We start from the raw sequence: 57,671 nt of genomic DNA, 5'->3' as shown, positions 1-57,671 counted from the left end.
ATAAGTAGTGCTATCTTAATATATAGTGTAAAAGGCCGGATCTTGGGACTTTTACGAAAATAACAATGTTAGTAAACATTACAACCTTTAAAAATATTTAAGATTTCACTAGATAGACAGGTTTTTTATGGATAATCGGCTAAGGATTACAGCTTGCATTAGAAGAAAAGAAACGGTAAAATACCGTTTAGATTATTAAAAAGAGTTTACTTGGCTTAGTTTGCACCGAAGAAAGGGTTGTAATATAGATGGCAAATGAATTTCGTGTGTGTGACGATTGTCAGGCCGTAAATTTAAAAACGTTGGTTCCTCGCTTAAAGGACATTGATCCTGAGGCAACAATTGAAATTGGCTGTCAATCATACTGCGGACCAGGGAGAAAGAAAACATTCGCATTTGTGAATAACCGTCCCCTTGCTGCGCTAACAGAAGAAGAATTAATGGATAAAATTAATAAGAAGCTGAAAAAATAAAATCACCTATTGGTACGGAAGATAGGTGGTTTTTTTCTTTGCAAAGGCTTGTGGACACTTAGTCCAGCTCCAGCGCCTAGACCCTCGGGGTTATAAGCCAAAATCCTCCAGAAGGCAGGCCTTCCTGAGGATTTCGTCTTATGCCTGTCGGGCCTAAACAAGGCGCTTCCGCTTTCTAATTTTGTCGAAATTCTGTAGATTTTTTCCTTTTTTAGGGTGAATTGTAGAATGAATCAAGTTATAATAGTTTAAAGATAGATAGGAAGAGGGATTCTACAGTGGCATATTCACAGGAAAAGCTAGTGGAGGAAAAGGTTTTTAAAGATCCCGTTCATCGTTATGTACATGTGAGAGACCGTGTGATTTGGGATTTGATTGGTACGAAGGAATTCCAACGTCTACGCCGGATTAAGCAGCTTGGAACGACATATCTTACATTTCACGGGGCAGAGCATAGCCGTTTTAATCATTCGCTCGGAGTCTATGAAATCATACGCCGCATTATTGATGATGTGTTTGATGGACGACCGGAGTGGAACAGTGAGCAGCGCTTGCTTTCACTTTGTGCTGCACTCCTTCACGACCTGGGACATGGGCCCTTTTCGCATTCGTTTGAAAAAGTATTTGACCTCGATCATGAAGCTTTTACCCAAAAGATCATTCTTGGCAACACAGAAGTAAATAGGGTCCTAACAAAAGTAAGCAAAGACTTTCCGAAGATGGTCGCTGAGGTGATCGCCAAAACCTCACCGAACAAGCTCGTGATTAGCTTGATTTCGAGCCAAATTGACGCGGACCGTATGGATTATTTGCAGCGGGATGCGTATTTTACAGGTGTGAGCTATGGTCATTTTGATATGGAACGAATTCTTCGTGTGATGCGGCCGAAGGAAGATCAAGTCGTTATTAAGCAAAGCGGTATGCATGCAGTGGAAGACTACATAATGAGTCGATACCAAATGTATTGGCAGGTGTACTTCCATCCCGTTACTCGTAGTGCAGAGGTGATTCTGACAAAGATTCTCCACCGTGCAAAGCATTTGTACCAAAAAGGCTACCAATTTACGTATGAGCCAATTCATTTTTACTCCGTATTTGCTGAAAATATCACTCTTCATGACTATTTGAAATTAGATGAAGCTGTTATTCTCTATTACTTCCAAATGTGGGAAGAGGAAGAGGATTTGATCTTGCGCGACCTGTGTGTGCGTTTTATGGATCGAAATCTGTTTAAATACGTGGAGTTTGACCCAGCAAAAGAATATAAGAAGCTAAGCGAGCTTTCTACTTTATTTGCTAAGGCGGGTCTTGATCCGGAATATTATTTAGTGGTTGATTCCTCGTCTGACTTACCATACGACTTTTATCGCCCAGGTGAGGAAGAAGAACGCCTGCCGATACAACTGCTCATGAAAAATGGAGAAGTAAGAGAGCTTTCAAGGGAATCTCAAATCGTTGATGCCATCTCAGGGAAAAGAAGAACGGACCATAAGTTGTATTTCCCTGCGGATCTTTTAAAGGACGATTCATCAAAAAAGAACATTAAAAAGCAAATTCGCAACTTACTAGACCTATGAGATAGGTGCTTGATATAAATATGAAGTAGGAGAGGGTCTCATTGTTAAAGGATCATGCCAAAATAATGCAAGCTTTTGCAGCGGCAGGGGAAATTGTTGGTCGGAAAAAACTGCAAAAAATGATTTATATAGCGAAAAAAGTAGATTTTCCTTTCCAAGAGAGGTTTCAGTTTCACTTTTATGGACCTTACTCCGAAGAGTTGACCCTTCGCGTAGAGGAGCTATGCAATATGGGCTTTCTTAACGAGGTAAAGGAGAAAAAGGGCGGTTACATGCAGTACCGTTACTCCTTAACAGATGAGGGAATGGAATTTTTAAATATGAACCTAGTGGAACTTCCGGCACTAGAGGATTGTTTAACCGACATGAATAGCCAGAATGCTAGGTTTCTAGAACTTGTATCAACCGTACTTTTCTTTGACGATTTAGAAGTAGAAGAAGTGAAGGAAAAAATCTTTACTCTAAAGAGCAAGCAAAAATACACAGAAGACGAAATTAAGCAGGCGTATGAATATATTGAAGCATTAAAGGGAAAAGTAGTCCCTGTATAAAAAAGAGGCTTGGACTTTTTATGTCCAAGCTTCTTTTTTGCAAAATAAGTTGTCGTTTGGTATGCATGAACAAGCCTTTATTCCAATAGGAATACCAGCGAAGAGAATGCATACCAAATGACATCCAGAAACTAGTTTTATGGTTATTATTCGTCAGCCAATCTTTTCCCAGCAATTCCATAATTATTTTTGGTCATTTCATCAATGAAAACAACTACCTTCTCAGCAGGTGCTCCAGTTGTTTCAACAACAGCAGCGGTTACTTTTTCCACAAGAGCTTTCTTTTGGTCGTCTGTACGGCCTTCTAGCATTTTTACGGTTACGTATGGCATGATGATTGCCTCCTCGAGAGATATGTAAGTTCTTCATACATAATCATAATGTTCCAAACGTGAGAAAGGAATACTCTTTTTTCCATTTATCCTATATTTCATGTATAATTTGGCTAAATAGAGTCTTCGAAAAGGAGTTGTCGTGTTGGAGCAACTATCTAGGTTTTTAGCTTTTGATTTGGAAATGATTCCATACGTGGTTATTACGCTTATAGTAGCATTTTCTGTCCATGAATTTGCGCATGCGTGGGTAGCCTATAAGTTTGGGGATCATACGGCGAAAAATCAGGGCAGACTAACTCTAAATCCGATGAAGCACTTGGACCCATTTGGCACTTTGTTAATTTTTTTAATTGGATTCGGTTGGGCGAAACCTGTTCCTGTGAATCGCTTTTTCTTTAAAAATCCTCGGTTAGCAAGTATTCTTGTATCGATAGCAGGACCCCTCAGCAATCTATTGCTATCCATTCTTGGCTTTGTGTTATTGTATGGATTGGTGGCTACTGGTGCGGTGGAAACTCTACCTCCATATGTGTTTGAGTTTCTTAATATATTTTTGTATTTAAATGTTGCTTTATTTGTGTTTAATCTGTTGCCATTCCCACCGTTAGATGGATATCGAATCATTGAAGATCTTGTACCGGTGAATGTACGGGCTAAAATGACACAGTATGAGCAATATGGAGCACTAATCTTTCTTATATTAGTTATTACTCCGCTTGATCAATATACGATTGACCCACTGTATTCCACAGTCGTTCCGTCGATTCTTTCGACTTTAGATCAGTTCTTTTATCAGTTATTTTTGTAGGAGGCGTTCATTTTTATGGAAGAAAAAAAGAAGAAAAGTATTGGCTTTAATATTATTAAAAGTGATCCGACCGAGGGACACGGAGGATTTGGTGTTGGAGCTCTAACCCTAGATAATGTATCACCGGTTATTATTGATGTGGAAGCAGGGGAAGCGGTCATTGATGTTGGTGCCATGCACGCAAGAAGTGTTGTGGAAAAAGGGATTAAGTTTTTAAAAACAAAAGAAGAAGTGCCAAACGCCAAGCCGTACTGGCTGGTTTGGGTCACGATTGACCGTAAGCAGGAAGGACCGTATTATGCAGGAGTGACCGCTTGTGAAATGACCGTGGACCGTGAAATTCGTCGTGGCTATAAGTCACTACCAGAGCATGTGAATCGCATGGATAAGTCGATTAAACGTCATATCATAGTCGATCATATGGATAGTCGTTCAAAAGGAATTCTAACTGAATTTTTGAAAAATCATGATGCGGGTATGTGGGAAAGATCAAAAGAGAAATTAAAGACGGATCTTCAAGGATAAGAAAATTATTCCAAAAAGGTTTTTTTAACAAATTGTAAGGAAATACTTGCCGTTTTCCGTTAAAAAAAGTAAACTTTAAACAGCGATAACACGCTATAGCACTAGGACAGAAAAAGCCCCGAGTACATGTGACTCGGGGCTTTTTCATATATTTGAATAGTGATGGGCTGTGGGACTGGCTTGGAACCGCAAGTAAGAAGGGTGAGCCGCAAATAACTTGGGCAAATCGCAAATAAATTTTGGAGATCACAAATAAATCTCTGAAATCGCAAGTAAAATCTGAAGATCGCAAATAAGTTGGGCAAATCGCAAATAAATTTTGAAGATCGCAAATAAGTTTCAGGAATCGCAAATAAAATCTGAGAATCGCAAATAAATTTTTAGAATCGCAAGTAATTTTTTAAAATCGCAAATATCTCAAAAGAAATCACACTGGTAAGCCCCAAATTTACTCTCAAAGGCCTCGAAAAACCGCAATTCCTAATTAAAAAGGAGCCAACTCAGGCAAAAACCTGTTAGCTCCAATCAAAAATCCTCTTATACCATGTCTTTTTCTCTTTCTTTTCTTCTTTTTTCTTTTCGGTTGGCTTTTCGGCATCATGTTCTAGATGATCAATACAGTGCTTGGTTGGTTCTGTTCCTGCGATAAAATAAGTGAGTCGTTTGACAGGGCAGTCATCGGTTGCTAAAAGGCCGCTTTCAGGGTCGATATATACTCCAACTGTTCCTTTAGGGGCTTTGAAGTTTTTAATCGGCTCATCAGCTAATGCGTCCTCCATATAGTTAACCCAAATGTTTTTTGCGTACGATTTCTCGGCAACGATTTCAATCGGATTTCCTTGGTCATAACCTGTCCATACCGCGGTCACTAGCTGAGGAGAAAAACCGACCATCCAGCTATCGGAATCAGTCGAGCCAGACTTCCCAGCATAAATTCGAGTCATATCATTGATCATTGAGCTGCCGGTCACATTGGAATATCCATCCAGCTTTTTATCAAACATCCCAGTCATCATATGGGTCATAACGAACGCTGCGTCAGCTTTTAGCACACGCTCGTTTTCCTTTTCATACTCATAAATGACTTCCCCACGATGGTCTTCAACTCTCTTAATAAGAACCGGCTTAACTTTTTTTCCACCGTTTGCAAACAGGCTATAGGCATTGGCCATATCAATAACTTTTACCCCACTTGTCCCAAGTGCCAATGAAGGTACTTTTTCCATCGGAGTTGTAATCCCAAATTGCTTGGCTGTTTTTACGAGTGTGTCTTCTCCTAAAAATAAATGTGTTTTAACTGCATACACATTATCGGAAAGGGCGAGTGCTTGTGCCATCGTGATTTCTTTTCCAGCGTACCTATTATTAAAATTATGCGGTGTATACTCCGCACGGTTATCGTCAAAACGGAAGGTTGTCATTTCACTTCTCACTAATGATGCGGGCGTAAATCCTTGTGAAATCGCCGCATAGTAGAGAAGAGGCTTGATTGTAGAACCCGGTTGACGAACAGCTTGAACGGCACGGTTGAAGGGACTTTCCACATAATCTCTTCCGCCTACCATCGCCTTTACATACCCGTTTTTCGGATTCATTGACACGAGTGCTACCTGCAATTCAGAATCCTTTGCCATATGAGTAGAAACATTTTTCTCTGCTAACTCCTGCTGCTCGGTATCAAGTGTTGTGTACACACGTAGTCCCCCAAGCTCAATCGTCCGGTCATCCAAACCTAAGTCATTTTTTAATGCTTGCTTAACGGCATCCTGAAAATACGGAGCAATTTGTGTCACGGCATGGGAATGCTCACCAACAAATGATAGCGTCTCATGAATAGCCGCATTGGCATCCGCTTCGGTAATGTATTTACTTTTCACCATCGAATCCAAAATGATTTTTTGACGGTCCTTTGCGTTTTCCTCCGAAATAAGAGGAGAGTAGATGCTTGGACCTTTTGGAATTCCAGCTAGCATAGAGGCCTCAGCTAGAGTCAAGTCAGCGGCATTTTTTCCTAAATAATACTGACTGGCTGCTTGAATGCCGTATGCTCCTTTACCATAATAGATAGTGTTTAAGTAACCTTCGAGAATCTCGTTTTTCGAATAATTCATTTCAATTCGAATCGTGTAAAGTGCTTCTAGTAGCTTACGCTTCCACGTTTTTTCATGCTCGAGAAATAAATTTCGGGCATACTGCTGACTGATCGTGCTCGCACCTTGAACTTTCGCCATTGCCTTAAGGTCAGCAAGAGCAGCACCAGCAATTCGTTTAAAATCAAATCCGTTATGCTTATAAAAGGATCGGTCCTCTATCGCTACGGTTGCTTCAATTAAATGGGGGGAAATTTCTTCGATTCCTACCCAGTATCTCTTTTCTCCATTATTGCTTTCACCGATTACCTGCCCATCATCTGAGTAATACAGAGACGATTGAGGCACGGCGAGAGGAGGAGGGCCCTGCACCTTGGCGTATATAAGAACACCGGTCACTAATATAACAAGTAAACCAAGACCGATAGATCCAAGAATGAGTAAGGCACGTATGTATTTCATCGTTCTTTTAAACCGCTGATCCGTAATAACCTCCAAGGATGACACCTCACCTTCAGATAGATTTTTCCTGTTTTCCCATCTTTCTTACTAGTATGAAGAGAAAGAGGACGTTTTAAACACCTATCTATTAAAAAAAGAATATTTTTCTTGCAATTTTGCTAGATTCATCTATACTTTTTCTCATGTTTGAGTTTTTTTGGGGAAGAATAACAATACAGGAAAATTAGTATTGAAACCGATAGATATTTTTTAAATAAGGAAGGATGGCGTAAATGGGACTTTGGTTTACGGAAAAGCAAACTGAGAATTTTGGCATCACAATGAAGGTAAAGCGCACATTACATACGGAGCAAACAGACTTTCAAAAATTAGATATGGTAGAAACAGAAGAATGGGGCAATATGCTTCTTTTAGATGACATGGTTATGACATCGATTAAAGATGAGTTCGTATACCACGAAATGGTTGCACATATTCCATTATTCACTCACCCAAACCCGGAAAACGTACTAGTTGTTGGTGGCGGAGACGGAGGAGTTATTCGCGAAGTGCTTAAGCACCCAAGCGTGAAAAAGGCAACTCTTGTTGAAATCGACGGAAAAGTAATTGAGTACTCTAAAAAGTACCTTCCAGAGATCGCAGGTCAGCTAGACGATCCACGTGTAGAAGTAAAAGTGGACGATGGCTTCATGCACATCGCTACAGCAGAAAACGTATACGATGTAATCATGGTAGACTCAACTGAGCCAGTTGGTCCAGCAGTAAACCTATTTACAAAAGGTTTCTATGCAGGGATTTCTAAGGCGTTAAAAGAAGACGGAATCTTTGTTGCTCAATCAGATAACCCTTGGTTCAAAGCGGACTTAATTCGTTCTGTACAAAAAGACGTAAAGGAAATCTTCCCGATTACTCGCCTTTACATCGCAAACATCCCAACATACCCAAGCGGAATGTGGGCATTCACTTTAGGATCAAAGAAACACGATCCACTTGAAGTAGCTGAAGAACGCTTCCATGATATTGATACTAAGTATTACACAAAAGAACTTCACAATGCAGCATTCGTGCTACCGAAGTTTGTTAAAGATTTAATCGAAGGCTAATAATATAAATAAGACGGGGGGAGCTTCTCTCCGTTTTTTAATGTGAAAGTTTCGTTTTTGAGATGGGGCAGCTTCCACCTGAAGAAAGCCTTTGTTACGTAGTAACACCAGTTTTCGGAAGGTGGGACTGCCGCCATTTTCAACGACCATGTTATATTTTAAGGAGGAAACTACTTATGCGTTTTGATGAAGCATACTCAGGCAATGTGTTTATTAAAAGCCATCCAAGCTTTGAGGAAAGTAAAGCGGTATTGTACGGAATGCCAATGGACTGGACAGTAAGTTACCGCCCAGGATCTCGTTTTGGTCCAGCGCGTATTCGTGAAGTGTCCATTGGATTAGAAGAATACAGCTTGTACTTAGACCGTGAGCTTGAAGATGTGAAATACTATGATGCGGGTGATATTCCACTTCCATTCGGAAATCCACAGCGTAGTTTAGATATGATTGAAGAGTTCGTTGACAAGGTTCTTGATGCAGGGAAATTTCCGCTTGGCATGGGTGGAGAACATTTAGTTTCTTGGCCAGTTTTTAAAGCAATGGTAAAAAAGTATCCGGATTTAGCCATCATACATATGGATGCACACACAGACCTTCGTGAGAATTATGAGGGAGAGCCATTATCTCACTCCACACCGATTCGTAAGGTGGCAGATTTAATTGGACCACAAAATGTGTATTCATTTGGTATCCGAAGCGGGATGAAGGAAGAGTTCCAATGGGCGAAGGAAGTTGGAATGCATATTTCTCCGTTCGAAGTGCTAGAGCCTTTGAAAAAAGTATTGCCAACATTAGCGGGACGTCCCGTGTATGTAACGATTGATATCGATGTTCTTGACCCTGCACATGCGCCAGGAACAGGTACAGTAGATGCAGGCGGAATTACTTCTAGAGAGCTACTAGCCTCGATTCACGAAATTGCCCGCTCGGAAGTCAATGTCGTGGGAGCAGACTTAGTAGAAGTAGCCCCAATTTACGATAACTCAGAACAAACAGCAAACACAGCAAGCAAACTCATCCGCGAAATGATTCTTGGATGGGTGAAATAAGGATGGAATCGTGCACCTGCCAGGTTTTGGCGGGTGTTTTTTTATGGGGTTTTTCGGGTGCTTACGATGAGGGAGAGAAAAGAGTGTTTGTGGGAATCAATAAGGGAGATAGGTTCCCATGCGGGGTGGAAGAGAATGTTTGAGGTAACCAAAGTGGGGGTTAGGTTCCCGTGTGGGTCGGAAAAGAACTCGAGCGGTAACCAAAGTGGGGGTTAGGTTCCCGTTTGGGTCGGAAAAGAACTCGAGTGGGAACCAAAGTAGTGGTTAGGTTCCCGTGCGGGGTGGAAAAGAATGCGAGCGGGAATCAAAGTGGAGGTTAGGTTCCCGTGCGGGGTGGAAAAGAACTCGAGCGGTAACCAAAGTGGGGGTTAGGTTCCCGTGCGGGGTAGAAAAGAACTCGAGCGGTAACCAAAGTGTGGGTTAGTTTCCATTTTGGGTCGGGAAAGAACTCGAGTGGGAACCAAAGTAGTGGTTAGGTTCCCGTGCGGGGTGGAAAAGAATGCGAGCGGGAATCAAAGTAGGAGTTAGGTTCCCATGCGGGGTGGAAAAGAACTCGAGCGGGAACTAAAGTAGAGGTTAGCTTCCCATGTAAGGTAGCAAAAGCATACTCAAGGGAACTTAACGCGCAGCCTCAGACAAGTAAAGAAACCGAATTGCCTAAAAGCCACTTATAAAAAACCAAAAAGAGAGTTATGACATGAGTAAGAAGGAAAAATACTTAATAATGTCATAAGATTAGTTTTATAACCTGTAACAGAAAAATCTCATTGCTCATGCGTCATAAAGTTCATTTTATGACCTCAGATAAAAATAAAACCATGCTGCACACGTCATAAAAACGAAGTTATGACATGGTAACAAGGTGCTACCTCGCCAATTAGGTCATAAGAGCAGCTCCTCTGCGGCAAATAGTAGCATCACCACCTTGCGCTCCCTCTCCAAAATCTTTATAATTATTAAGTTATAGAGAAAGCAATGATAAAAGGAAGTGTATGGCCGTTGTCTAATAGTCCAGCGGATCAAATTCCCGTTAAAATTAAGGTACATACGTCTATTGAAAATGGTGGGGAAAAGGAAACTTTTGAACTCACTACTTTTGGTCGATACTATGTAAAGAATGCGAGCGCCTATCTTCAATACGAGGAAAGTACAGAAGAGGGGCCGATGAAAACGACGATGAAGCTTACGGGCGATGAGATTCTTCTGATGAGAAGTGGCTCGATTAAGATGCGAATGCTGCTAGAAGAAAAGAAGAAGCATCGCGGCAGCTATACGACTCCGTTTGGAGAGCTGCAAATGATTACAGATACAAAAGAACTTCAGCATAGATGGAACAGTGAGAGTAGTAAAGGAACGATTGAGGTTTTATACGATCTTTCGATACAAGGCTCAAAAGCAGGTACATACAAATTGCAAATTGTGTTTGAGGAGGAAAAACGTTGAATATCGTTGAACAGGTACAAGTGAAGCTTAAAGAGGAAATAAGAGCGGCTGTGATCAAGGCAGAGCTAGCAACAGAGGAGCAGCTTCCAGATGTGATTCTTGAAACGCCGAAGGATAAAACAAATGGGGACTACTCTACCAATATGGCGATGCAGTTAGCAAGAATAGCAAAGAAAGCACCGCGTGCGATCGCGGAGGCGCTTGTGTCAAACTTTGATCAAACAAAGGCATCCATTGAAAAAATTGATATTGCTGGTCCTGGATTTATCAATTTTTACATGAACAATAATTACTTAACAGACTTAATTCCGACGATCCTTACGGCTGGTGAAAAGTACGGAGAAACAACGGTTGGAAACGGACAAAAAGTTCAAGTTGAGTTTGTGTCTGCGAATCCAACAGGAGATCTTCACCTTGGACATGCTCGCGGTGCGGCGGTTGGTGATTCTCTTTGTAATGTGTTAGCAAAAGCTGGTTACGATGTATCGCGTGAATACTATATTAACGATGCAGGAAACCAAATCAATAATCTTGCATTATCAGTAGAAGCTCGTTACTTCCAAGCGCTAGGTATGGAAAAAGACATGCCGGCTGATGGATACCATGGTGAAGATATCATTGGAATCGGTAAGCGTTTGGCTGAAGAGTACGGCGACAAGTTCGTGAAGGCTGATGAGAAGGAGCGCTTCGACTTTTTCCGTAGCTACGGGTTAAAAGAGGAAATGGCCAAGCTGAAGCAGGATCTTGAGGACTTCCGCGTGCCATTTGACGTTTGGTACTCAGAAACATCTCTTTATGGAGATGGAAAAATTGATGTAGCTTTAGACAAGCTTCGTGAAAATGGCTATATTTACGAAGAAGATGGAGCGACTTGGTTCCGCTCAACAGATCTAGGAGATGACAAAAACCGGGTGCTTATTAAGCAGGATGGTTCTTACACATACTTAACACCTGACATCGCTTATCATAAAAATAAGCTTGATCGCGGATTTGAAAAGCTTATCAATATTTGGGGTGCGGATCACCACGGATATATTCCTAGAATGAAAGCAGCGATCGAAGCGTTAGGATATGGAAAAGATGTACTTGAGGTCGAAATTATCCAGCTTGTTCACCTATACAAAAACGGTGAAAAGATGAAGATGAGTAAGCGTACAGGGAAAGCTGTTACGATGCGTGATCTAGTTGAAGAGGTAGGATTAGATGCGACTCGTTACTTCTTTGCGATGAGAAGTGCGGATACGCATATGGACTTTGATCTTGATCTAGCGGTATCACAATCCAATGAAAATCCAGTATACTATGCTCAGTATGCACATGCTCGTATTTGCAGCATCCTTCGCCAAGGGGAAGAGAATGGGTTCACATATGATACGAATGCGGATTTCTCTTTAATCGGCGCTGAGAAGGAAATTGAAGTGCTTAAAAAGCTTGGTGAGTTTCCTCTAGCGGTGGCAGAAGCAGCTCAGAAGCGTATGCCACACCGAGTGACGAACTATATTTATGAGCTTGCTTCAACTTTCCACAGCTTTTACAATGCGGAAAAAGTGTTGGATCCGGAAAACGTGGAGCGCACAAAGGCACGCCTTTCATTAATTAAAGCTGTGCAAACGACGTTAAAGAATGCACTGAAATTAATCGGAGTTTCCGCTCCTGAAAAAATGTAACAAGTGAGAGGCTTCCGGATTTGGAAGCCTCTTTTGAAACCTAAAGGTGGAGGAAGACATGATTAGAGACTGTTCAGTTGAAAAGTTTTTAGAAAATAAAGAGCGCTATATGACGATTGATGTACGGTCACCAGGTGAATTCGCTGATAGCCATATTCCTGGATCGGTCAATATTCCTCTTTTTACAAATGAAGAGCGGGCATTGATTGGAACCATTTATAAGCAAGAAGGGCAAAAGGAAGCCAAATGGAAGGCGATGGAAATTGTTAGTCCAAAAATTCCTGATATGCTTGCGCGAATTCAGGAGATTGAAGAATCTGGTCGCGAGCCAATGGTTTACTGCTGGAGAGGTGGAATGAGAAGTCAATCCGTTGCCACGTTTGCCACACTCGCCGGGCTTCATGTGAGGAGGATTGAGGGGGGCTACCGTGCCTATCGTGAGCATGTGTTGGAGCATATCTCAGACTTAATTCCTGCTGAATCAGTGGTCATTACCGGGATGACAGGAACAGGGAAAACAGAGATCCTTCAGCATTTAAAAACTGCCGGGTATCCAGTGCTCGACTTAGAGAAGTACGCGAACCATAAGGGGTCGGTTTTTGGTTCAATTGGTGGAGAAGCTCCGCATAACCAAAAGATGTTTGATGCTCTTCTTTTTGAAGATTTAAAGAAGCTCAAAGGCTCTCCATACTTCATTATGGAAGGAGAGAGCAAACGAATTGGACATGCTGTGCAGCCGACAGAGTTAACAGAGAAAAAACTGAAGGGACTTCATATCACGGTTTATTCCTCCATTGAAAAACGAATGGAGCGTATTTATGAGCAATACGTGAAACCATATGAGCATTCAGATGCTTTTCATGAACGTGTCGAACTTGCTTTAAAGATGATTATTAAGAGAATAAAATCAATCGATATTCAAACGGAGCTACTAAGATGTGTGGAAGAGAAAGATTATATGCCCCTCATCAGACTGTTAATGGAGCATTATTATGACCCGCGCTACGGTAATAAAGTTGGGGATTATGAGAACCCGGAAATCTTTGTTTGCAGCGATTCGATTTTAGAGGCAACAAATAAGATAGCTGAGATTATTGAGCAATCTAGAAGAGCAAAAATCGAAGTATAAAGGAGCATTGTGGGGAATGCTTTAAAGTATACGAATGATTTTTGGAGGGGTACTATGAAGCTTGTCCTGCTATCTTTAGTAACGGGTTTTTTCGTTGGGTTTATTTTTGCACTCTTTCGTCTACCAATTCCTGCTCCACCTGCTTTAGCGGGTATCACCGGGATTGTAGGTATTTATTTAGGCTTTAAAGTGTTTGAGCAGTTAACTCCATGGCTGCAAAGTTTCGGGAAATAAGTGAAGCCTGAAGGCATGTGCTTTCAGGCTTCACTTATTTTCATATGAAATGATAATCACCACAGATAGGTCATTTCCATTCAATTTCAGCACCACCCACTCGTTTCACACCCCGAATGCGGCTAATATCTTCTACAAGCTTTAGGCATGCCATGTCCTTCGCTTTTGCCTCGACCATAAAGTCAACATCGGCATTCATGGAGCGGAGGAGTTCGATCAGGGGCATGATATAATCCAAATCAACAAAGTCAGCATGTGCTCGATACATTTTTTCTGACTTTGGGGAAGAAATGTGGATTTTCGGTTTTAAGGAATGACCTTCCCACGTTTGAAATACCTTTGGGAGCAGGGTATCCAAAGGCTCTTCACTCAAATTGGCCATGTGATGGTGATAATCAAAGACAAGACGAATGCCTTCTTTTCGACATACAGAAAGTGTCTCCTCGGTTGTATACGTTTTATCATCATTCTCTAATGTCGTGACTTCTTTGATATGGGAGGGGAGAGATTGAATGTTTTCGTGAAACCGTTCCAGTGACTGTGTTTTATCCCCATAGGCTCCTCCGACATGAATATTCAGGACCCCCTCTTTTTCCACTCCCATCGCTTCAAGCATTCTGTAATGATAGTCCATATCAATCACCGCATTCTTTGTTACTTCTTCACGCGGAGAGGTGAACAAAGTGTACTGGTTGGGGTGAAAGCTTACACGCATCTTATGTCTGCGAATTAAATCACCAAGCTCCTGCCACTCCTTTCGAAACGGTGTGACAAAATCCCAGTTTACCTCTGGGTGGGTAGAAAGAGGGGCGATGGAACTCGATAATCGATACACTTGAATGCCATGAGCGATATTATAGGATACCATTCGTAATGTATTAAAGATATTTTCACCAGTAACCGCCATTAGTTTTTCCTCGCGTTCGGAAGCGGGAAGCTGCTTATACCGGGTAAAGGTCAAGGCTCTTGCAGGCGATGCCTCCCAAAGAGAAAGGGCAGTCGATACATAGCCGAAGCGAATTCTCATCGTCGTATGAACTCCTAACTAAAGAAAATAAGAAATAGGGCGTGCGATCCATTCGAGCAATTTTTGCTTGAAGCTTAAATGGGTCAAGTCATGAAGGGATATTTTACTCCCATCTTTTACATCCGTTTCATATATGTTTTTCATATGTGAGATGATGTCTAAATCGTACAAGTAGCAGTTAATTTCATGATTCAAAAAGAAGCTTCTTTTGTCAAAGTTGGCTGTGCCAGAATCACAAATTTGATCATCAATGATGAGGATTTTTGCATGGTAAAAGCCTTTGACATAATCGTAGACATTTGCCCCCCTTGAGACAAGTGTGCGCAAATATGGGAACGAGGCTTCTTTCACAAAAGGGTGATCAGGAGTTTGGGGAACAAGGATGGTCACTTCCACACCGCGATCCAATGCATCCAACAAATCTTGAAAAATGCGTTTGCTAGGAATGAAATAAGGAGAACCAATGTTAATCGTTGTTTCAGCCCCTCGTATCATCCCAGAGAAGGTTTCCTCGAGATAAAACCCTTCAGAAGGGATAATTTGGTGACGAATCGGACCTGATATTGGGTTAGGAAAATAAGTAGGAATTTTCAGAAGATGCTCTTGCGTTTCCTCTTCCCAGTCCTTTAAAAACTCACGTTGAAGGTCATGAACCCCTTCACCCACAATTTTCAAATGATAATCACGCCAAGGGTTCAGCTTTGGATCCTCGTTTAAGTACTCCTTTCCGACATTAAATCCTCCAATATAGCCAAGTCGCCCATCAATGACCGTGATTTTTCGGTGATTTCGAACCTGTAAACGGTAAAAGAAAAAGGGGAATTTCGGTTTATGACTATACGCAAAATGAATGCCAGCTTGTTTCAGTTCATGCACAATCCGACGTGGAACTCTAAAGCTTCCCGCCCAATCAAGAAGAAGCCTAACTTCCACTCCCTCTAATGCTTTGTTTTTCAAAATCTGCAGAAACCTACGGCCATAGGGATCATCTTTTAATATATAAAAAAGAACATGAATATGCTCGTTTGCATGTTCTATTTCAGAAAATAAGTCCAAGAAGAGGGCATCTCCTCTTGTAAATACATCAATATGACTTTGCCTCATGGGATAACTTTTTCTATAAATAGAAGATAAATGTTGTCTTCTGCCGAGTATAAAGTCGACATACAATAGCAATAGGATGATAACTAAAGCAAGCAAGATGAAACCGAAAACCTTCATCAAATTCTCTCCCTTCAGAGGATATCCCATTGGTTCGGGAGTGGTCGTACGTTGTAGTATCTCCTGTAAGTGTTCTTTCTATGAAGACAGAAAGTTGCGATAAAAAAATGTTGACTGAATGCTCATTCATTATATAATAAGGGTAGATACAATTCAGAAAATTACACATTTTCACGCAAAACCTGTGCTGCTTGAAGGGGAGTTCGAGTGAGCCAGAAAGGGGTAGAAAAGATGAATACCATGCTTTGGATCAACTTGATTGCTTTTATAATTGTAATCGCTTACGCAGTTAGTCTATTTGTTTATGTCGTCAAAACGAGAATCGAGTACATAAAGCTCGGGAAGAAGGTTGAGTTTGATTCTCGAGTAAAGGAAAGACTTGAAAAGATTTGGGTCAATGTATTCGGTCAAAAAAAGCTGTTAAAGGATAAGAAAAGCGGAATTATTCATGTGATGTTTTTTTACGGATTTATCCTTGTTCAATTTGGGGCAATCGACTTTATTATTAAAGGCCTTGTACCGGGTGCGCACTTGCCACTAGGGCCTCTGTATCCAGGATTTACGTTTTTTCAGGAAATCGTCACGTTAATGATTTTAGTCGCCGTGTTTTGGGCGTTTCATCGTCGATATGTTGAAAAATTGGTTCGTTTGAAACGGAATTTTAAATCGGGGCTCGTGCTAATTTTTATCGGTGGATTAATGCTATCCGTTCTTGTTGGAAATGGAATGAGTCTTATCTGGCATGCTCATGAAGCCTCATGGACAGAGCCGATTGCCTCATTAGTGAGCTTGGCTTTTTCCTGGGTAGGAGAAACAGGTTCCATCGCGATTTTCTATGTGGCTTGGTGGATTCATCTGTTGTTCCTTCTAGCATTCCTAGTGTATGTTCCACAGTCCAAGCATGCGCATTTGATTGCAGGTCCAGCAAATGTGTATTTTAATCGCTTAGAAAAGCCAGGGAAATTAACAAAGATTGATTTTGAAGACGAAACACAAGAGACATTCGGTGTGGGGAAAATTGAAGATTTTACTCAGCACCAGCTCATCGACTTATACGCGTGTGTAGAATGTGGCCGCTGTACGAATATGTGTCCAGCAACAGGGACCGGAAAGATGCTGTCGCCGATGGACTTGATTTTAAAAATGCGCGATCACTTAACGAATCACGGTGCAGCCATTACGCAAAAGCAGCCATGGGTTCCAACCTTTGCTTTTTCAAATACAAAAGGAAATCAAATTGCATTAGCAGCTGCTGGAAAAGGGGTTCAGGAGTCTGCGGCAAGTCTAGCTTACAGTCCAAGCTTGATCGGAGATGTTATTACAGAGGAGGAAATTTGGGCTTGTACCACTTGCCGAAACTGTGAAGATCAATGTCCGGTCATGAATGAGCATGTCGATAAAATTATCGATCTTCGTCGTTATCTTGTTCTGACAGAAGGAAAAATGGATGCCGATGCACAAAGAGCCATGCAAAATATCGAACGTCAAGGAAACCCTTGGGGACTGAACCGCAAAGAGCGTGAGAACTGGCGGGATGAGAGAAGTGACGTGGTCATTCCAACGGTTAAAGAAATGAAAAAGTCTGGCGAAGAGTTTGAGTACTTGTTCTGGGTGGGTTCCATGGGCTCTTATGACAACCGCAGTCAAAAAATTGCTTTGTCCTTTGCAAAGCTTTTAAACGAAGCAGGTGTGAAGTTTGCGATTTTAGGAAGCAAGGAAAAGAACTCGGGTGATACGGCAAGACGTCTAGGAAATGAGTTTGTATTCCAAGAGCTTGCAACGAAAAATATCGAGGAATTTGAAAAGAACGAGGTAAAGAAAATCGTGACGATCGATCCGCATGCGTATAATACATTCAAAAATGAATACCCTGATTTCGGATTAAAAGCTGAAGTGTACCATCATACCGAGCTGCTTGCTGAGCTTGTGAGGGATGGAAGATTAAAACCGAAGTTTGAAGTGAACGAAACGATCACCTTCCATGATTCTTGTTACTTAGGACGCTACAATGAAGTGTACGATGCACCTCGAGATATATTAAAAGCCATTCCGGGCGTTACACTCGTAGAAATGGCTCGTAACAGAGACACAGGAATGTGCTGTGGAGCTGGTGGTGGCCTTATGTGGATGGAAGAAGAAACCGGCCATCGTATCAATGTTGCAAGAACTGAGCAAGCATTAGCTGTTAAACCGTCAGTTATCTCATCTGGCTGTCCGTATTGCCTAACAATGCTTTCAGATGGAACCAAGGCAAAGGAAGTCGAAGAAACGGTATCAACCTATGACGTGGCAGAGCTATTAGAAAAAGCGGTCATCGGAGAGGTACAAATCGTGTCATAAAACGGATAGAAATAATTTGCACGATTTTTGTGTAAATTATTTCTATTCTAACTATTTTGATAGTAAAATAGAAGAAGGGAATAAAGCGCTTACAAATTGCATTTACTTCAAAGGAGAATTTCAAATGTCTCCTTTTTTCCACGACACATACTGAGCGAGCGTTCAGTCACATCACAGAATCAATCACACAAAGAAAAAATCCAAACAATTGAATACGAAAAAGGGGAGAGTAACATGGGGAAAACAGTTATTTTAAGCGGAGTTCGTACACCTTTTGGAAAAATGGGAGGAAGCTTAAGCTCATTTACAGCATCTGATTTAGGGGGATTGGTGATCAAGGAAGCACTTGGTCGCGCAGGTGTGGAAGCAGAAAAAGTCGATGAAGTGATTTTTGGAACGGTTCTGCAAGGGGGACAGGGTCAGATTCCATCACGACAAGCGGCTCAAAAAGCAGGACTTCCATGGAATGTAAAAACGGAAACGATCAATAAGGTTTGTGCTTCTGGAATGCGAAGTGTGACATTAGGAGATCAAATCATCCGTTTAGGTGACGAAGAAGTTATCGTTGCTGGAGGAATGGAGTCGATGAGCAACGCTCCTTATTTTCTTCCAAAGGCTCGTTGGGGATTACGAATGGGTGATTCTTCGGTAAAGGATTTAATGGTGTATGACGGACTAACTTGTACGTTTACGGGTGTTCATATGGGAACATACGGAAATGGTGTGGCAAAGGACATGGAGCTTTCGCGTGAGGAGCAGGATCAATGGGCGTTTAGAAGCCATCAGCGTACCGTTCAAGCAATGGCATCCGGCGTTTTAGCCGAAGAAATTGTAGCGGTTCAAGTTCCACAGAGAAAAGGTGAACCACTCGTGGTGGCAGAGGATGAGTCACCGAGAAAAGATACTAGCATTGAAAAGCTGGCTAAGCTTGCGCCAGTGTTTAACTCAGACGGAACCATCACAGCAGGAAATGCACCTGGAGTGAATGATGGGGCTGCCGCATTGGTGTTGATGAGTGAAGAACGAGCGGCTCGGGAAGGAAGAACACCAGAAGCGTACATTATCGGGCAGGCAGCTGTCGCGGTAGAAGCGAAAGATTTCCCGAAAACGCCGGGAATTGTAATCAACGAATTATTGAAGAAAACGGGCAAATCAGTCGAGGAGATTGACTTGTTTGAAATCAATGAAGCATTTGCGGCTGTTGCCTTAGCAAGTGCAGAAATCGCTGGACTTGATCATGAAAAGATCAATGTGAATGGTGGAGCAGTAGCGATTGGTCACCCGATTGGTGCAAGTGGTGCAAGAATTATCATTACGTTAATGCATGAGTTAAAAAGACGCGGCGGTGGAATTGGTGTAGCAGCGATTTGCTCAGGTGGAGGGCAAGGAGATGCGATTATGATTGAGGTGCCAAAGCAGTAGTCTTTTTTAGGGGGATTTCCGACAGTCGTGTACGGAATGTCCCCTTTTTTAAGAACTCTTAATGTAGAAAAGGGGGATACGATGGAAATCAAAAAGGTAATGGTCATTGGAGCAGGCCAGATGGGATCCGGAATTGCTCAAGTGTGTGCACAAGCGGGTTACGATGTCATTTTGCACGATCTACAGGAAGACTATTGTTTACGTGGACTTGGGGTGATCCGGAAAAACCTAGCGCGCCAAGTGGATAAAGGAAAAATGACACAAGATCAAATGGAAGTGATTTTAGCCTACATCCAGCCTTCAACCGATTTGCATAATGCAAGCCGTGTAGATCTAATCATCGAAGCAGCAGTTGAAAACATGGACGTTAAAACAAAGATTTTCCGTGAGCTCGATAAAATTGCTCCTGATCATGCGATCTTAGCGAGCAACACCTCATCGCTACCGATCACGGAAATTGCTGCAGCAACCTCCAGACCGGAAAAAGTTATCGGCATGCACTTTATGAACCCTGTCCCAGTCATGAAGCTCGTAGAAATCATCCGCGGCTTGGCAACAGATGACGAGGTATATGAACTCATCGAAGGCATGACAAAAACGATTGGAAAAGTGCCAGTTGAAGTGAATGATTTCCCTGGATTCGTGTCCAATCGAATTCTCATGCCCATGATTAACGAAGCTATCTACACCCTTTATGAAGGAGTGGCGACGAAGGAAGCAATCGACGAGGTCATGAAGCTCGGGATGAACCACCCGATGGGCCCACTCACCTTGGCCGACTTTATCGGGCTAGATACCTGTCTGTATATTATGGAAACCCTCTACGAAGGCTTTGGCGACAGCAAATACCGCCCATGCCCACTGCTCCGTAAATACGTAAAAGCTGGCTGGCTCGGAAAGAAATCAGGTCGTGGATTTTATGAGTATAGTTAACTACCCCTATGCCAGGAGGAAATGATATGGATTTACGATGGACGGAAGAACAGCAGATGATGAGAAAGATGGTTCAGGATTTTGCCCGAACCGAGATCAGTCCATTTATTGAAAAAATGGAACAAGGGGAGTTTCCAAGAGGCATTCTTAAGCAAATGGGAGAACTCGGCCTCATGGGGATACCAGTTCCCGAACAGTACGGCGGAGCGGAGATGGATTTCACCTCTTATATCATAGCGATTCACGAGCTTTCAAAAGTAAGTGCCACTATCGGAGTGATTCTCTCCGTGCATACATCGGTCGGTACGAACCCAATTCTTTATTTTGGTAATGAAGCGCAAAAGAAAAAGTACGTCCCTAAGCTCGCAAGTGGGGAATACTTAGGTGCTTTTTGCTTAACCGAACCAAGTGCGGGCTCTGACGCTGCGAGCTTAAAATCACGTGCCGTCAAAAAAGAGAACCATTATGTCATCAACGGCTCGAAAGTGTTTATTACAAATGGTGGAGAAGCAGATATTTACATTGTGTTTGCCTCAATGGAAGGCAAGGGAATCTCGGCTTTTATCGTTGAAAAAAATACCCCAGGCCTTGTGATAGGCAAAGACGAGCACAAGATGGGCTTGCACGGATCACGAACCGTTCAGCTCACATTTGAGGATATGCAGGTGCGGGTAGAAAACCTACTCGGAGAAGAAGGCCAAGGCTTAAAAATAGCTCTTGGCAATTTGGATGTCGGAAGAATCGGCATTGCTGCACAGGCACTTGGAATTGCCGAAGCAGCCTATGAGGCAGCCGTCGAATATGCGAAACAGCGAATCCAGTTTGGAAGGCCAATCTCCCATCAGCAAGGAATTGGCTTTAAATTAGCTGATATGGCAACGAATATTGAAGCTTCAAAACTATTAATCTATCAAGCAGCCGAGCTTCGTTCCCTAGGGCAACCATGTGGAAAAGAAGCGTCCATGGCCAAATTATTTGCCTCCAAAACGGCGATGGAGGTAGCAACTGAGGCCATTCAAGTGTTCGGTGGATATGGCTATACAGAGGATTACCCAGTCGAGCGTTTTTTCCGAGATGCAAAAGTGACCGAAATATACGAAGGAACGAGCGAAATTCAACGCATCGTTATTAGCAAGCATTTTTAGACATTAAAAAAGCGAGGGGAACAAAATGAATTTCAAATTGTCAGAAGAACATGAAATGATTCGTAAGATGGTTCGTGACTTTGCGAGAAATGAAGTGGCACCAACAGCAGCAGAAAGAGATGAGGAAGAACGATTTGACCGAGAAATTTTCGATAAAATGGCAGAGCTTGGTTTAACGGGTATTCCGTGGCCTGAAGAGTATGGTGGAATTGGCAGTGATTATTTAGCTTATTGTATCGCGGTTGAAGAGTTATCTCGCGTGTGTGCGTCAACTGGTGTGACGCTGTCCGCTCATACCTCTTTAGCAGGCTGGCCCATTTATAAGTTTGGTAGTGAAGAGCAAAAGCAAAAATTTTTGCGTCCGATGGCATTAGGTGAAAAAATTGGTGGTTACGGGTTAACCGAACCAGGTAGCGGGTCTGATGCGGGTGGTATGAAAACAACGGCACGTCGAGATGGTGATGATTTTATTTTAAACGGCTCCAAAATCTTCATCACGAATGGCGGCATTGCCGATATTTATGTCGTTTTTGCGGTAACAGATGCCACACAAAAGCATAAGGGAACCTCGGCTTTTATTGTTGAAAGTGATACCCCAGGCTTTTCGGTAGGAAAAAAGGAGAAAAAGCTGGGCATTCGTTCGTCACCAACAACAGAAATCATCTTCGAGGACTGCCGTGTACCTGCAGCTAATATGCTTGGGGCAGAGGGAGAGGGGTTTAAGATTGCGATGATGACGCTTGATGGTGGACGTAATGGAATTGCGGCTCAAGCTGTTGGAATCGCACAGGGTGCATTGGATGCAGCAACCGATTATGCCAAAGAACGCGTACAATTCGGAAAGCCAATCGCTCAGCAGCAAGGCGTCGGCTTTAAGCTAGCTGATATGGCGACAAGTATTGAAGCAGCAAGATTATTAACCTATCAAGCGGCATGGCTAGAGTCTGAAGGTCTTCCGTACGGAAAAGAATCCGCAATGTCCAAATTATTTGCTGGTGACACTGCGATGAAAGTAACAACAGAGGCGGTTCAAATCTTTGGTGGCTATGGATACACAAAGGATTATCCGGTAGAACGATATATGCGCGACGCAAAAATCACGCAAATCTATGAAGGAACACAAGAAATCCAGCGACTCGTTATTTCGCGGATGATAACGAAATAGAAGAGGGGAATTGGGGGTTGGTTTTTGGTAAGTGGCTTTTTGTTAATTGAGTTGTGGTTGAGTGCCCGAGGGAGAGGAAAAAAGAGCTGTGTGGGAACTGAAAGTGTGGTTGAGTGCCCATGGGAGAGGAAAAAAGAGTAGCGTGGGAATTGAAAGCGTGATTGAGTGCCCGTGGAAGCGAAAAAACGAGCTGGTCGGGCACTTAAGTACCTGTTTGATGCCCGTGAGCTAGAAATTACCGAGGTTGCGGTAACCAAAGTGCCGGTTAGGTTCCCGTGGGCCTATAAAACGAGCAGCCATGGGAACCAAAGTACCAGTTAGCTTCCCGCTCCCCTAAAAAATAGGTTCCAACAGTAACCAAACCCTTAGGTGAACAAAATTCCAACCATAAAAACCCAAAACCAAATATAACAAAACCCAGCCACATAAAACCCAACACCCATAATCAATTAATCTCTAAAGGGGTAGAAAAATCGATGAAAAAAAGAGAAGTTCATGCCTCTGTGAAGGATGAACAGCTCGTCGTAAAAAGACGTGACCAGATGATTAAAGGGGCGGTTGCGCTTTTTAAAGAGAAGGGCTTTCATCGCACTACAACTAGAGAAATTGCGAAAGCATCCGGCTTTAGCATTGGAACCTTGTATGAATATATACGGACGAAGGAGGATGTGTTATACCTTGTCTGTGATCATATTTATGACGAAGTGCAGGAGCGGTTGCAAAAGGATTTAGATACGAAAAAGGGAACGTTACAAAGCTTGGAGCGAGGAATTGCCAACTATTTTCGCGTAATGGATGAGCTTCAGTCAGAAGTGCTCGTCATGTACCAGGAGGCAAAATCGCTGAACAAGGATGCTCTTCCGTATGTACTAAGAAAAGAAATGGAAATGGTAGCAATGTTTGAAGATGTGATTGCTCGCTGTGTGGAAAATGGGGAGATTAGCCTTACTGAAAAACAGGTGAAAATGATTGCTCATAATATTTTTGTTCAAGGACAAATGTGGGGATTCAGACGCTGGGCACTCCAAAAGCTCTACACGCTTGAGGAATACATCACCCTTCAAACAGAGCTATTGTTTTCAGGCATAACGAGGATGGGAGGAGAACAATGAGTACGAAACCAACGTATAAACCAAAGCATCATATCCGATTTGTCACCGCTTCTAGCTTGTTTGACGGTCATGATGCCTCGATAAATATTATGAGAAGAATTTTACAGGCGAGTGGGGCTGAAGTTATCCACTTAGGCCATAACCGCTCGGTTGAAGAAGTGGTGAATGCTGCGATTCAAGAGGATGTTCAAGGAATTGCGATCTCCTCTTACCAAGGTGGACATGTGGAGTACTTTAAGTACATGTATGACCTTCTAAAGGAAAAGGGTGCCACTCATATCCGTATATATGGCGGTGGAGGTGGCGTCATTATTCCCCGTGAAATTAAGGAGCTTCATCAATATGGCATTGCTCGAATTTTCTCACCTGAAGATGGGAGATTGATTGGCTTGCAGGGAATGATTGACCTCATGCTAGAGGAGTGCGATTATCCAACGATTACGTCTGAGGTGGATGCGTATCTTTCAAAGCTAGATTCGGGAGACACCATTGCAACAGCCAAGCTGATTACATTTGCCGAGCAGCAGGTTGGTGCAAACAAAGAAAGCGCCGCTGCGGTAGAAACCGTGATGCAGCAGGTGAAGGCACTGCAAAAATCTGTTCCTGTCCTCGGGATTACTGGGACAGGTGGTGCGGGAAAAAGCTCATTAACAGATGAACTGATTCGTCGCTTTATTAATGAAGTACCGGAGCAAAAGGTCGCGGTACTATCTGTTGACCCAACCAAGCAAAAAACGGGTGGAGCGTTGCTGGGGGACCGAATCCGCATGAACGCGATTTTTTCCCCTAGAGTATATATGCGAAGCTTAGCGACCAGACAATCAAAGACCGAGCTATCGCTTGCGATTCAAGATGCGATTGCGGTCGTCAAGGCGGCTGGATTTGATCTGATCATCGTAGAAACGAGTGGAATTGGCCAAGGTGATGCAGAGATCGCGGAAATTTGTGATGTATCTATGTACGTCATGACGAGTGAATTCGGTGCCCCATCACAGCTTGAAAAGATAGACATGATTGATTACGCCGATTTAATCGTCATCAATAAGTTTGAGCGAAAAGGATCTGAAGATGCTCTTCGACAAGTACAAAAGCAATATCAGCGCAGCCGCATGCTTTTCGAAAAAGAGCTGGATGACATGCCGGTATACGGGACAATTGCGAGCCAGTTCAATGATTCGGGCACAAATGCTCTGTTTGCGGCATTGATCGAGACATTAAATGAAAAATCGGGATCATCTTTCTCGACCGCTTTTACCAAAAATACTCTTGTAGAAAAGCAGAGCGTCATTATTCCTAATGATCGCCGCTACTATTTACGTGAAATCTCAGATGCTGTTCGAGGCTACCATAAAAAAGCGGAGGAACAAGCAAATCTTGCTCGAAAGCTTTTTCAAATAGAAGGCACGCTTGCTGCCATTGGAGAAACAGGGAAGAGTGAAGAAACAGTTAAAGCGTTAGAGGAACTAAAGGCTCAAGTGGAGGAGAAGCTTACTGGCGAAACCAAAAAGGTGTTATCTTCTTGGGAGGAAAAACAAAAACTGTATAGCTCCGACCGATTCGTGACCAAAATCCGCGACAAGGAAATCGTGACAATTTTAAAAACAAAAAGCTTATCAGGCTTAATGATTCCAAAGGTTGTACTACCGAAATACAAGGATTATGGAGAAATTATTCGCTGGGTGTACAAAGAAAATGTTCCGGGTGAATTTCCGTACACAGCAGGAGTGTTTCCGTTTAAGCGTGAGGGCGAAGATCCAAAGCGCCAGTTCGCAGGGGAAGGGACACCAGAACGGACAAACCGACGCTTTCATTACCTCTCGAAGGATGACGATGCGAAGCGCTTGAGTACGGCGTTTGACTCGGTCACTTTGTACGGGGAAGATCCGGATTATCGGCCAGATATATACGGGAAAGTTGGGGAAAGCGGTGTAAGCATCTGTACATTAGATGATATGAAAAAGCTGTATGATGGCTTTGATTTATGCCATCCGTCCACTTCTGTGTCCATGACGATTAACGGTCCGGCTCCGATTATTTTGGCGATGTTTATGAATACAGCGATTGAACAGCAGGTTGAAAAAAAGGAACAGGAACTAGGTCGACCACTTACACTCGAAGAATGGACTCATGTCAAGGCTACCACTCTTTCAACCGTAAGAGGCACGGTTCAAGCAGATATTTTAAAAGAAGATCAAGGGCAAAATACATGTATTTTCTCCACAGAGTTTGCGCTTCGAATGATGGGGGATATTCAGCAATATTTTATTGATCATAAAGTTCGTAACTATTATTCGGTTTCGATTTCTGGCTACCATATCGCTGAAGCGGGGGCCAATCCCATTTCTCAGCTTGCCTTTACACTTGCAAATGGACTGACCTATGTGGAGTACTACTTAAGTCGTGGTATGCATATTGATGATTTTGCGCCGAATTTGTCCTTCTTTTTCTCTAACGGACTGGACCCTGAATATACAGTGATTGGACGTGTTGCCCGACGTATTTGGGCTACCGTGATGAGAGAAAAGTACGGGGCAAATGAGCGTAGTCAGAAGCTGAAGTATCATGTTCAAACAAGCGGGCGCTCCCTTCATGCGCAGGAAATTGATTTTAACGATATCCGCACCACGCTTCAAGCACTAATGGCTCTTCAGGATAACTGTAACTCGCTTCATACGAATGCGTACGATGAAGCGATCACGACCCCAACGGAAGAGTCGGTTCGTCGCGCGATGGCGATTCAAATGATTATTACAAAAGAGCATGGCTTATCGAAAAATGAAAATCCTCTTCAAGGCTCGTTTATTGTTGAAGAGCTTACGGACTTAGTGGAGGAAATGGTTCTTCAAGAGTTCGAGCGATTAAATGACCGTGGGGGAGTACTTGGTGCGATGGAGACGCAATACCAGCGCGGAAAAATCCAAGATGAGTCGATGTACTACGAAATGAAAAAGCATACGGGTGAGCTGCCGATCATCGGCGTCAACACGTATTTAAATCCGAATCCTCCGTCAGAAGAAGAAACAGACAATATGGAGCTGGCACGAGCAACAAAAGAAGAAAAAGAACTACAAATTCAAAACCTGCTTGAGTTCCAAGAGCGAAACAAAGACCAAATAGCAGCAGCGTTGCAAAAACTAAAACAAACAGCAGTCAATAACGGCAATGTTTTTGAGGAATTAATGGAAACAGTAAAAGTAGCAAGCCTCGGTCAAATTACCCGTGCGTTGTATGAGGTTGGCGGGCAGTACCGGAGAAATATGTAAATAGAAAAGCGGAAGCGACTTGAACAGGGGCGACAGGCATAAGACGGCACCCGCAGGAAACCCTGATTTCTGGAGGGGGGTGGCTTTTGACCCCGAGCCCCAAGTCGCTGGAGTTGGACAAAGAAAAGCGGAGCCGACTGAACTGACCCGACAAGCATAAGGCGTATCTCGCAGGAAGGCCTGCCTTCTGGAGAGATATGACTTATGACCTCGAGGGTCAAAGAGGCGGAGTTGGACAAAGAAAAAGCGGAGCTCATCTTCCGCTTTTTCTCTTTACACTTTTTTTACATAACCCTTACCTAAAATGTCCTAATTTTTACTATAATAGAAGAAGATAGAACGGTCTTTTTCAAACGAAGGACCTAACCATATATCACGGGATGTGAGATATTTGAAACAACTTCTTCAATTTATTGCTGTTATTCTTACTGTTGTTTCTGCTATTTATTTATACTCATTGCAGCTTGGTGCCATCCCTTTCTTTCTATTGGCCTTTTTTTTCTTCTATTTAGCAGTCAGATTGTTTGTTAAGGAGAAAAAGAGGCAGAAAAGCGAGGGCAAGTACTAAAAAGTTTGGTATCGATTAGATAGAACTAGCATAAAGGTTCATATTTTGTTTATAATGAAGAATATGCAATAATTGTGTACATATTTTATTTGTCGTGTTTTACATAGCGAAAGGAAGTGCAAATATTGAGTTTGAATCAAGTTACTCAAGAAGAGTTGCAAGAAATGTCCTTAATTGAGATTGCGTTCGAAATGCTTAAGGAAAAGAAACAGCCGGTCTCTTTTAAAGAATTAATGGATGAAATTACAGAGCTGCGTGGATTAACAGAAGATGAAGTGAGAGCGAGAATTGCTCAATTTTATACGGATTTAAATATAGATGGACGCTTTATGACGATTGGTGAGAACCGCTGGGGTCTTCGCGTTTGGTATCCAGTAGACCAAACAGAAGAAGAACACGTAACAGCTGTGAAGCCGAAGAAGAAAAAGGCGAAGAAAGTTGTCGATGAGGACGAGGATCTTGACATTGAAGAGTATGACGAATTAGAGGAAGAAGAGCTCGACTACGATGATGTGGATGATGACTTCGATGACGAAGATGATGATGACGATCTTCTAGATGATGACATTGATGAAGATTTAGACGACGATGATGAAGAGCTTCTCGAAGATGATGAGGAATTCGATTTGGACGAAGATGAAGATGATGAAGACCTTGAAGAAGATGATCTTGATGCTGAGGACGACGAGAATCTTTAAGTCGAATTTTGTAGGATCTCGACTTGACTTTTTACAGAGCTGTAGGTAGAATACTTTTTGGGCTCCTTAAAAAGGAACAATCGAAACGTAATTTCACGCTCCCCTTGCTATTTCTAGCAGGAGGGGCGTTTTTATTTTTTTATAGGCTCTTTTCAGGTGTGAAAATCGGTCTTCAAAAATCGTTTTATCCCCTTGCCAATGTAATGGATTGATATTTTAAAAATATGCACAAACTTAATAAGAGGGGGATTACAGATGACAAAGTATATTTTCGTAACAGGTGGAGTGGTTTCTTCCTTAGGAAAAGGAATCACAGCAGCGTCTTTAGGACGTCTATTAAAAAATCGCGGCTTAAGCGTAACAATCCAAAAATTTGATCCATATATTAACGTGGATCCAGGGACAATGAGCCCGTACCAACACGGTGAAGTATTCGTAACAGGTGATGGTGCTGAAACGGATCTTGACTTAGGTCACTACGAGCGTTTCATCGACATTAACCTAACCAAGTACAACAACGTGACAACTGGGAAAATTTACTCAACGGTATTAAAGAAAGAGCGCCGTGGAGATTACTTAGGTGGAACCGTACAGGTTATTCCGCATATCACTAACGAAATTAAAGAGCGCGTATTCCGTGCGGGTCGTGAAACAGGTGCGGACGTCGTTATCACGGAGATTGGTGGAACAGTTGGGGATATCGAATCACTACCATTCCTAGAAGCGATTCGCCAAATCAAGAGTGATATCGGTCGTGATAACGTAATGTACATCCACTGTACACTGATTCCTTACATTAAAGCAGCTGGCGAAATGAAAACAAAGCCAACTCAGCACAGTGTAAAAGAGCTTCGCAGCTTAGGGATTCAGCCAAACATTATCGTTGTGCGTACAGAAATGCCAGTATCACAAGACATGAAGGATAAAATTGCTTTATTTTGTGATATCGATTCGAAGGCAGTCATTGAGTGCCAAGATGCAGACACATTGTATGCAGTACCAATCGCACTTCAAGAGCAAAAAATGGATCAAATCGTATGTGATCACTTGAAGCTTCAAAGTCCGGAACCAGAAATGACTGAATGGTTAGCATTACTTGATAAAGTTCGCAATCTGTCTAAAACAACTCGCATTGCATTAGTTGGTAAGTATGTTGAGCTTCAAGATGCGTATATCTCTGTTGTGGAATCATTAAAGCACGCAGGATTTGCATTTGATTCTGATATTGATATTAAGTGGATTAACGCAGAAGAAGTGAATGAAGAAAATGCACGTGAACTTCTTTCTGATGTTGATGGAATTCTTGTTCCTGGTGGTTTCGGGGACCGTGGAATTGAAGGGAAAATTACGACCATTAAATATGCTCGTGAAAACAAAGTACCTTTCCTTGGAATTTGCCTTGGTATGCAGTTGGCTTCTGTTGAATTTGCGCGTAACGTGCTTGGTCACACAGATGCTAACTCTGCGGAAATTAACCCAGAAACAAATTACCCAATCATTGACCTTTTACCAGAGCAAAAGGATATCGAAGATCTTGGTGGAACGCTGCGCCTAGGTATCTTCCCATGTAAGCTGGAAGAAAACACAAAAGCATTTGCAGCTTACAATGATGAAGTGGTGTACGAGCGTCACCGTCATCGTTATGAGTTCAACAACCAGTTCCGTCAAGAAATGGAGCAAGCAGGCTTCATCTTCTCTGGTACTAGTCCAGATGGTCGCTTAGTGGAAATCATTGAGCTTGCTGACCACCCATGGTTCGTTGCATCTCAATTCCACCCTGAATTTATCTCAAGACCAACAAAACCTCAACCATTGTTTAGAGATTTTGTTGAAGCATCTTTGAAGTCTAAAAACTAATTTGGAAGGCCTCCCGGATGTGGGAGGCTTTTTTGCTTATTTACATAAAAAATACCCCCAAATATAGGGGGCAAAACTGTCCAGCTCCAGCGACTAGCCCCTCGAGGTCATAAGCCAACCCCCTCCAGAAGGCAGGCCTTCCTGCGTGGTTCGTCTTATGCTTGTCGGGGCTGACCAAGTCGCTTCCGCTTTTCTATCAGTACTCTTCCATAATCTCATCAATCGTGAATTTTAATCCATAATAAACGTATAAGGCGGCCATGGATGCGGGGTAGCCATAGCGGTTTCCTTCTTCATCTGGAAGTAGTCCCTTTTTTAATTGAAGATCGATATGAACGTGAGCTAAATCATTCAGCGCGTCTCCATCACCCTCGTCTACAGTAGCAACGGATACAAACGGAATTCCTTTCTCTTCAAGAGCTTTCCCGACAGCGACTGCGCGGTCATCATAAATGGTTCTAGCTAAAATCAATACACGGTCGGCAACTGTCACCTGATCCATTTGTTGTAACCCTTCAAGCACTCGTGCGCGTTGTAAAGGCTCCTTGCTATGAATAGCTTCGGCTTGAACGGCAGAAAGTTCATTCTCTGCAAAAATAAATATATGGCCATCTCCGATAAGCGCTTGGGCAAGAAGTCTTGCGCCATCCTCTATGGAAAGGTCTTCTTTATCTTGGATTTTTTTAAATAATCCAGTCATTTGGGTTGTGAACATTTTTAACATAAAAGGCCTCCAAATCGTAATCTTCATTTATTATAAAAGAAACGGACAAGGAAGGTAAAATCACAAACTGTAAAAATTTATATGATTTTGATGTAAAATGTTTGCAGGAGAAATTAAGTAGTGTATCGAACTACATGAAGGTGGATAGTCCTAATCGTTTATTTACATACAAAAAATAAAAATCCAGAAAAAGAAGGTGGCTTTTCATGAAAGGCAAAATATTAATAGTAGATGACCAATTTGGTATTAGAATTCTGTTAAATGAAGTGCTACAAAAGGAAGGCTACGAAACATTTCAAGCGGCAAATGGAGTACAAGCTCTTGAAATCGTGACGAAAAATCCGCCAGACCTTGTATTACTAGATATGAAAATTCCTGGTATGGACGGAATTGAAATTTTAAAAAGAATGAAAGTAATTGAAAAAGATATTCGTGTCATCATTATGACTGCCTATGGGGAGCTAGATATGATTCAGGAAGCGAAGGATCTTGGAGCGCTCACTCATTTTGCAAAACCATTTGATATTGATGATATTCGTGCGGCGGTTAAGAAGTATTTACCAGTAAAAAATAGTTGATTTTCGAAAAGTTTGGCAAAATATACAAATGATAGCGATTGCATTTCATCTATTTTATGACATCCTATAAAAGTGGCCAAGATTGATAGCATTTCTATTTTTTATTTGGTATGATTACAAATGAATTTAGCGGATGATCAATCAAAGTCAGGATCTCAAATTACATAACGTTAATTGTTTAGGGAAAACTCTAATAGGGAACCTGTCTATAAAAGGTCATCATGAATAGGAGGAAGAAGAATGCCTTTAGTATCTATGACAGACATGCTCAAGAAAGCAAAAGCTGAAGGGTATGCAGTAGGACAATTCAACTTGAACAACCTTGAGTTCACACAAGCAATTTTACAAGCGGCTGAAGCAGAAAAATCTCCAGTAATCCTTGGGGTTTCTGAAGGTGCAGCTCGTTACATGGGTGGCTTCAAAACAGTTGTAAAAATGGTAGAAGGTCTTTTAGAAGATTACAAAATCACTGTACCTGTGGCTATCCACTTAGACCACGGTTCAAGCTTTGATAAGTGTAAGGAAGCAATCGATGCTGGTTTTACATCAGTAATGATCGATGCATCTCACCATCCTTTCGAAGAGAATATCGAAACTACAACTAAAGTAGTTGAGTATGCTCATTCAAAAGGTGTATCTGTTGAAGCTGAGCTTGGAACAGTTGGCGGACAAGAGGATGATGTTGTTGCTGAAGGTGTTATCTATGCTGACGTTCAAGAGTGTAAAGAACTAGTATCTCGTACTGGTATCGATTGCTTGGCTCCAGCACTTGGTTCTGTTCACGGTCCTTACAAAGGTGAACCTAACCTAGGCTTCAAAGAAATGGAAGAAATCGGTGCAGCTACTGGTGTACCATTAGTTCTACACGGTGGAACAGGAATCCCAACAGCTGACATCCAAAAGTCAATCTCTTTTGGAACAGCAAAAATTAATGTAAATACTGAGAACCAAATTGCTTCTGCAAAAACGGTTCGTGAAGTGTTAGCAGCGAAACCAGATGAATACGATCCACGTAAATACTTAGGACCAGCTCGCGATGCGATTAAAGAAACAGTTATCGGCAAAATGCGCGAATTCGGTTCTTCAGGTAGAGCGTAATCGAATTTATTTGCTTCATAAGTTGAAACCGCCTTTTCTTGAAAAGGGCGGTTTCAATTGTATTGATGTCATTTTAAAAAAAAAGTCGAATTTTGTATGGGGAGAGTGGAACAGGTGAAATTTTTTATTGATACAGCAAACATGGAAGAGATTAGAGAAGCATATTCTTTAGGAGTTGTTGCAGGGGTTACAACAAATCCATCATTAGTTGCAAAGGAAAAAAATGTTTCATTTGAAGACCGTCTTCGTGAGATTACGGCATTAGTTCCAGGTTCGGTTAGTGCAGAAGTCATCGCGCTTGATGCAGAAGGTATGATTCGTGAAGGTCGCGAGCTAGCTGCCATTGCTCCAAATATTACAATTAAAGTACCAATGACACCAGAAGGTTTAAAAGCGGTATCTACTTTTTCTAAGGAAGGCATCAAGACAAACGTAACATTAATTTTTAGTGCAAACCAAGCATTGCTAGCAGCAAGAGCTGGGGCTACATATGTATCTCCTTTTGTTGGTCGATTAGATGATATCGGTTACAATGGTCTCGATTTAATCACAACAATTGCAGATATTTTCGCGGTTCATGGTTTAGAAACAGAAATTATTGCTGCTTCGATCCGTCATCCGCAACACGTGACAGATGCAGCTCTTCGTGGAGCGCATATTGCTACGATACCATACAAAGTGATTATGCAATTATTCAATCATCCGCTAACAGACAAAGGGATTGAAGCCTTTTTAGCAGATTGGAAAAATAGAGAGAATTAATAAGTGGGACATTTTTCCTATTTATAACTTTTTTATAATTCCATACATGAAGTTTGAAATTTCGTGTAAACTATAAATTAAGGGTGGTATATGTCGTTTTTTGTATTTTTTTAGTGGAAGAATATACCTCGTATAGATTTTTCGAAAAAGCATATATGGAAAAATAAAAAAGATGAGCCAAATCAGTACAAGATATAACACGTATTCTGTGTGAATGATATGGCTTAGAAGGGAGTCAACGATGGATAAGCTGATGATTGCCGGTGGAGACCCTTTAAAGGGAACCGTTCGTATAAGTGGTGCCAAAAACAGTGCAGTCGCACTCATTCCAGCGACCATTTTAGCCGATTCACCAGTAACGATTGAAGGATTACCTGATATTTCCGATGTTCAGATTTTACAAGGATTGCTCGAGGAAATCGGAGGGAAGGTCACATTTACAAACAATGAAATGTGGGTGGACCCTTCTGAAATGATCTCTATGCCTTTGCCAAACGGAAAGGTAAAGAAACTTCGTGCAAGCTATTATTTAATGGGTGCCATGCTTGGCCGTTTTAAAAAAGCAGTGATTGGATTGCCTGGTGGCTGCCATTTAGGACCAAGACCGATTGACCAACATATTAAAGGTTTTGAAGCACTAGGGGCGACCGTGACCAATGAACAAGGCGCTATCTATCTACGTGCGGACGAGCTTCGCGGAGCAAGAATTTATTTGGACGTTGTGAGCGTTGGCGCAACCATCAATATTATGCTTGCGGCTGTTCGTGCGAAAGGGCGTACAATCATTGAGAATGCGGCAAAAGAGCCGGAAATCATTGACGTAGCTACGTTGCTCACAAATATGGGTGCAAAGATTAAAGGAGCAGGAACAGACGTTATTCGTATTGACGGAGTGGACGAGCTTCATGGCTGCCAGCATACGATTATTCCTGACCGAATTGAGGCCGGTACGTATTTAATTCTTGGTGCAGCGGTAGGGGACGGGCTGTTAATAGATAATATTATTCCTCAACACTTAGAGTCGTTAATTGCGAAGCTTCGTGAAATGGGTGTCCCGATTGAAACAAGCGATGACCAAGTATTTGTAGGAAAAGCCGAATCCTTTAAAGCAGTCGATATTAAAACATTAGTCTATCCAGGTTTCCCAACCGATCTGCAGCAGCCACTAACCTCGTTGTTAACTAGTGCTGTTGGGACAAGCATGGTGACGGATACGATTTATGGTGCTCGCTTTAAGCATATCGATGAATTAAGAAGAATGAATGCAAACATCAAAGTAGAAGGTCGTTCGGCGATTATTCATGGCCCAGTGAAATTACAGGGCGCTAAGGTGAAAGCAAGTGATTTACGTGCTGGAGCTGCTCTAGTCATTGCTGGTTTAATGGCAGAAGGCGTAACTGAGGTAACAGGGCTCGAGCATATTGACCGTGGCTACAGCCATCTCGTGGAAAAATTAAATGGGCTTGGCGCGACCATTTGGCGTGAAGCAATGACAAAAGAAGAGCTAGAACAACTGAAAAACGCTTAATAGAAAGCTATCAAAAAATATAGATTACATGTAAAGAAGGCAGACCTGCTTTCGTCTGCCTTTTTTACAATTACCCTCCTTACTAACTTCCCAATAAAATAAAGTTGATTAATAATTAAAAAAAAGGGTAAAATAGAAATTGTTTTTTACTAAGGTATTTTCATGTGTGAAAATAGACTTGTCTTTATAGAATATAACTTTCTCTATTTCTTCTTATACTTCTAGAAAGCCTCAAACATTCAATCCTTCCATCCAATTTTATCGAACAAAATCATAAAGCCTGTGGTGGAACAACTTATTATGTAAAAGAGTGGTGTACTAATGGAATTAACAATTTCAAGCCTGGAAAATATGAAGCTAAAAGAGCTTTATGAGCTAGCAAAGACCTTTAAAGTGTCTTATTATAGCAAGCTAACAAAAAAAGAACTTATTTTTGCGATTTTAAAAGCACGTGCGGAATCAGAGGGCTTTTTCTTTATGGAAGGTGTCCTTGAAATCATACAGTCTGAAGGCTTCGGTTTCCTACGACCTATCAACTACTCCCCAAGTTCAGAGGATATTTATATTTCAGCCTCACAAATTAGACGTTTTGACCTCAGAAATGGTGATAAAGTATCTGGTAAAGTTCGTCCGCCAAAGGAAAACGAGCGTTATTTTGGACTTTTACAGGTTGGTGCCGTTAACGGTGATGACCCGGAATCAGCAAAGGAACGTGTTCACTTCCCTGCGTTAACACCTTTATATCCTGATCGTCAAATGAAGCTTGAAACGTCACCAAAGCATGTGAGCACGAGAATTATGGACCTTATTTCTCCTGTCGGTTTTGGTCAGCGTGGATTGATTGTTGCTCCACCAAAAGCGGGGAAAACGATGCTATTAAAGCAAATTGCCAATAGCATTACGACAAATCATCCAGAAGCAGAGCTGATTGTTCTGTTAATCGATGAGCGTCCGGAAGAGGTAACAGACATCGAGCGTTCGGTTGCTGGCGATGTGGTTAGCTCAACGTTTGACGAAGTACCTGAAAATCATATTAAAGTAGCCGAGCTTGTACTAGAGCGTGCGATGCGTCTAGTGGAGCATAAGCGCGACGTGATTATCCTTATGGACAGTATTACTCGTCTCGCTCGTGCGTACAATCTTGTGATTCCTCCAAGTGGCCGTACGTTATCAGGGGGGATTGACCCTGCAGCCTTTCACCGTCCGAAACGATTCTTCGGTGCAGCGCGTAACATCGAGGAAGGTGGAAGCTTAACCATCCTTGCTACAGCTCTTGTGGATACAGGATCTCGTATGGATGATGTGATTTATGAAGAATTTAAAGGAACCGGTAATATGGAGCTTCACCTGGATCGCGGTCTAGCTGAACGCCGTATTTTCCCTGCCATCGACATCCGCCGTTCGGGAACTCGTAAGGAAGAGCTGCTTATTCCGAAAGACCATCTGGATAAGCTATGGGCAATCCGTAAATCGATGTCAGATACGCCTGACTTTGTGGATAAATTTTTACGTAAGCTGAAGCAAACGAAGTCGAATGAAGAGTTCTTTGCTAAGCTTGACGAAGAAATAAAAGCAAAAAGGAATTCATAGGGAAATAAATCCCATGTTGCAAAACCAATACCTGCTTGTTATAATAACATCAGTGTGTTTTTCCATTACACCTTGTGTGTATGAATAACTCTGTTTCGAACGACTCAGGGCAAAAGGAGATGAAAGGTAATGAGAGAAGGAATTCATCCTAACTATAAAAAAGTAACGGTATCTTGTGCTTGTGGCAACACATTCGAAACTGGTTCAGTAAAGAAAGAACTTCGTATCGAAACTTGCTCAGAATGTCATCCATTCTACACAGGACGTCAAAAGTTTGCTGAAGCAGGCGGACGTGTTGACCGTTTCAACAAGAAATACGGAATTAAAGCTACAAACTAATAAGACAAAGAAACAGGCAAGAAGATTTCAGACCTTGCCTGTTTTTTTATGAAAATGAACCTACATAGTCAGACAGTGAAAGGATAATTTACTCAAAAACTGTCTACTTTAAAATAGAGAGCGAAGCGGAAGGAGAGGCCGTTTATGTATGTAATGAAGCACCATGGTTGGGTAGAAGTGATTTGTGGCAGCATGTTCTCTGGGAAATCAGAAGAACTGATTCGCCGCGTAAGAAGAGCCCAGTTTGCCAAACAAAAAATTGCCGTTTTTAAGCCGAAAATTGATAATAGATACAGTGATGAAGCTGTTGTCTCTCACAATGGTACATCGTTTATTGCGCGTCCAATTGCCCATTCAACAGAGATTTTTCAGCATATTGATCCTGAAATCGATTTGATTGCCATAGATGAAGTACAATTTTTTGATGAGGAAGTAGTAAAAGTCATTCAGCACTTAGCTGATAGTGGCCATCGCGTTGTGGCTGCTGGCTTGGATCAAGACTTCCGTGGCGAGCCATTTACCGTCATGCCAGCTTTAATGGCCATCGCAGAGCTAGTAACAAAGCTGCAAGCAGTATGTGCGGTTTGCGGATCACCTGCTAGTCGAACGCAACGACTAATTAACGGAGAGCCAGCCTCATACGATGACCCAATTATCCTGGTAGGTGCATCAGAAGCATACGAACCGCGCTGTCGTCACCACCACGAAGTTCCCAAATCACCAAACGTAATCGAACGAGCGGACTTTACACAGTCGAAGCTATAAATATTATATCCACCCTATGTGTAGGGTGGATTTTTTGGTTCTCGGTGCCTGTTGAAGTGGGGTTGAGGTTGGAACCGGAAATAATTAGCGAGAGTATTTTTAAAAGTCAATTGCAACACTATCCATAGGAGGTGTTGACAGTGAAAAGATGGCTTTTTATACTTTTGACGGTTTTGGTTTTAGCAGCTTGTAACAATAATCCGAAGGGCTTGTCTGATCAGCAGGAGGATCGCGCGGGAAGGTCGTTTGTTGCTAATAAAGATACTGGGCAAGATAATACCCAGTCAAGAGGGTGGCAACGAGGTGATCAAAATCCCAATTTTTTAAATACTGATGGTGGCCGAGTGGATTACGATGGTTATATTGATAAAGCAAGAGAAACGGTGAATGCTACCGATGAGTTCGAAGCAGGATCGATATGGGTGAATGGAAATCGTTTGTGGGTGACCGCTTATAGAAAAGGGCAGATGTCACGCCAGGAACGAGTGGACGCAGAAGCGCGATTACACAAGAAGCTCGTGAAGGCTGTCCCTCGTTATGAAATCGAAGTACAGGTCAAAGAAGACCGCTCATAACATGTCCCAAAGGGCATGTTATTTTTCTATGGATAGGATGGTTTTGACGAGGTGTTTCACCTATACTATAATAGAAATGTTAAGCACTTATAGATTATGCTTTTTGATTCGGAATAACTAGCGTGTAACAGCGCGTGACTAATATAAGAGGTGAAGGACTTTGTTTGATCGTCTTCAATCAGTAGAGGATCGCTATGAAAGACTGAACGAGCTTTTAAGTGACCCAGAGATCGTGAATGATTCAAAAAAATTACGTGAGTACTCGAAGGAGCAGTCAGATTTATCTGCAACTGTCGAAGTGTATCGTGAGTATAAAGATGTAAAAGAGCAGCTTCAAGATGCAAAAGCGATGCTTGAAGAAAAGCTCGATGCAGATATGCGTGAAATGGTAAAGGAAGAGTTAAGTGAATTAGAAGACCGTATGGAAGATCTTCAAGCGCGTCTACGTATCTTGTTGATTCCGAAGGATCCGAACGATGACAAAAACGTTATCATGGAAATCCGTGGAGCCGCTGGTGGAGATGAAGCAGCTTTATTCGCGGGTGACCTGTACCGCATGTACTCTAGATATGCGGAATCGCAAGGTTGGAAAACAGAAGTGATGGATGCCAACACTACGGGCGTTGGTGGCTACAAAGAAATTATTTTTATGATTAATGGCACTAGTGCTTACTCGAAGCTAAAGTTCGAAAACGGTGCTCATCGCGTACAGCGTGTTCCGGAAACAGAATCAGGCGGACGTATTCATACATCAACAGCAACTGTTGCGGTTTTACCAGAAGCAGAGGAACTCGAAGTTGAGATTCATGACAAAGATATTCGTACAGATACCTTTGCATCAAGTGGTGCGGGTGGACAATCGGTTAATACAACGATGTCAGCCGTTCGTTTAACGCATATTCCCACAGGTGTTGTCGTTTCGTGTCAGGATGAGAAGTCACAGATTAAAAACAAGGAAAAAGCGATGAAGGTACTTCGTGCGCGCGTGTACGATAAATTCCAACGTGAAGCACAAGCAGAGTACGACCAAGTTCGTAAATCGGCGGTTGGAACAGGTGACCGTTCTGAGCGTATCCGTACGTATAACTTCCCGCAAAACCGTGTGACTGACCACCGCATCGGGTTAACGATTCAAAAGCTTGATCAAATTTTACAAGGAAAGCTTGATGAAGTGCTTGAGGCGTTAATTGTGGAAGAGCAATCAAGAAAGCTTGAAGAAGCGTCTAATGAGTAAAAAAGTATTCGAAGCCCTCGCTTGGGCTTCTTCTTTTTTAAAGGAGCATGGCCGCGACGAAAATGCAGGGGAATTATTGCTTCGGTATTATTTGAATATGTCACGGTCAAGCCTTTTGGCGAGTTTGCATGATGTGGTCGAAGAAGCAAAATGGGAGCAGTTTGTTGAGTCAGTAAAAAAGCATGGCGAAGGAATTCCTGTTCAATACATGATCGGTTATGAAGAGTTTTACGGTCGTCGTTTTTCCGTTAATCAAGAGGTATTGATTCCAAGACCGGAAACCGAAGAATTGGTTTATGGTTCATTGGAGCGTATAAAAAGGTTATTCGGTGAGGAGCAGGTTCAGCTTGTTGATATCGGAACCGGGAGTGGAGCGATCGCGATTACAATGAAGCTAGAGCGTCCCGCGTTACAGGTGACAGCGACTGATATTGCTGAGACCTCCCTGGCGGTTGCTCGAAAAAATGCAGAAGAGCTTGGAGCCAAGGTTGAATTTTTACAAGGAGACCTGCTCTTGCCATTTATAGAGTCAAACACGAAGTTTGACGTGGTTCTCTCTAATCCTCCTTATATTCCGCTTGGAGATGAGAAGGAGATGTCGGTCGTTGTGACAGAGCACGAACCACACCGAGCCTTATTTGCAGGAGAAGACGGTCTGGACTTGTATCGCCGCTTTATGAATGAGCTTCCACATGTTATAAAAAACAAAGCATTAGTGGGGTTTGAAATAGGTGCTGGGCAGTCTGAAGCAGTCAGTCGGATGCTAAAAGAGGCATTTCCTAGTGCGTTGGTTCAGGTTGTGTATGACATAAACGGCAAAGATCGTATGGTTTTTGCAGAAATAGGGTTTTGATTAGATGATGACTCAAATGGTGTTGAATAACAACTGTTTGAGTCATTTTTTATTAAACACTCTGTTGATTGGAGCGGAGGGTGGCGACTCCAGCGGGAAAAGCGGCTCGGCCCCGCCCGCGGAAAGCGCCCACCCGCAGCGCAAATCTAACCATACTGGCTTTCTATTAATTTTTTTCAATTTACTAGTTTAAGATAGACATCTCTTGTCCACACTGTTGATAGTGAAGGGATGGTGCTAGTAAATGAAAACAAAAACACTTGCGAAATTATATATTATTATATTATCCATAGGAACATTATTAAGTTTATACATACCGAAAAATGAAGTCACTGCCAACGAAGCGATTGTCATTCCAAATGAGGCCATTCGCTTACGTATTCTAGCAAACAGTGATTTAGAAGTAGATCAAGAGCTCAAGCGCGAAGTTCGAGATGAAGTAAACGCAGCGATCACAGAGTGGGTAGCAGAATTAACATCCGTAGAAGCAGCCCGCGACTTAATTCAATCCCGCTTACCAGAAATCAAGGCGATTGCAGAAGAAGTACTAGAGAAGAATGGATCCAACCAAAGCGTAAAAACAGATTTCGGAAAAGTAGAATTTCCAACTAAGTTATATGGTGAGTTCTTGTATCCAGCAGGTGAGTACGAAGCAGTACTGATTACGTTAGGAGCAGGAGAAGGAGCGAACTGGTGGTGCGTCCTATTCCCGCCATTATGCTTCCTTGATTTTTCAAACTCGGTAGCAGTAAAAGAAGGTGTGGATGAACAAGAAGAGAAAGAAGCAAAAGGAGAAGAAAAAGCCAAAGTTCAATCAGATAAAGAGCCGGTCTTTGTGGAAGAAAATAAAGATGAACAAGAAGTAGAAGTGAAGTTTTTCCTTGTAGAGCTTTGGGATAAGATCTTTTCATAAGAAAATGGGGCGCAACCGTTGTGGTTGTGCTTTTTTTAAAGGTAAGTTAATGCATTTTTTGAGAATTTCGGGATTTTATTGGCTATATTTGAAGGTTTACTTGCGATTCTAGGATTTTATTTGCTATTTTAAAAATTTACTTGCGATTCTAGAAATATATTTGCTATCCCGGAAGTTTATTTGCGATTTCAAATATATATTTGCTAATCTGAGAACTTACTTGCGATTCCAAGGTTTTATTTGCGATTTCTTTTTCACGCCTCAAAAAATTATCCCCAAATCTAGTTCTACTTTCTCTACCTTTTCATATTCATAGAGTAACAAGAAAAAATAGAGGTGATTTGGGTGGAAACAATGGTTCGTTGTGCACAAGTAGAGGATGTAAGGAAACTAGTAAACTTTTTAGAAAAGGCAAACTTAGGAACAGATGGAGTAGAAGAAGCTGTGGATTATTTTCTTCTATTAGAAGACGAAGCTGGAAATATTCAAGCGACACTTGGAATCGAACCACATGGCCCTGTCGGATTGTTACGATCTTTAGCCATCACTTCACGTGCGAGTGAAAAGGAATTGCTGTTAATTTTTGAACAAATGCTGCTATTAGCGAAGGAAAAACAGATGCAATCATTATATTTAGCCACAAACAAAAAGGGATCTGTCCAATTTTTCGAGATGATGGGTTTTCAACAGGTAGAAAAGGAATTGTTACACGAAGAAATATTCGAGTCCGCTCACGTGCAACATATCTTAACTGTGGATAACTCATTGTTCATGGAGTTAAAACTGGATTAATCCACAAAGTTACCCACAAAATAGCAAATGTTATACACAATTTGTGGATAAAACTTGAGTTATACACCATCTTCTTTTATACTTTCTTACGTATTACAAGAAAAATAGGGAGAAATACTCAAGGTGGAAAACATACAAACAAAGCTATGGTCAGTGGATAAAAATGTGGATAATCCAAAAAACTATCCACAAATTGCACAGGCTGCATCACTTTTAAGAGGAAATGAAGTGGTCGCATTTCCTACTGAGACGGTATATGGACTCGGAGGAAATGCCCATTCGGATAAAGCGATTCACAAAATATATGAAGCAAAGGGTCGCCCGAGCGATAATCCACTGATTATTCACATTGCCGACAGGGAACAACTGAATGAATTTGTTACTCACATACCGGACAAGGCCAACAAGCTAATGAACGAGTTTTGGCCTGGCCCGCTTACGATCATCTTTGAAAAAAAGACCTCTGAATTGTCAAAGCTAGCAACAGCGGGTTTATCCTCAGTGGCAGTAAGGATGCCAAATCATTCAGTTGCTCTAGCAGTGATCAAAGAAGCGGGAGTTCCTATTGCAGCGCCAAGCGCGAACAGTTCAGGAAAACCGAGTCCGACGAAGGCGTCACATGTGCTAGAGGATTTGAATGGAAAAATTGCTGGCATTGTGGACGGCGGAGCAACAGGAGTTGGAGTGGAATCAACCGTCATTGATTGCACAGAAGATATTCCGATTATTTTACGGCCGGGTGGAGTGACAAGGGACGAGCTTGAGCGAGTAGTAGGTGAAGTTCGAGTGGACCCAGCTCTAAAGGATCATAACGAAGCTCCGAAATCTCCTGGCATGAAGTATCGTCATTATGCACCAAAATCACCTCTTTTTTTAGTAAAAGGAGACAGAGACAAGCTCCAGCAACTTATTGAAAAAGAAAGAAGTGAAGGTCGAAAGGTCGGCGTGTTAACAACGACAGAGAATGAAGGCTTTTACAAAGCGGATGAAGTGATTTTCTGTGGAACAAGAGAAAATCTGGCAACTGTGGCAAGCTCTTTATACGATGTGTTACGATCGTTTGACCAAAGAGAGGTAGACATTATTTTTAGTGAAATGTTTCCTTCGACCGGTGTGGGAGAAGCGATTATGAACCGGCTGATGAAGGCGGCAGGAAACCAGATCATTGAATAGGCATTTTTGAATGATTTTCTCATTCTAAACCCTTTTGGACGTGCATATGCTGAATTAGCAAGTCCAAGGGGGCGAAAGTATGTCATCAATGGTTGGAGAATTGATCACACTAATAATAATGGCATTTGCACTAGGAATGGATGCATTTTCAGTGGGCTTGGGAATGGGAATGTTCAGGCTCGGCCTTCGGCAAATTTTAAAAATTGGAATCACCATCGGGTTATTCCATATTTGGATGCCATTATTAGGGATGATTGCAGGAAGATTTTTGTCCGAGCAGTTTGGTGCATTTGCTGCGTATTGCGGCGGAGGCCTTTTAATTGTATTAGGTTTGCAAATGCTTTGGTCATGCTTTAGGGAAGACGACAGTTCCTTTATCACTCCGGTAGGTTTTGGATTACTTGTATTTGCACTGAGTGTGAGTCTTGATAGCTTTTCGGTCGGACTGACACTAGGTATATATGGTGCTAAAACATTTCTAGTTCTAACTTGCTTCGGAATTGGTGCCACCATTTTAACTTGGTTAGGTCTTCTTGTAGGACGTAAAGTTCAAGGGTGGCTTGGAACATACAGTGAAGCATTAGGAGGCACAATTTTGCTTGCCTTTGGGATTAAATTATTGCTACCATTCTAATACAATAGAACCCATAGTGAAAAAGGTGTTTTCTTAACGAAAATGCCTTTTTCTGTGAAAAAATAATGGTCGATTGGAATGCAAAAACAAGCCTTTATTACGCTAGGGATAACAGCGAAGAGAATGCGTTCCAACCGACATATTCAATCCAAGGTTGCACGAAATCGGACTTTAGTAATAAGGAAATATGTCATATAATAAAGATGGAGGAGAGAATCATTATGATAAATGTATTGTTTGTATGTACCGGAAACACGTGCAGAAGTCCAATGGCGGAGGCTATTTTAAAAAGTAAAAATATACCCGGAGTAGAGGTTCGTTCTTCTGGAGTATTTGCTATGAATGGAAGCGATGCATCTCCACATGCAAAAAAAGTACTAGACAATCAACAGATTAAACATGACCATCAATCCTCTTTATTAACGGAACAGCAGGTAGAGTGGGCCACGTATATATTAACGATGACAGCGGGTCATAAAGCGAATATTGTTGCCACATTCCCGTCAGCACAAGTGAAAACCTTTACACTGAAAGAGTTTGCTGGTGGATTTGGGGATGTAAGTGACCCTTATGGTGGATCTCTGTCTGTTTATCAACAAACATTCGAAGAGTTGAAACAATTAATTGAAAAAAGCTTACACAAATTATCGTAATACAACCAGGGGGAAGGCTTTATGGGGGAGAAAAAGGCATTCAAGTTTGGGCTTAGGAAAAAGCTTGTATTATTTACAACTATTTTAGCAGTGATTACGTATACAACGAGTGCGTTATTTATTGATGTATTATTTCCGTTGATTCAGGACGTTATTGGGATGAATAAAGCGGGCTTTTCCATCGTCACTTATTTAATGGGTATCATATGGTCCGGAATTTTAGCATTTTTAGCGGCTGGTTTTATTATTAAGCCTCTTCAAAAGCTAGAGCGTGTCACATTAAAAGCAGCGCACGGGGATATTGGTGAGGATGTGGAGTTATCTAAATCAGATGACGAAATTCGCTCACTAGGGGTTGCGTTTAATCATATGTTGTTTAATTTACGTGATATGGTCCAAACCATTGATGAGAATTTCAAGCAAACAAATGAAAAGGTAATTGCCATTTCAAAAGAAAGTGCCGTGGCGGCAGAAAGAGCAGAGATGATCGATCGAACGGTCAATGAAATCTCGCTAGGAGCGGAAAACTCAGCGGCTGCGACTCAAGACTCAGCCAGTTCGATTGATGAAGTCACTCATCTTGCAGAAGAAGTTCAATCAACCGCAAAGCAGTCGAAAAAAATCTCAAGTGAAATGGTCAAAGAGCTTGACCAGTCTAAAAAGGTTATTTTCTCACTGGTATCAGGCATTCAAACACTTGCAGAAGATAATAAGCAGTCGCTAGTCTCAGTGAAAAAACTAGAGGAAAATGCGTCGAAAGTGGAACAAATTATCCAATTGGTTGGGGATATAGCCGCCCAGACTAACCTTTTAGCTCTTAACGCATCGATTGAAGCGGCTCGGGCGGGTGAGCACGGAAAAGGCTTTGCTGTTGTTGCAGACGAAGTTCGTAAGCTTGCGGATGAGAGTGCAAAAGCGGTTCAAGGAATTTCTGAGCTGATTCAAAATATACAGGGCGAAGTACGCAATGTGGTATCCCAAATTACAAACCAAGTAGATACTGCACTTGGACAAGCTGAAAAAGGCAATGCTACCAACCAAGCAATTGAAGAAATGACAAGAACAGTCGTTCAAATGGCGTCAGCAGTAGAAAAAATTTCAACTCTTGTTGACCGACAAATGGATGGAATTCAGCATACAGCCACGCAATCACAGGAAGTGGCGGCGATAGCAGAAGAAACATCAGCAGGAGCAACAGAGGTGGCCACAGCGATCGGACAGCAAACGGAGGTCATTGAAAACGTTGAGCGCCTTGCGCACGAGTTGAATGATCAGGCAGTTAAACTTAAAGGTACGATTACTAGATTTAAGATGTAGTAGATAAGGACTCTGCAAACGAATGCAGGGTCTTATTTTTTAGAATCACAAGCTTTATCTTTACATGCTGTTATGTCAAAATAAAGGTAGTTTTTACAAATGGGAGGCGTAACGATGAAGGTAGCAATTGCATCTGATCACGGTGGCGTAAATATTCGAGAAGAAATTAAAAGTCTTATGGATGAAATTGGCATTAAATATGATGATTTTGGCTGTGAATGTGATACATCAGTCGATTATCCAGATTTTGCTTTGCCGGTTGCGCAAAAGGTAGCAAACGGGGAATACGATCGCGGAATCTTGATTTGTGGTACAGGAATCGGAATGAGCATTGCTGCAAACAAAGTAAACGGCATTCGTTGTGCCCTTGTTCATGACGTATTTAGTGCCAAAGCAACTCGTCAGCATAACGACAGCAATATGCTAGCGATGGGAGAAAGAGTCATCGGACCTGGACTGGCACGTGAAATTGCCCTTGCCTGGCTTGAAACAGAATTTGAAGGCGGAAGACATGCAAACAGAATTGGGAAAATAAGCGATTACGAGAAAAGCAAGTAAGTCGATGGAGGGGTACAAATGACAAGTGATTTGTCCATTTGGAAAAACCAGCTGCAAACGATTTTAGCAGATTTTTCGGACCAAGTAGTGTTAACGGACAAGCATGTTCTTGTGATTGGGTGCAGCACGAGTGAGGTGATTGGGAAGAAAATTGGTACAGCGGGTACAAATGAAGTGGCTGAGCTAATTTTCTCAAGTCTTCGTGAATTCAGTCAACAAACAGGAGTAGCCCTTGCTTTTCAGTGCTGTGAGCATTTAAATCGTGCCCTTGTTGTTGAACGAGCGACTGCTGATCAAAAGGGTTGGGAAGAAGTGTCCGTTGTTCCGGTCAGACAAGCTGGGGGAGCGATGGCTACATATGCCTACAATCATTTTTTTGAACCGGTAGTCGTTGAGTTTATTCAAGCGGATGCGGGGATTGATATTGGAGATACTTTTATAGGGATGCATGTAAAGCATGTAGCAGTTCCGGTTCGAGCGTCGATTTCTGAGATCGGTAGTGCACATGTGACGATGGCCCGTACACGTCCGAAGTTAATTGGAGGGGCTCGAGCAATATACGAACATTCGAAGGGTAATGAGTCTTGTTCATAAAGCTTTTGCAGATTTTGCAGAGGCTTTTTTCTTTCGAATAGCGAAAAATGTTGGAAAAAGACGAAAATAACGCTTTCAAAATAATTTTTTTCGTGCCTGTCATATGAAGGTTGTGTTAAGATAAAGTAGGAATTTTCAAAACTGCTATATAAATTAGTTTTAACATATAAGGGGGATTACGGATGAAGCATTTAGCACAGCAAGATACGCAAGTTTTACAAGCTATTCAAGAAGAATTAGGCCGTCAAAGAACTAAGATTGAACTAATTGCATCAGAAAACTTTGTAAGTGAAGCGGTAATGGAAGCACAAGGATCTGTTTTAACAAACAAATATGCAGAAGGTTACCCAGGCAAGCGTTACTACGGTGGCTGTGAGCATGTTGATGTTGTAGAAGACATCGCTCGTGACCGCGCAAAGGCAATCTTCGGTGCTGAGCATGTAAACGTACAACCTCACTCAGGTGCTCAAGCCAATATGGCAGTTTACTTTACTGTTCTTGAGCAAGGTGACACGGTACTTGGGATGAACTTATCACATGGTGGTCACTTAACACACGGAAGCCCGGTTAACTTCAGTGGTGTTCAGTATAACTTCGTAGAATACGGAGTGGACGAGCAAACACAAACAATTGACTATGACATCGTTCGCGCAAAAGCATTAGAGCATAAGCCGAAAATGATCGTTGCTGGTGCAAGTGCATACCCTCGTGCAATCGATTTTAAAAAGTTTAGAGAAATCGCTGATGAAGTGGGCGCATACTTAATGGTCGATATGGCGCATATCGCTGGTTTAGTAGCAGCTGGCTTGCACCAAAACCCAGTACCATTCGCTGATTTCGTAACAACAACTACACATAAAACATTACGTGGACCTCGTGGTGGAATGATTTTTTGTAAAGAAGAATGGGCGAAGAAAATCGACAAGTCGATCTTCCCTGGAATTCAAGGTGGTCCATTAATGCACGTAATCGCTGCAAAGGCTGTTGCGTTCGGAGAAGCGTTACAAGATAGCTTCAAAGAATATGCAGCAAACATCATTTCTAACGCGAAGACTTTAGCTGAAAGCTTGCAAAAAGAAGGAATCAACCTTGTATCTGGTGGAACAGACAACCACCTTCTATTAATTGATGTTCGTTCTTTAGGCTTAACTGGTAAAGTAGCTGAGCACGTACTTGATGAAGTAGGAATTACAGTTAACAAAAACACGATTCCATTTGACACAGCAAGCCCATTCGTAACAAGCGGGATTCGTATCGGTACAGCAGCTGTTACTTCTCGTGGATTCGGTGCTGCTGAAATGGAAGAAATCGCAAGTATCATTAGCTTTACGTTGAAAAACCATGAAGACGAAGCAAAGCTAGCGGAAGCAAGAGATCGCGTATCTGCATTAACTAGCCGTTTCACTTTATATCCAGAAAGACAAATATAATTTTTGCTAGCCAGCCTTTTGTTTACGGGCTGGCTTTTGTTTTGTCTCAGAATTGTTACATCCAATTTCTGTTCGAGGTTGCCCACGGGAAGTTTTTTCTGTAAAATTAGACGAAGTGTTTATGAATCGAGTTAGAAAAGGAGAGATGCTAGATGGCAAAGGTATATGTGTTTGATCATCCCCTCATTCAGCATAAGCTTACATACATCCGCGAAAAAAATACAGGAACAAAGGACTTCCGTGAGCTAGTAGACGAAGTAGCAACATTAATGGCGTTTGAAATTACTCGTGACATGCCGTTAGAAGAAATCGAAATTGATACACCAGTTAGCACAATGAAATCTAATGTGTTGTCTGGAAAGAAACTAGGAATCGTCCCTATTTTACGTGCGGGAATCGGAATGGTAGATGGAATCCTAAAGCTTATCCCTGCAGCAAAGGTTGGACATATCGGTCTGTATCGTGACCCAGAAACATTGATGCCCGTTGAGTACTACGTTAAGTTACCAAGCGACGTAGAAGAGCGCGACTTCATCGTAGTTGATCCAATGCTTGCAACAGGTGGTTCAGCGATCGAAGCGATCCACTCATTGAAAAAGCGCGGCGCGAAGCATATTAAATTCATGTGCCTAATCGCAGCACCAGAAGGCGTGGACGCTCTTAAAGGAGCACACCCGGATGTAGACATCTACATCGCAGCACTAGACGAAAAATTAAACGACCACGGCTACATCGTACCTGGACTAGGTGACGCTGGTGACCGTTTGTTTGGAACGAAGTAAGAATGGGGCTAACCGCTGGGGCGGTTAGCTTTTTTGCATGGATTAGTTGATGTATGATGAGAGGGTTTGTTATCTGGACAACTAATCCCACTAGCGCAAGATTTAAGTCCGATTAAAGGTACTATTCGGACAAAAAGAGGGCCGGTGAAGGGAGTTGAGTCTGAATGGAGGAGTCATTCGGACAGGAAGAGAGCAGGTGAAGGGAGTTGAGTCTGAATGGAGGAGTCATTCGGACAGGAAGAGGGCCGGTGAAGGAAGTTGAGTCTGAATGGAGGTGTCATTCGGACAGGAAGAGAGCAGGGAACAGGAGTTGAGTCTGAATAGAGGAGTCATTCGGACAGGAAGAGGGCAGGTGAAGGTAGTTGAGTCTGAATGGAGGTGTCATTCGGACAAGAAGAGAGCAGGTGAAGGGAGTTGAGTCTGAATGGAGGAGTCATTCGGACAGGAAGAGAGCAGGTGAAGGGAGTTGAATCTGAATGGAGATGTCATTCGGACAAGAAAAAGGGTTGGAACCAGGATAGAGTCTGAATAGAAATTCGATTAGGGACGGAAAGGTGGACCGCAACTAGCTTCAAGTTCGAATATATTCAACTACATACTTCATTAACTCCGCCAACAATCCAACCTTCAATCCTCCGGCATTAAAAATGGCACTATTGATCACTCCCACTACGCATAACTCCCCGACCTATGACAAAACCTAGTAAAAAACTTCGGAGGTGCTCACAAGCGTGAAATCAAGTATCATCATCATTTTAACAGCCGTGGTATTCTCATTTGTTTGCACTCCAACCACATCAGCGAAAACGCTCATCCATCCGCCCATTCCTGAAGAATCTCCAGAAGCTGAAAAAGTGGCAATCGTGACATTACCAACAAAGAAAAATGAACAAGAAATTAAAGAGCTCATCCAACCATACAGGGATCTCGAGCTACGTCATATTTTTACAGAGGCTCTTAACGGGTTTTCGGTAAAAGGAACGAAGAGGTCATTAGATAAGTTAGCTCAAACGAATAAGGTGGAGTCGGTTTCCCCTGTTAGTACATATAGCGTTCAATCGGAAACGAATACCGAGATCATCGGTGCAGAAACGATTAGGGGCTATTTTGATCCGAAAAATCAAAGGCTTACCGGAAAGGGGATCACCGTTGGGGTCATCGATACGGGCATTGATTACAACCATCCTGACTTAAGACGAAGCTATAAAAGAGGCTATGATCTGGTCGATATTGATGATGATCCGATGGAAACGAAGGGAATGTACGGCCAAAGCACCTTACATGGGACACATGTGGCCGGCATTATTGCGGCAAACGGAAAGATCCAAGGGGTGGCTCCTGACGCGAAGATTATTGCCTATCGTGCGCTTGGTCCAGGCGGCTCGGGAACAACAGAACAAGTCCTTGCTGCGATTGATAAAGCCATCAAAGATAAAGTAGATGTCTTAAATCTATCGCTGGGAAACAATGTGAATGGTCCTGATTTACCAATATCTCTTGCTCTGAATAAAGCGGTAGAAAACGGAATTGTCGCTGTAACCTCGTCTGGTAACTCTGGACCGAATATGTGGACGGTTGGTTCTCCTGGTACGGCAGCAAAGGCCATATCGGTTGGTGCCTCTACACCAATTTTAAAAGTTCCATATCTCACGATCGATGGAAGAAAAGATACATTAAGGCTCGAACCCATGCAGGGCTCTATTGATTGGAAGCTTGATCGGTCGTATGAAGTGGTATACGGCAAGCTTGGGAAAAAAGAAGATCTCACCGATGTAGCAGGGAAAATTGCTCTTGTACAGCGAGGGGAGCTTACTTTTTCAGAAAAAGCATGGTATGCACAAAATGCAGGTGCCGTTGCGGTGATTATTTTTAACAATATGAACGGGGAATTTGTTGGAAACTTAGATCGTCCCATCGATATACCTGTGGCGACCATGTCCAAACAGGTAGGTTCAGAAATAGTTGGCTCAATGGCTAGCCAAAAAATACTTGCAAAAACAAATATAATAGAAGAAAAGGATTTGCTTGCCAGCTTTAGTTCGAGAGGACCTGTTACTGCCACTTGGGAGATTAAGCCAGATGTGGTAGCGCCTGGAGTAGCGATAAAGAGCACAATACCTGGGGGGTACTTAGCCCTTCAAGGAACAAGTATGGCGGCTCCCCATGTGGCTGGAGCCGCGGCTCTTATCAAACAAGCTCATCCTGATTGGGGACCGGAAGATATCAAGGCTGCTCTCATGAATACGGCCATTCCTATTGTTGATGGAAAAAACGTTCCTTATAAAACGTACGAGCAAGGTGCTGGAAGAATAAGAATTCCTGAAGCGATCCAAACCGATACGCTCGTGAAGCCAGCTTCCTTGCAATTTGGGAAGTTCAAGTTAGTAGAAAGGCAGCATGAGCACACACAACAGCTTACTTTTAAAAATGTAAGCGATCATCGAATGACCTATAGATTCGAGGTTCCTCATCAAAAGGATGGAATACAGTTCGAACTGCCGCATTCTTTCTCTGTAGAAGCGGGAAAAGAAAAAACGGTGAACGTTACGATGAGTGTGGATCCAAATGAACTTACGAAGAAGATACATGAAGGTCATTTGACCATCATGGCTGGCTCTCAAAAGGTGAGTGTCCCATATCTATATGTTTTAGAGGAACCAAACTACCCGCGTATTATGGGGTTTGAATTTGGTCCGGGAGATAAACAGGGTGTGTATCATTACGAAGTGTATTTGCCGGGTGGAGCAGATGAATTTGGAATTGCTCTCTTTGATCCAGACACGTATCGGTTCGTCAAATTCTTAGATTGGAAACGGAATGTAGGGAGAGGAATGCTGAAGATGGACATCCTGCCCGACCAACTACCAGAAAATGGATTATACTTAGCAAAGGTTTTTGCGAAAAAAGCAGGAAAAGAAGATATGGTTGAAACGGGGATTGCAGTCTCGAAAGTGAAAGAGCGGTAAGGAAAACAGGGAGCGAGAACGACACTCGCTCCATTTGCAATAGGAAAATAAAAAACTTTTTGAACATAATGTGAACGATAAATTCTATTGTTTGAATTGTGAACTTTTTCACTCCAAACTAATTGACATTGACAAGTGCCTATTGTATGCTTACAAAGGGTATTAATGATAGGGTTTTCAACATGGGTACTGTATAAATATAGCTTTCCTAAACCGGCAAGTCCATAGTGAAAACATTCTTCTATCTACAAGTCTCTTTAAAAGGACGTGCCTGAAATGAATCAAAAAAACCGTCGTCCATATCAAGCAATGGCGTTAATGTCGGGGATTCTTTCGCAGTTGGTAGGCTCCGTATTAATCGGCATTTTTGCTGGAAGATGGCTTGACCGTTCACTGGACACCGAGCCGCTCTTTTTAATCATCGGACTACTCCTCGGATTAGCCGCTGGCGTATATGCCATGATCAGACTAATTCAACATTTCTTTTCAGGAGATAATAAGTGATGCCCGAAATACAACTGATCTACATCCGGCAACGAAAGTACATATTCTTCTTACTAGCTTTATACGTGCTAGGGTGGGGATTCACCTCATATCAAACTATTTTTTTAGGGCTTATTTTAGGTACGAGCTTAAGCCTTTTTAATTTGTGGTTATTGGCCAGAAGGACTATTAAATTCGGCGATGCGATAGCAAAAGGCGAAAAGGTCCGTTCCCTCGGCATGTTTTCAAGAATGGCGACGGCTGTTTTAGCGGTGATGATCGCCCTTGAATATCCTGACAAGCTCCATCTTTATAGCGTAATTATTGGATTAATGACCTCATATGTGGTTATTATGATAGATTTTTTTCTTCAAGCATTTCATTCACATAAATAGCGGGGAAGAGAGGTGAATACTGTGCATCATGAAGCTCCTTTATATGACTTTATGGGCCTAACCTTTAACTTATCAAATGTACTGATGATAACAATTGCAAGTGCGATTGTCTTTATCATCGCAGTGCTTTCCACTCGTTCATTGGCTATGAAACCTACGGGGATACAAAACTTCTTCGAATGGGTAATGGATTTCGTCAAAGGAATCATTAATAGTACGATGGATTGGAAAGACGGTGGGAGATTCCACATACTGGGTATTACTTTAATTATGTATATATTCGTATGTAATATGCTTGGACTTCCATTTGGAATTACGTATGACCATACACTTTGGTGGAAATCACCAACAGCTGATCCAGTGATCACACTGACGTTAGCAACAATGGTCGTTGGGCTTTCTCACTATTATGGTGTAAAGCTGAAGGGAGTAAAAGAATACGGTCGCGATTTCGTTCGACCAATGTGGTTCTTGTTCCCGCTGAAACTTATTGAAGAGTTTGCAAACACCTTAACACTCGGGCTTCGTCTTTACGGTAACATATATGCAGGGGAAATCCTTCTAACGTTACTAGCAGGAAGTCTAGCAACTGGAGTCGGCGGCCATCTCGCTGCGGTCATTCCAATGCTTGCTTGGCAAGGGTTCTCAATCTTTGTCGGCGCGATTCAGGCGTTTATCTTCACCATGTTAACAATGGTATACTTGGCACACAAAGTGAGTCATGACCATTAATATATACCCGTTCATTTAATGAACAAAAAATAAAAAAATTAGCTTATACATTTTAAGGAGGAACTTTATAATGGGTCTTTTAGCAGCAGCAATTGCAATTGGTTTAGCGGCACTAGGTGCAGGTATTGGTAACGGTCTTATCGTATCTAAAACAGTTGAGGGTATCGCTCGTCAACCAGAAGCTCGTGGTATGCTTCAAACAACTATGTTCATCGGGGTAGCGTTAGTAGAAGCGGTTCCGATCATCGGCGTAGTTATCGCGTTCATGGTTATCGGCGGCTAATATACGGTTTTTTAACAAAACAATGGCGAAGAACATATTACGTGCAGCTTCGCCATTCCTTTATGTTCATCTATTAACATTTGTAACGATAGAAATGTAAGTGTACGACTCTTGAAGGGAGTGAGCAAGGGTGTTAACAAGCAGTCTAGTATTAGGTGCAGCTGGTGGTGGCTTTAACGAAGGGGATATTCTATTCCAATTAGTAACATTTATCATCTTGTTAGCATTACTTAAGAAGTTTGCATGGGGTCCGTTAATGGGCATCATGAAACAACGTGAAGAGCATATTGCTGGAGAAATTAATGCTGCTGAACAAAGCCGCGGTGAAGCAAAGCAATTACTAGAAGAGCAACGTACGCTTTTAAAAGAAGCTCGTACAGAAGCTCAAGGATTAATTGAAAATGCGAAAAAGCAAGGCGATGTACAGCGTGAAGAAATTATTGCGTTAGCGCGTGCGGAAGCAGACCGTCTGAAGGAATCTGCTAAGCTTGAAATCGAACAGCAAAAAGACCAAGCGGTTGCTGCTATTCGTGAACAAGTCGCTTCATTATCTGTACTTATTGCTTCTAAAGTGATTGAAAAAGAACTTTCAGCTGCAGATCAAGAGAAGCTAATCAATGAATATATCCAAGAGGCAGGAGAAGGGCGATGAGCAACTCGACTGTAGCGAAGCGCTATGCGTTAGCTCTTTTTCGACTAGCAAAAGAGCATCAACTTCTTGACCAAATGGAAAATGAAATGCGTGTAGTTAAAAATGTAGTAAAAAATAACGGCGACCTAGGTGTTGTCTTGAAGTCTCCTAAGCTTACGAATGAGAAGAAAAAGGAGATTATTAAACAGGCATTCTCTGGTGCTAGCGTGTACGTTCTAAATACGTTAATGATCTTAATTGATCGTCATCGTGAAGACTACATTGAAGCAGTAGCTGATTATTTTATTGAATTCGCAAATGATGAAAGAGGAATTGCTGAGGCGAAAGTGTACTCCACTCGTCCGCTAACAGAAGCTGAGCAACAAGCATTATCTGCTTCTTTTGCAGCTAAAGTTGGGAAGCAATCTCTCCGTATTGAAAATATTGTTGATACCAATCTGCTCGGCGGCATCAAGCTTCGAATCGGAAACCGAATTTTCGACGGTAGCTTGCGCGGAAAGCTGGAGCGCTTGGAACGTCAATTGTTAGGCTAAGATTCGTAGATAGGGGTGAAACTCATGAGCATCAATGCTGAAGAAATTAGTGCGCTGATAAAACAGCAAATCGAAAACTATCAGTCGGAAATTCAAGTGAGTGATGTAGGTACTGTTATCCAAATTGGTGACGGAATTGCTCGTGCTCATGGTCTTGACAATGTAATGTCAGGTGAGCTAGTTGAATTTTCGAACGGCGTTATGGGTATGGCGCAAAACCTAGAAGAAAATAACGTTGGTATTATCATCCTTGGACCTTTCACTGATATTCGTGAAGGTGACGAGGTTCGTCGTACAGGACGTATCATGGAGGTTCCAGTTGGTGAAGAGCTAATTGGCCGCGTGGTAAACCCTCTTGGACAACCGGTTGACGGTATGGGTCCAATTCAAACAACAAAATCTCGTCCAATTGAAGCTGGAGCACCTGGTGTTATGGATCGTAAATCTGTACACGAGCCACTTCAAACGGGTATTAAAGCGATTGACGCACTTGTGCCAATCGGTCGTGGTCAACGTGAGTTAATCATCGGAGACCGTCAAACAGGTAAAACATCTGTTGCTATCGATACAATCCTTAACCAAAAGGATCAGAACATGGTATGTATCTATGTAGCCATCGGACAAAAGGAATCAACGGTTCGTAACGCAGTTGAAACCCTTCGTAAAATGGGTGCATTAGAGTACACAATCGTTGTAACAGCTTCTGCATCTCAACCAGCTCCATTATTATACTTAGCTCCTTATGCTGGTGTAACAATGGGTGAAGAATTCATGTACAATGGCAAGCACGTACTAGTAGTATACGATGATCTTTCTAAGCAAGCTGCAGCTTACCGTGAATTATCACTATTACTACGTCGTCCTCCAGGTCGTGAAGCATATCCAGGGGATGTATTCTACCTACACAGCCGTCTATTAGAGCGTGCTGCAAAGCTTAGCGATGCAAAGGGTGCTGGTTCAATCACAGCTCTTCCATTCATCGAAACTCAAGCAGGTGACGTATCTGCTTATATTCCAACAAACGTAATTTCGATTACGGACGGACAAATCTTCTTACAATCTGACCTATTCTTCTCTGGTGTACGTCCAGCGATCAACGCAGGTCTTTCTGTATCACGTGTAGGGGGCTCTGCCCAAATCAAAGCGATGAAAAAGGTTGCAGGTACACTGCGTCTTGACCTTGCTTCATACCGTGAGCTAGAAGCATTTGCTCAGTTCGGATCTGACTTAGATAAAGCAACGCAAGCAAAACTTAACCGTGGTGCTCGTACAGTTGAAGTTCTTAAGCAAGATCTTAACAAGCCGTTAAAAGTAGAGAAGCAAGTAATGATTCTTTACGCATTAACTAGAGGTCATTTAGATGATATTCCGGTAACGGATATCCAGCGTTTCGAAGGTGAGTTCTTATCTTGGTTAGACCACAACCGCAAGGACGTGCTTGACCAAATCGTAACAACAAAAGACCTTCCGGCTGACGATGTATTAGTTTCTGCAATTAACGACTTCAAAAAGACGTTTGCTATTAGCGAGTAATTAATGAATGGGAAGAGGAAGACCGGTTCTTCCTCTTTCCCAAGTGTTTCACTTTGAAAACAAGGTGGTGAGAATCTGTGGCATCATTACGCGATATAAAATCTCGTATTACTTCGACGAAGAAGACGAGCCAAATTACAAAAGCCATGCAAATGGTATCTGCTGCAAAGATGAATCGTGCGGAAATGAACGCGAAAGCATTCGTTCCTTACATGACGAAGATTCAAGAGGTTACTGCTTCGATCGCACAAGGAAGTAAGGGCGTGCAAAACCCATTGCTTACAAGCCGTCCGGTAAAAAAGACTGGGTATGTAGTCATTTCTTCTGACCGTGGTCTTGCGGGTGCATACAACAGTAACGTTCTAAGGCAGCTATTTAATACGATTAAAAGCCGTCACAAATCAAACGACGAGTTTGCGATTATCGCAATCGGACGTGTTGGCCGTGACTTTTTTAAGAAACGCAATATGCCGGTTATTCTGGACATTATTGGAGTTCCAGATCAACCAAGCTTCGCTGAAATAAAAGACATCGCATCAAAGACCGTTGGCATGTTTGCTGATGAGACATTTGATGAGTTGTACCTATATTACAGCCACTACGTAAGTGCGATTCAACAGGATGTAACGGAGAAGAAGCTTCTTCCTCTAACTGATATTAAGTCAGAAGGGAAACTTACATCTTACGAGTTTGAACCATCTGCGGAGGAAATTCTTGATGTCCTATTGCCACAGTACGCGGAAAGCCTAATTTATGGCGCCCTTCTTGACAGTAAAGCAAGTGAGCATGCTGCAAGGATGACTGCTATGAAGAATGCAACAGACAACGCAAATGATCTAATCAGCAACCTAAGCCTTGTCTACAACCGTGCACGACAAGCGGCAATTACACAAGAAATTACTGAGATTGTTGGTGGAGCAGCGGCACTAGAATAGTAAGCTAACCACTCTTTTATAAAATTAGACTTTTTGAAGTTAGAGACTTGTCTAGCTTCAGCGCCTAGCC

General features: G+C 42.2%; 56 protein-coding genes. 51 read left to right on the top strand and 5 right to left on the bottom strand.

Annotated elements, in window-relative coordinates; genetic code table 11:
- The first annotated feature begins 248 nt into the window (after positions 1-248).
- The 3 genes from ACRX5O_RS14630 (at position 249) to ACRX5O_RS14620 (ending at position 2,601) form a co-directional block, all read left to right on the top strand.
- On the top strand, positions 249-473 hold the full coding sequence (locus ACRX5O_RS14630) for a YuzB family protein (RefSeq protein WP_119710294.1): 225 nt from the start codon (positions 249-251) through the stop codon (positions 471-473).
- Positions 474-751: 278 nt separating this feature from the next.
- Positions 752-2,050 (top strand): HD domain-containing protein, encoded by a 1,299-nt coding sequence (locus ACRX5O_RS14625; RefSeq protein WP_433906604.1) that lies wholly within the window; start codon positions 752-754, stop codon positions 2,048-2,050.
- Positions 2,051-2,091: 41 nt separating this feature from the next.
- On the top strand, positions 2,092-2,601 hold the full coding sequence (locus ACRX5O_RS14620) for a YwgA family protein (RefSeq protein ID WP_119710292.1): 510 nt from the start codon (positions 2,092-2,094) through the stop codon (positions 2,599-2,601).
- A 146-nt stretch (positions 2,602-2,747) separates the two neighbouring features.
- Here the strand turns inward: ACRX5O_RS14620 and thmT are convergent, their stop codons facing one another.
- Positions 2,748-2,933, bottom strand: a complete 186-nt coding sequence (thmT, locus tag ACRX5O_RS14615) for a 2-hydroxymuconate tautomerase (protein WP_433906603.1) — start codon at positions 2,931-2,933, stop codon at positions 2,748-2,750.
- A gap of 184 nt (positions 2,934-3,117) precedes the next feature.
- Between thmT and ACRX5O_RS14610 the strand changes: the two genes are divergently transcribed.
- The gene (locus ACRX5O_RS14610; protein WP_433906656.1) at positions 3,118-3,744 is read left to right on the top strand and encodes a site-2 protease family protein; all 627 of its coding nucleotides are present in this window, start codon (positions 3,118-3,120) and stop codon (positions 3,742-3,744) included.
- A 15-nt stretch (positions 3,745-3,759) separates the two neighbouring features.
- Positions 3,760-4,269 carry a YwhD family protein gene (locus ACRX5O_RS14605; RefSeq protein ID WP_433906602.1) on the top strand — a complete coding sequence of 170 codons (510 nt, stop codon included), beginning with the start codon at positions 3,760-3,762 and terminating at the stop codon, positions 4,267-4,269.
- A gap of 515 nt (positions 4,270-4,784) precedes the next feature.
- Here the strand turns inward: ACRX5O_RS14605 and ACRX5O_RS14600 are convergent.
- A complete protein-coding gene (locus tag ACRX5O_RS14600; protein WP_433906601.1) occupies positions 4,785-6,857 on the bottom strand; it encodes a transglycosylase domain-containing protein in 2,073 nt (690 codons plus the stop codon).
- Between the two features lie 236 nt (positions 6,858-7,093).
- Here ACRX5O_RS14600 and speE point away from each other — a divergent pair, with 236 nt between their 5' ends.
- The 6 genes from speE (at position 7,094) to ACRX5O_RS14570 (ending at position 13,446) form a co-directional block, all read left to right on the top strand.
- The gene (gene speE, locus ACRX5O_RS14595) at positions 7,094-7,924 is read left to right on the top strand and encodes a polyamine aminopropyltransferase (protein ID WP_119710289.1); all 831 of its coding nucleotides are present in this window, start codon (positions 7,094-7,096) and stop codon (positions 7,922-7,924) included.
- A gap of 176 nt (positions 7,925-8,100) precedes the next feature.
- A complete protein-coding gene (speB, locus tag ACRX5O_RS14590; protein WP_433906600.1) occupies positions 8,101-8,973 on the top strand; it encodes an agmatinase in 873 nt (290 codons plus the stop codon).
- Positions 8,974-9,972: 999 nt separating this feature from the next.
- A complete protein-coding gene (locus ACRX5O_RS14585) occupies positions 9,973-10,416 on the top strand; it encodes a YwiB family protein (RefSeq protein ID WP_433906599.1) in 444 nt (147 codons plus the stop codon).
- Entirely contained in the window at positions 10,413-12,083 is a 1,671-nt protein-coding gene (gene argS, locus ACRX5O_RS14580; protein WP_433906598.1) for an arginine--tRNA ligase, read from the top strand. Before ACRX5O_RS14585 ends, argS begins: the two co-directional genes overlap by 4 nt.
- Before the next feature lie 58 nt (positions 12,084-12,141).
- A complete protein-coding gene (mnmH, locus tag ACRX5O_RS14575; RefSeq protein WP_433906597.1) occupies positions 12,142-13,212 on the top strand; it encodes a tRNA 2-selenouridine(34) synthase MnmH in 1,071 nt (356 codons plus the stop codon).
- A gap of 54 nt (positions 13,213-13,266) precedes the next feature.
- Positions 13,267-13,446, top strand: coding sequence for a XapX domain-containing protein (locus ACRX5O_RS14570; RefSeq protein ID WP_160545886.1), 180 nt, complete (start codon positions 13,267-13,269; stop codon positions 13,444-13,446).
- A gap of 70 nt (positions 13,447-13,516) precedes the next feature.
- Here the strand turns inward: ACRX5O_RS14570 and uvsE are convergent, their stop codons facing one another.
- Both uvsE and cls read right to left on the bottom strand, forming a co-directional pair.
- Positions 13,517-14,473 carry a UV DNA damage repair endonuclease UvsE gene (gene uvsE / locus ACRX5O_RS14565; RefSeq protein WP_433906596.1) on the bottom strand — a complete coding sequence of 319 codons (957 nt, stop codon included), beginning with the start codon at positions 14,471-14,473 and terminating at the stop codon, positions 13,517-13,519.
- Positions 14,474-14,491: 18 nt separating this feature from the next.
- The gene (gene cls, locus ACRX5O_RS14560; RefSeq protein ID WP_433906595.1) at positions 14,492-15,694 is read right to left on the bottom strand and encodes a cardiolipin synthase; all 1,203 of its coding nucleotides are present in this window, start codon (positions 15,692-15,694) and stop codon (positions 14,492-14,494) included.
- Between the two features lie 231 nt (positions 15,695-15,925).
- Here cls and ACRX5O_RS14555 point away from each other — a divergent pair, with 231 nt between their 5' ends.
- From ACRX5O_RS14555 to pyrG, 10 genes are all read left to right on the top strand, one after another.
- The gene (locus tag ACRX5O_RS14555; RefSeq protein ID WP_433906655.1) at positions 15,926-18,034 is read left to right on the top strand and encodes a (Fe-S)-binding protein; all 2,109 of its coding nucleotides are present in this window, start codon (positions 15,926-15,928) and stop codon (positions 18,032-18,034) included.
- Between the two features lie 234 nt (positions 18,035-18,268).
- Positions 18,269-19,456, top strand: coding sequence for an acetyl-CoA C-acetyltransferase (locus ACRX5O_RS14550; RefSeq protein WP_433906594.1), 1,188 nt, complete (start codon positions 18,269-18,271; stop codon positions 19,454-19,456).
- An 81-nt stretch (positions 19,457-19,537) separates the two neighbouring features.
- Positions 19,538-20,389 carry a 3-hydroxybutyryl-CoA dehydrogenase gene (locus tag ACRX5O_RS14545; RefSeq protein WP_433906654.1) on the top strand — a complete coding sequence of 284 codons (852 nt, stop codon included), beginning with the start codon at positions 19,538-19,540 and terminating at the stop codon, positions 20,387-20,389.
- A 26-nt stretch (positions 20,390-20,415) separates the two neighbouring features.
- Positions 20,416-21,534: an acyl-CoA dehydrogenase gene (locus tag ACRX5O_RS14540; protein WP_433906593.1), complete on the top strand. Its 1,119-nt coding sequence runs from the start codon at positions 20,416-20,418 to the stop codon at positions 21,532-21,534.
- Between the two features lie 25 nt (positions 21,535-21,559).
- Positions 21,560-22,699, top strand: coding sequence for an acyl-CoA dehydrogenase (locus ACRX5O_RS14535; protein ID WP_340905964.1), 1,140 nt, complete (start codon positions 21,560-21,562; stop codon positions 22,697-22,699).
- Between the two features lie 476 nt (positions 22,700-23,175).
- Positions 23,176-23,811: a TetR/AcrR family transcriptional regulator gene (locus ACRX5O_RS14530; protein ID WP_433906592.1), complete on the top strand. Its 636-nt coding sequence runs from the start codon at positions 23,176-23,178 to the stop codon at positions 23,809-23,811.
- Complete coding sequence (gene icmF, locus ACRX5O_RS14525) at positions 23,808-27,074, top strand: fused isobutyryl-CoA mutase/GTPase IcmF (protein WP_433906591.1); 3,267 nt, start codon at positions 23,808-23,810, stop codon at positions 27,072-27,074. The genes ACRX5O_RS14530 and icmF overlap by 4 nt, the downstream gene beginning before the upstream one ends.
- 391 nt (positions 27,075-27,465) lie before the next feature.
- On the top strand, positions 27,466-27,642 hold the full coding sequence (locus ACRX5O_RS14520) for a hypothetical protein (RefSeq protein ID WP_251520529.1): 177 nt from the start codon (positions 27,466-27,468) through the stop codon (positions 27,640-27,642).
- Positions 27,643-27,767: 125 nt separating this feature from the next.
- The gene (gene rpoE / locus ACRX5O_RS14515) at positions 27,768-28,340 is read left to right on the top strand and encodes a DNA-directed RNA polymerase subunit delta (protein ID WP_433906590.1); all 573 of its coding nucleotides are present in this window, start codon (positions 27,768-27,770) and stop codon (positions 28,338-28,340) included.
- A 255-nt stretch (positions 28,341-28,595) separates the two neighbouring features.
- Positions 28,596-30,197 carry a CTP synthase gene (pyrG, locus tag ACRX5O_RS14510; RefSeq protein WP_433906589.1) on the top strand — a complete coding sequence of 534 codons (1,602 nt, stop codon included), beginning with the start codon at positions 28,596-28,598 and terminating at the stop codon, positions 30,195-30,197.
- 196 nt (positions 30,198-30,393) lie between these two features.
- On the opposite strand, the gene ACRX5O_RS14505 is transcribed toward pyrG, so the two are convergent.
- A complete protein-coding gene (locus ACRX5O_RS14505) occupies positions 30,394-30,921 on the bottom strand; it encodes a DUF2529 domain-containing protein (RefSeq protein WP_433906588.1) in 528 nt (175 codons plus the stop codon).
- A gap of 206 nt (positions 30,922-31,127) precedes the next feature.
- On the opposite strand from ACRX5O_RS14505, the gene ACRX5O_RS14500 reads away from it, so the two are divergent.
- The 30 genes from ACRX5O_RS14500 (at position 31,128) to ACRX5O_RS14355 (ending at position 57,601) form a co-directional block, all read left to right on the top strand.
- A complete protein-coding gene (locus ACRX5O_RS14500; RefSeq protein WP_119710273.1) occupies positions 31,128-31,499 on the top strand; it encodes a response regulator in 372 nt (123 codons plus the stop codon).
- Positions 31,500-31,739: 240 nt separating this feature from the next.
- Complete coding sequence (locus ACRX5O_RS14495) at positions 31,740-32,597, top strand: class II fructose-bisphosphate aldolase (protein WP_433906587.1); 858 nt, start codon at positions 31,740-31,742, stop codon at positions 32,595-32,597.
- A gap of 114 nt (positions 32,598-32,711) precedes the next feature.
- Positions 32,712-33,359, top strand: coding sequence for a fructose-6-phosphate aldolase (gene fsa, locus ACRX5O_RS14490; RefSeq protein ID WP_433906586.1), 648 nt, complete (start codon positions 32,712-32,714; stop codon positions 33,357-33,359).
- A gap of 241 nt (positions 33,360-33,600) precedes the next feature.
- Positions 33,601-34,887, top strand: coding sequence for a UDP-N-acetylglucosamine 1-carboxyvinyltransferase (murA, locus tag ACRX5O_RS14485; RefSeq protein WP_160545873.1), 1,287 nt, complete (start codon positions 33,601-33,603; stop codon positions 34,885-34,887).
- A gap of 321 nt (positions 34,888-35,208) precedes the next feature.
- Positions 35,209-36,477 carry a transcription termination factor Rho gene (gene rho, locus ACRX5O_RS14480; RefSeq protein ID WP_066056852.1) on the top strand — a complete coding sequence of 423 codons (1,269 nt, stop codon included), beginning with the start codon at positions 35,209-35,211 and terminating at the stop codon, positions 36,475-36,477.
- A gap of 129 nt (positions 36,478-36,606) precedes the next feature.
- On the top strand, positions 36,607-36,816 hold the full coding sequence (gene rpmE / locus ACRX5O_RS14475; RefSeq protein WP_119710269.1) for a 50S ribosomal protein L31: 210 nt from the start codon (positions 36,607-36,609) through the stop codon (positions 36,814-36,816).
- A 144-nt stretch (positions 36,817-36,960) separates the two neighbouring features.
- A complete protein-coding gene (locus ACRX5O_RS14470; protein WP_433906585.1) occupies positions 36,961-37,581 on the top strand; it encodes a thymidine kinase in 621 nt (206 codons plus the stop codon).
- A 140-nt stretch (positions 37,582-37,721) separates the two neighbouring features.
- Positions 37,722-38,156: a fimbrillin family protein gene (locus ACRX5O_RS14465; RefSeq protein WP_433906584.1), complete on the top strand. Its 435-nt coding sequence runs from the start codon at positions 37,722-37,724 to the stop codon at positions 38,154-38,156.
- Positions 38,157-38,316: 160 nt separating this feature from the next.
- On the top strand, positions 38,317-39,390 hold the full coding sequence (prfA, locus tag ACRX5O_RS14460; protein WP_433906583.1) for a peptide chain release factor 1: 1,074 nt from the start codon (positions 38,317-38,319) through the stop codon (positions 39,388-39,390).
- Positions 39,383-40,243, top strand: a complete 861-nt coding sequence (gene prmC / locus ACRX5O_RS14455) for a peptide chain release factor N(5)-glutamine methyltransferase (protein WP_433906582.1) — start codon at positions 39,383-39,385, stop codon at positions 40,241-40,243. Before prfA ends, prmC begins: the two co-directional genes overlap by 8 nt.
- Before the next feature lie 244 nt (positions 40,244-40,487).
- The gene (gene spoIIR, locus ACRX5O_RS14450; protein ID WP_433906581.1) at positions 40,488-41,156 is read left to right on the top strand and encodes a stage II sporulation protein R; all 669 of its coding nucleotides are present in this window, start codon (positions 40,488-40,490) and stop codon (positions 41,154-41,156) included.
- 354 nt (positions 41,157-41,510) lie between these two features.
- On the top strand, positions 41,511-41,948 hold the full coding sequence (locus tag ACRX5O_RS14445; protein WP_433906653.1) for a GNAT family N-acetyltransferase: 438 nt from the start codon (positions 41,511-41,513) through the stop codon (positions 41,946-41,948).
- Between the two features lie 132 nt (positions 41,949-42,080).
- Positions 42,081-43,121: an L-threonylcarbamoyladenylate synthase gene (locus ACRX5O_RS14440; protein WP_433906652.1), complete on the top strand. Its 1,041-nt coding sequence runs from the start codon at positions 42,081-42,083 to the stop codon at positions 43,119-43,121.
- A 79-nt stretch (positions 43,122-43,200) separates the two neighbouring features.
- The gene (locus ACRX5O_RS14435) at positions 43,201-43,755 is read left to right on the top strand and encodes a manganese efflux pump MntP (protein WP_433906580.1); all 555 of its coding nucleotides are present in this window, start codon (positions 43,201-43,203) and stop codon (positions 43,753-43,755) included.
- A gap of 221 nt (positions 43,756-43,976) precedes the next feature.
- Positions 43,977-44,408, top strand: a complete 432-nt coding sequence (locus ACRX5O_RS14430; protein WP_433906579.1) for a low molecular weight protein arginine phosphatase — start codon at positions 43,977-43,979, stop codon at positions 44,406-44,408.
- Positions 44,409-44,429: 21 nt separating this feature from the next.
- Positions 44,430-45,725 (top strand): methyl-accepting chemotaxis protein, encoded by a 1,296-nt coding sequence (locus ACRX5O_RS14425; RefSeq protein WP_433906578.1) that lies wholly within the window; start codon positions 44,430-44,432, stop codon positions 45,723-45,725.
- A 114-nt stretch (positions 45,726-45,839) separates the two neighbouring features.
- Positions 45,840-46,283 (top strand): ribose 5-phosphate isomerase B, encoded by a 444-nt coding sequence (gene rpiB / locus ACRX5O_RS14420; RefSeq protein WP_433906577.1) that lies wholly within the window; start codon positions 45,840-45,842, stop codon positions 46,281-46,283.
- Positions 46,284-46,301: 18 nt separating this feature from the next.
- Positions 46,302-46,877: a TIGR01440 family protein gene (locus ACRX5O_RS14415; RefSeq protein WP_433906576.1), complete on the top strand. Its 576-nt coding sequence runs from the start codon at positions 46,302-46,304 to the stop codon at positions 46,875-46,877.
- Between the two features lie 182 nt (positions 46,878-47,059).
- Positions 47,060-48,307 carry a serine hydroxymethyltransferase gene (gene glyA / locus ACRX5O_RS14410; RefSeq protein WP_433906575.1) on the top strand — a complete coding sequence of 416 codons (1,248 nt, stop codon included), beginning with the start codon at positions 47,060-47,062 and terminating at the stop codon, positions 48,305-48,307.
- Between the two features lie 152 nt (positions 48,308-48,459).
- On the top strand, positions 48,460-49,089 hold the full coding sequence (gene upp / locus ACRX5O_RS14405; protein ID WP_433906574.1) for a uracil phosphoribosyltransferase: 630 nt from the start codon (positions 48,460-48,462) through the stop codon (positions 49,087-49,089).
- A gap of 268 nt (positions 49,090-49,357) precedes the next feature.
- Entirely contained in the window at positions 49,358-49,507 is a 150-nt protein-coding gene (locus ACRX5O_RS14400) for a hypothetical protein (protein WP_433906573.1), read from the top strand.
- A gap of 313 nt (positions 49,508-49,820) precedes the next feature.
- Positions 49,821-52,055: a S8 family serine peptidase gene (locus tag ACRX5O_RS14395; protein WP_433906572.1), complete on the top strand. Its 2,235-nt coding sequence runs from the start codon at positions 49,821-49,823 to the stop codon at positions 52,053-52,055.
- A gap of 276 nt (positions 52,056-52,331) precedes the next feature.
- Positions 52,332-52,559, top strand: a complete 228-nt coding sequence (locus ACRX5O_RS14390; RefSeq protein ID WP_430774492.1) for an AtpZ/AtpI family protein — start codon at positions 52,332-52,334, stop codon at positions 52,557-52,559.
- Positions 52,559-52,933 (top strand): ATP synthase subunit I, encoded by a 375-nt coding sequence (locus tag ACRX5O_RS14385; protein ID WP_433906571.1) that lies wholly within the window; start codon positions 52,559-52,561, stop codon positions 52,931-52,933. The genes ACRX5O_RS14390 and ACRX5O_RS14385 overlap by 1 nt, the downstream gene beginning before the upstream one ends.
- A 21-nt stretch (positions 52,934-52,954) precedes the next feature.
- Entirely contained in the window at positions 52,955-53,665 is a 711-nt protein-coding gene (gene atpB / locus ACRX5O_RS14380) for a F0F1 ATP synthase subunit A (protein WP_433906651.1), read from the top strand.
- A 70-nt stretch (positions 53,666-53,735) separates the two neighbouring features.
- A complete protein-coding gene (gene atpE, locus ACRX5O_RS14375; RefSeq protein ID WP_066059974.1) occupies positions 53,736-53,948 on the top strand; it encodes a F0F1 ATP synthase subunit C in 213 nt (70 codons plus the stop codon).
- Positions 53,949-54,078: 130 nt separating this feature from the next.
- On the top strand, positions 54,079-54,600 hold the full coding sequence (locus tag ACRX5O_RS14370; protein ID WP_317458088.1) for a F0F1 ATP synthase subunit B: 522 nt from the start codon (positions 54,079-54,081) through the stop codon (positions 54,598-54,600).
- The gene (locus ACRX5O_RS14365; protein ID WP_430774494.1) at positions 54,597-55,133 is read left to right on the top strand and encodes a F0F1 ATP synthase subunit delta; all 537 of its coding nucleotides are present in this window, start codon (positions 54,597-54,599) and stop codon (positions 55,131-55,133) included. The genes ACRX5O_RS14370 and ACRX5O_RS14365 overlap by 4 nt, the downstream gene beginning before the upstream one ends.
- 24 nt (positions 55,134-55,157) lie before the next feature.
- The gene (gene atpA, locus ACRX5O_RS14360) at positions 55,158-56,666 is read left to right on the top strand and encodes a F0F1 ATP synthase subunit alpha (RefSeq protein WP_317458086.1); all 1,509 of its coding nucleotides are present in this window, start codon (positions 55,158-55,160) and stop codon (positions 56,664-56,666) included.
- Positions 56,667-56,743: 77 nt separating this feature from the next.
- A complete protein-coding gene (locus ACRX5O_RS14355) occupies positions 56,744-57,601 on the top strand; it encodes a F0F1 ATP synthase subunit gamma (RefSeq protein ID WP_119710248.1) in 858 nt (285 codons plus the stop codon).
- Positions 57,602-57,671: the final 70 nt, after the last annotated feature.

Origin of the sequence: Robertmurraya mesotrionivorans, from assembly GCF_050971805.1 — a bacterium.
In the GTDB taxonomy this organism is placed as follows: domain Bacteria; phylum Bacillota; class Bacilli; order Bacillales; family Cytobacillaceae; genus Robertmurraya_A.
The sequence above is the reverse complement of the archived record's forward strand: the minus strand, read 5'-3'. Positions and strand labels throughout refer to the sequence as shown.

Coding starts and splice junctions, on each gene's coding strand:
- ACRX5O_RS14630 (WP_119710294.1), top strand. CDS start 249: ATGGCAAATGAATTTCGTGTGTGTGACGATTGTCAGGCCGTAAATTTA.
- thmT (WP_433906603.1), bottom strand. CDS start 2,933: ATGCCATACGTAACCGTAAAAATGCTAGAAGGCCGTACAGACGACCAA.
- ACRX5O_RS14610 (WP_433906656.1), top strand. CDS start 3,118: ATGATTCCATACGTGGTTATTACGCTTATAGTAGCATTTTCTGTCCAT.
- ACRX5O_RS14605 (WP_433906602.1), top strand. CDS start 3,760: ATGGAAGAAAAAAAGAAGAAAAGTATTGGCTTTAATATTATTAAAAGT.
- speE (WP_119710289.1), top strand. CDS start 7,094: ATGGGACTTTGGTTTACGGAAAAGCAAACTGAGAATTTTGGCATCACA.
- speB (WP_433906600.1), top strand. CDS start 8,101: ATGCGTTTTGATGAAGCATACTCAGGCAATGTGTTTATTAAAAGCCAT.
- mnmH (WP_433906597.1), top strand. CDS start 12,142: ATGATTAGAGACTGTTCAGTTGAAAAGTTTTTAGAAAATAAAGAGCGC.
- ACRX5O_RS14570 (WP_160545886.1), top strand. CDS start 13,267: ATGAAGCTTGTCCTGCTATCTTTAGTAACGGGTTTTTTCGTTGGGTTT.
- uvsE (WP_433906596.1), bottom strand. CDS start 14,473: ATGAGAATTCGCTTCGGCTATGTATCGACTGCCCTTTCTCTTTGGGAG.
- cls (WP_433906595.1), bottom strand. CDS start 15,694: ATGAAGGTTTTCGGTTTCATCTTGCTTGCTTTAGTTATCATCCTATTG.
- ACRX5O_RS14555 (WP_433906655.1), top strand. CDS start 15,926: ATGAATACCATGCTTTGGATCAACTTGATTGCTTTTATAATTGTAATC.
- ACRX5O_RS14550 (WP_433906594.1), top strand. CDS start 18,269: ATGGGGAAAACAGTTATTTTAAGCGGAGTTCGTACACCTTTTGGAAAA.
- ACRX5O_RS14545 (WP_433906654.1), top strand. CDS start 19,538: ATGGAAATCAAAAAGGTAATGGTCATTGGAGCAGGCCAGATGGGATCC.
- ACRX5O_RS14540 (WP_433906593.1), top strand. CDS start 20,416: ATGGATTTACGATGGACGGAAGAACAGCAGATGATGAGAAAGATGGTT.
- ACRX5O_RS14535 (WP_340905964.1), top strand. CDS start 21,560: ATGAATTTCAAATTGTCAGAAGAACATGAAATGATTCGTAAGATGGTT.
- ACRX5O_RS14530 (WP_433906592.1), top strand. CDS start 23,176: ATGAAAAAAAGAGAAGTTCATGCCTCTGTGAAGGATGAACAGCTCGTC.
- icmF (WP_433906591.1), top strand. CDS start 23,808: ATGAGTACGAAACCAACGTATAAACCAAAGCATCATATCCGATTTGTC.
- pyrG (WP_433906589.1), top strand. CDS start 28,596: ATGACAAAGTATATTTTCGTAACAGGTGGAGTGGTTTCTTCCTTAGGA.
- ACRX5O_RS14505 (WP_433906588.1), bottom strand. CDS start 30,921: ATGTTAAAAATGTTCACAACCCAAATGACTGGATTATTTAAAAAAATC.
- ACRX5O_RS14500 (WP_119710273.1), top strand. CDS start 31,128: ATGAAAGGCAAAATATTAATAGTAGATGACCAATTTGGTATTAGAATT.
- ACRX5O_RS14495 (WP_433906587.1), top strand. CDS start 31,740: ATGCCTTTAGTATCTATGACAGACATGCTCAAGAAAGCAAAAGCTGAA.
- murA (WP_160545873.1), top strand. CDS start 33,601: ATGGATAAGCTGATGATTGCCGGTGGAGACCCTTTAAAGGGAACCGTT.
- rho (WP_066056852.1), top strand. CDS start 35,209: ATGGAATTAACAATTTCAAGCCTGGAAAATATGAAGCTAAAAGAGCTT.
- rpmE (WP_119710269.1), top strand. CDS start 36,607: ATGAGAGAAGGAATTCATCCTAACTATAAAAAAGTAACGGTATCTTGT.
- ACRX5O_RS14470 (WP_433906585.1), top strand. CDS start 36,961: ATGTATGTAATGAAGCACCATGGTTGGGTAGAAGTGATTTGTGGCAGC.
- prmC (WP_433906582.1), top strand. CDS start 39,383: ATGAGTAAAAAAGTATTCGAAGCCCTCGCTTGGGCTTCTTCTTTTTTA.
- spoIIR (WP_433906581.1), top strand. CDS start 40,488: ATGAAAACAAAAACACTTGCGAAATTATATATTATTATATTATCCATA.
- ACRX5O_RS14445 (WP_433906653.1), top strand. CDS start 41,511: ATGGTTCGTTGTGCACAAGTAGAGGATGTAAGGAAACTAGTAAACTTT.
- ACRX5O_RS14435 (WP_433906580.1), top strand. CDS start 43,201: ATGTCATCAATGGTTGGAGAATTGATCACACTAATAATAATGGCATTT.
- ACRX5O_RS14430 (WP_433906579.1), top strand. CDS start 43,977: ATGATAAATGTATTGTTTGTATGTACCGGAAACACGTGCAGAAGTCCA.
- ACRX5O_RS14425 (WP_433906578.1), top strand. CDS start 44,430: ATGGGGGAGAAAAAGGCATTCAAGTTTGGGCTTAGGAAAAAGCTTGTA.
- rpiB (WP_433906577.1), top strand. CDS start 45,840: ATGAAGGTAGCAATTGCATCTGATCACGGTGGCGTAAATATTCGAGAA.
- ACRX5O_RS14415 (WP_433906576.1), top strand. CDS start 46,302: ATGACAAGTGATTTGTCCATTTGGAAAAACCAGCTGCAAACGATTTTA.
- glyA (WP_433906575.1), top strand. CDS start 47,060: ATGAAGCATTTAGCACAGCAAGATACGCAAGTTTTACAAGCTATTCAA.
- upp (WP_433906574.1), top strand. CDS start 48,460: ATGGCAAAGGTATATGTGTTTGATCATCCCCTCATTCAGCATAAGCTT.
- ACRX5O_RS14400 (WP_433906573.1), top strand. CDS start 49,358: ATGGAGGTGTCATTCGGACAGGAAGAGAGCAGGGAACAGGAGTTGAGT.
- ACRX5O_RS14390 (WP_430774492.1), top strand. CDS start 52,332: ATGAATCAAAAAAACCGTCGTCCATATCAAGCAATGGCGTTAATGTCG.
- ACRX5O_RS14385 (WP_433906571.1), top strand. CDS start 52,559: ATGCCCGAAATACAACTGATCTACATCCGGCAACGAAAGTACATATTC.
- atpE (WP_066059974.1), top strand. CDS start 53,736: ATGGGTCTTTTAGCAGCAGCAATTGCAATTGGTTTAGCGGCACTAGGT.
- ACRX5O_RS14365 (WP_430774494.1), top strand. CDS start 54,597: ATGAGCAACTCGACTGTAGCGAAGCGCTATGCGTTAGCTCTTTTTCGA.
- atpA (WP_317458086.1), top strand. CDS start 55,158: ATGAGCATCAATGCTGAAGAAATTAGTGCGCTGATAAAACAGCAAATC.